Origin of the sequence: Marinomonas foliarum, from assembly GCF_003337275.1 — a bacterium.
In the GTDB taxonomy this organism is placed as follows: Bacteria; Pseudomonadota; Gammaproteobacteria; order Pseudomonadales; family Marinomonadaceae; genus Marinomonas; species Marinomonas foliarum.
The window spans coordinates 1-57,671 of the sequence record NZ_QPJQ01000009.1; the positions used below are offsets into that span (position 1 = coordinate 1).

At 45.1% G+C, this 57,671-nt stretch carries 48 protein-coding genes and 1 rRNA gene (1 of these 49 running past the window's edge); 37 read left to right on the top strand and 12 right to left on the bottom strand.

Going from position 1 to position 57,671, the window contains the following annotated elements; genetic code table 11:
* Positions 1 to 161 precede the first annotated feature (161 nt).
* Positions 162 to 276, top strand: a 5S ribosomal RNA gene (gene rrf, locus DFP77_RS06485).
* Positions 277 to 727: 451 nt separating this feature from the next.
* The gene (gene wrbA, locus DFP77_RS06490) at positions 728 to 1,324 is read left to right on the top strand and encodes an NAD(P)H:quinone oxidoreductase (RefSeq protein WP_114411469.1); all 597 of its coding nucleotides are present in this window, start codon (positions 728 to 730) and stop codon (positions 1,322 to 1,324) included.
* Positions 1,325 to 1,423: 99 nt separating this feature from the next.
* Here the strand turns inward: wrbA and DFP77_RS06495 are convergent, their stop codons facing one another.
* On the bottom strand, positions 1,424 to 2,383 hold the full coding sequence (locus DFP77_RS06495) for a class 1 fructose-bisphosphatase (RefSeq protein ID WP_114411470.1): 960 nt from the start codon (positions 2,381 to 2,383) through the stop codon (positions 1,424 to 1,426).
* 148 nt (positions 2,384 to 2,531) lie between these two features.
* On the opposite strand from DFP77_RS06495, the gene DFP77_RS06500 reads away from it, so the two are divergent.
* Positions 2,532 to 3,500 carry a zinc transporter ZntB gene (locus tag DFP77_RS06500; RefSeq protein ID WP_114411471.1) on the top strand — a complete coding sequence of 323 codons (969 nt, stop codon included), beginning with the start codon at positions 2,532 to 2,534 and terminating at the stop codon, positions 3,498 to 3,500.
* Positions 3,501 to 3,548: 48 nt separating this feature from the next.
* Here DFP77_RS06500 and rpiA read toward each other — a convergent pair whose 3' ends face one another.
* Complete coding sequence (gene rpiA, locus DFP77_RS06505) at positions 3,549 to 4,220, bottom strand: ribose-5-phosphate isomerase RpiA (RefSeq protein WP_114411472.1); 672 nt, start codon at positions 4,218 to 4,220, stop codon at positions 3,549 to 3,551.
* A 299-nt stretch (positions 4,221 to 4,519) separates the two neighbouring features.
* Between rpiA and ilvA the strand changes: the two genes are divergently transcribed.
* From ilvA to DFP77_RS06525, 4 genes are all read left to right on the top strand, one after another.
* On the top strand, positions 4,520 to 6,025 hold the full coding sequence (gene ilvA / locus DFP77_RS06510; protein ID WP_114411473.1) for a threonine ammonia-lyase, biosynthetic: 1,506 nt from the start codon (positions 4,520 to 4,522) through the stop codon (positions 6,023 to 6,025).
* Between the two features lie 134 nt (positions 6,026 to 6,159).
* On the top strand, positions 6,160 to 7,893 hold the full coding sequence (gene argS / locus DFP77_RS06515) for an arginine--tRNA ligase (protein WP_114411474.1): 1,734 nt from the start codon (positions 6,160 to 6,162) through the stop codon (positions 7,891 to 7,893).
* Between the two features lie 134 nt (positions 7,894 to 8,027).
* Positions 8,028 to 9,011: an asparaginase domain-containing protein gene (locus DFP77_RS06520; protein WP_114411475.1), complete on the top strand. Its 984-nt coding sequence runs from the start codon at positions 8,028 to 8,030 to the stop codon at positions 9,009 to 9,011.
* A gap of 23 nt (positions 9,012 to 9,034) precedes the next feature.
* The gene (locus DFP77_RS06525) at positions 9,035 to 9,904 is read left to right on the top strand and encodes a DMT family transporter (RefSeq protein ID WP_114411476.1); all 870 of its coding nucleotides are present in this window, start codon (positions 9,035 to 9,037) and stop codon (positions 9,902 to 9,904) included.
* Between the two features lie 21 nt (positions 9,905 to 9,925).
* Here DFP77_RS06525 and DFP77_RS06530 read toward each other — a convergent pair whose 3' ends face one another.
* The 6 genes from DFP77_RS06530 to DFP77_RS06555 form a co-directional block, all read right to left on the bottom strand.
* A complete protein-coding gene (locus DFP77_RS06530; protein WP_114411477.1) occupies positions 9,926 to 10,546 on the bottom strand; it encodes a ubiquinone biosynthesis accessory factor UbiJ in 621 nt (206 codons plus the stop codon).
* 39 nt (positions 10,547 to 10,585) lie between these two features.
* Positions 10,586 to 10,969 (bottom strand): gamma-butyrobetaine hydroxylase family protein, encoded by a 384-nt coding sequence (locus DFP77_RS06535; RefSeq protein WP_114411478.1) that lies wholly within the window; start codon positions 10,967 to 10,969, stop codon positions 10,586 to 10,588.
* A gap of 57 nt (positions 10,970 to 11,026) precedes the next feature.
* Positions 11,027 to 12,349 (bottom strand): ATP-dependent protease ATPase subunit HslU, encoded by a 1,323-nt coding sequence (gene hslU / locus DFP77_RS06540; protein WP_114411479.1) that lies wholly within the window; start codon positions 12,347 to 12,349, stop codon positions 11,027 to 11,029.
* Between the two features lie 55 nt (positions 12,350 to 12,404).
* On the bottom strand, positions 12,405 to 12,956 hold the full coding sequence (hslV, locus tag DFP77_RS06545) for an ATP-dependent protease subunit HslV (protein WP_114411480.1): 552 nt from the start codon (positions 12,954 to 12,956) through the stop codon (positions 12,405 to 12,407).
* 120 nt (positions 12,957 to 13,076) lie between these two features.
* A complete protein-coding gene (locus DFP77_RS06550; protein WP_114411481.1) occupies positions 13,077 to 13,685 on the bottom strand; it encodes an SPOR domain-containing protein in 609 nt (202 codons plus the stop codon).
* Between the two features lie 65 nt (positions 13,686 to 13,750).
* Positions 13,751 to 15,982, bottom strand: a complete 2,232-nt coding sequence (locus DFP77_RS06555; RefSeq protein WP_114411482.1) for a primosomal protein N' — start codon at positions 15,980 to 15,982, stop codon at positions 13,751 to 13,753.
* 268 nt (positions 15,983 to 16,250) lie between these two features.
* On the opposite strand from DFP77_RS06555, the gene rpmE reads away from it, so the two are divergent.
* The 4 genes from rpmE to DFP77_RS06575 all read left to right on the top strand — a co-directional run bounded on the left by rpmE (position 16,251) and on the right by DFP77_RS06575 (position 19,369).
* On the top strand, positions 16,251 to 16,466 hold the full coding sequence (gene rpmE / locus DFP77_RS06560) for a 50S ribosomal protein L31 (protein WP_114411483.1): 216 nt from the start codon (positions 16,251 to 16,253) through the stop codon (positions 16,464 to 16,466).
* An 8-nt stretch (positions 16,467 to 16,474) separates the two neighbouring features.
* On the top strand, positions 16,475 to 17,257 hold the full coding sequence (locus DFP77_RS06565; RefSeq protein ID WP_114411484.1) for a thermonuclease family protein: 783 nt from the start codon (positions 16,475 to 16,477) through the stop codon (positions 17,255 to 17,257).
* A 170-nt stretch (positions 17,258 to 17,427) separates the two neighbouring features.
* Positions 17,428 to 18,696, top strand: coding sequence for a malic enzyme-like NAD(P)-binding protein (locus tag DFP77_RS06570; RefSeq protein WP_114411485.1), 1,269 nt, complete (start codon positions 17,428 to 17,430; stop codon positions 18,694 to 18,696).
* 112 nt (positions 18,697 to 18,808) lie between these two features.
* Positions 18,809 to 19,369 (top strand): LOG family protein, encoded by a 561-nt coding sequence (locus DFP77_RS06575; protein ID WP_114411486.1) that lies wholly within the window; start codon positions 18,809 to 18,811, stop codon positions 19,367 to 19,369.
* 65 nt (positions 19,370 to 19,434) lie between these two features.
* Here DFP77_RS06575 and DFP77_RS06580 read toward each other — a convergent pair whose 3' ends face one another.
* A complete protein-coding gene (locus DFP77_RS06580) occupies positions 19,435 to 21,882 on the bottom strand; it encodes a penicillin-binding protein 1A (RefSeq protein ID WP_114411487.1) in 2,448 nt (815 codons plus the stop codon).
* Positions 21,883 to 22,042: 160 nt separating this feature from the next.
* Here DFP77_RS06580 and DFP77_RS06585 point away from each other — a divergent pair, with 160 nt between their 5' ends.
* The 9 genes from DFP77_RS06585 to DFP77_RS06625 all read left to right on the top strand — a co-directional run bounded on the left by DFP77_RS06585 (position 22,043) and on the right by DFP77_RS06625 (position 34,871).
* The gene (locus DFP77_RS06585) at positions 22,043 to 23,023 is read left to right on the top strand and encodes a hypothetical protein (RefSeq protein ID WP_114411488.1); all 981 of its coding nucleotides are present in this window, start codon (positions 22,043 to 22,045) and stop codon (positions 23,021 to 23,023) included.
* Positions 22,992 to 23,702, top strand: coding sequence for a hypothetical protein (locus DFP77_RS06590; RefSeq protein ID WP_114411489.1), 711 nt, complete (start codon positions 22,992 to 22,994; stop codon positions 23,700 to 23,702). Before DFP77_RS06585 ends, DFP77_RS06590 begins: the two co-directional genes overlap by 32 nt.
* Positions 23,695 to 24,876, top strand: a complete 1,182-nt coding sequence (locus DFP77_RS06595) for a secretin GspD/PilQ domain-containing protein (protein WP_114411490.1) — start codon at positions 23,695 to 23,697, stop codon at positions 24,874 to 24,876. The genes DFP77_RS06590 and DFP77_RS06595 overlap by 8 nt, the downstream gene beginning before the upstream one ends.
* Positions 24,877 to 24,918: 42 nt before the next feature.
* Entirely contained in the window at positions 24,919 to 25,467 is a 549-nt protein-coding gene (locus DFP77_RS06600) for a shikimate kinase (RefSeq protein WP_114411491.1), read from the top strand.
* Positions 25,467 to 26,579: a 3-dehydroquinate synthase gene (aroB, locus tag DFP77_RS06605; protein ID WP_114411492.1), complete on the top strand. Its 1,113-nt coding sequence runs from the start codon at positions 25,467 to 25,469 to the stop codon at positions 26,577 to 26,579. Before DFP77_RS06600 ends, aroB begins: the two co-directional genes overlap by 1 nt.
* Positions 26,580 to 26,605: 26 nt before the next feature.
* A complete protein-coding gene (locus tag DFP77_RS06610; RefSeq protein ID WP_114411493.1) occupies positions 26,606 to 28,147 on the top strand; it encodes an SPOR domain-containing protein in 1,542 nt (513 codons plus the stop codon).
* Between the two features lie 409 nt (positions 28,148 to 28,556).
* Positions 28,557 to 33,008 (top strand): glutamate synthase large subunit, encoded by a 4,452-nt coding sequence (gene gltB, locus DFP77_RS06615; RefSeq protein ID WP_114411494.1) that lies wholly within the window; start codon positions 28,557 to 28,559, stop codon positions 33,006 to 33,008.
* 118 nt (positions 33,009 to 33,126) lie between these two features.
* Positions 33,127 to 34,548 (top strand): glutamate synthase small subunit GltD family protein, encoded by a 1,422-nt coding sequence (locus DFP77_RS06620; RefSeq protein WP_114411495.1) that lies wholly within the window; start codon positions 33,127 to 33,129, stop codon positions 34,546 to 34,548.
* A gap of 152 nt (positions 34,549 to 34,700) precedes the next feature.
* Complete coding sequence (locus DFP77_RS06625) at positions 34,701 to 34,871, top strand: DUF6435 family protein (protein ID WP_114411496.1); 171 nt, start codon at positions 34,701 to 34,703, stop codon at positions 34,869 to 34,871.
* Positions 34,872 to 34,959: 88 nt separating this feature from the next.
* Here DFP77_RS06625 and DFP77_RS06630 read toward each other — a convergent pair whose 3' ends face one another.
* The gene (locus tag DFP77_RS06630) at positions 34,960 to 36,546 is read right to left on the bottom strand and encodes a cation:proton antiporter domain-containing protein (protein ID WP_114411497.1); all 1,587 of its coding nucleotides are present in this window, start codon (positions 36,544 to 36,546) and stop codon (positions 34,960 to 34,962) included.
* Positions 36,547 to 36,833: 287 nt separating this feature from the next.
* Between DFP77_RS06630 and chvE the strand changes: the two genes are divergently transcribed.
* The 7 genes from chvE (at position 36,834) to DFP77_RS06665 (ending at position 45,949) form a co-directional block, all read left to right on the top strand.
* Positions 36,834 to 37,895, top strand: a complete 1,062-nt coding sequence (gene chvE, locus DFP77_RS06635; RefSeq protein ID WP_114411498.1) for a multiple monosaccharide ABC transporter substrate-binding protein — start codon at positions 36,834 to 36,836, stop codon at positions 37,893 to 37,895.
* A gap of 99 nt (positions 37,896 to 37,994) precedes the next feature.
* The gene (gene mmsA / locus DFP77_RS06640) at positions 37,995 to 39,533 is read left to right on the top strand and encodes a multiple monosaccharide ABC transporter ATP-binding protein (RefSeq protein WP_114411499.1); all 1,539 of its coding nucleotides are present in this window, start codon (positions 37,995 to 37,997) and stop codon (positions 39,531 to 39,533) included.
* 13 nt (positions 39,534 to 39,546) lie between these two features.
* Positions 39,547 to 40,746: a multiple monosaccharide ABC transporter permease gene (gene mmsB, locus DFP77_RS06645; RefSeq protein WP_114411500.1), complete on the top strand. Its 1,200-nt coding sequence runs from the start codon at positions 39,547 to 39,549 to the stop codon at positions 40,744 to 40,746.
* Positions 40,747 to 40,769: 23 nt separating this feature from the next.
* Entirely contained in the window at positions 40,770 to 41,738 is a 969-nt protein-coding gene (gene araD1 / locus DFP77_RS06650) for an AraD1 family protein (RefSeq protein ID WP_114411501.1), read from the top strand.
* Entirely contained in the window at positions 41,735 to 42,502 is a 768-nt protein-coding gene (locus tag DFP77_RS06655) for an SDR family NAD(P)-dependent oxidoreductase (protein WP_114411502.1), read from the top strand. The genes araD1 and DFP77_RS06655 overlap by 4 nt, the downstream gene beginning before the upstream one ends.
* Positions 42,499 to 44,259, top strand: a complete 1,761-nt coding sequence (araD, locus tag DFP77_RS06660) for an L-arabinonate dehydratase (protein ID WP_114411503.1) — start codon at positions 42,499 to 42,501, stop codon at positions 44,257 to 44,259. Before DFP77_RS06655 ends, araD begins: the two co-directional genes overlap by 4 nt.
* A gap of 181 nt (positions 44,260 to 44,440) precedes the next feature.
* Positions 44,441 to 45,949, top strand: coding sequence for an aldehyde dehydrogenase (NADP(+)) (locus tag DFP77_RS06665; protein ID WP_114411504.1), 1,509 nt, complete (start codon positions 44,441 to 44,443; stop codon positions 45,947 to 45,949).
* Positions 45,950 to 46,053: 104 nt separating this feature from the next.
* Here the strand turns inward: DFP77_RS06665 and DFP77_RS06670 are convergent, their stop codons facing one another.
* Both DFP77_RS06670 and DFP77_RS06675 read right to left on the bottom strand, forming a co-directional pair.
* Positions 46,054 to 46,998, bottom strand: coding sequence for a LysR family transcriptional regulator (locus DFP77_RS06670; protein WP_114411505.1), 945 nt, complete (start codon positions 46,996 to 46,998; stop codon positions 46,054 to 46,056).
* A gap of 132 nt (positions 46,999 to 47,130) precedes the next feature.
* Complete coding sequence (locus DFP77_RS06675) at positions 47,131 to 48,132, bottom strand: ABC transporter substrate-binding protein (RefSeq protein WP_114411506.1); 1,002 nt, start codon at positions 48,130 to 48,132, stop codon at positions 47,131 to 47,133.
* Positions 48,133 to 48,700: 568 nt separating this feature from the next.
* Here DFP77_RS06675 and DFP77_RS06680 point away from each other — a divergent pair.
* The 10 genes from DFP77_RS06680 to DFP77_RS06725 form a co-directional block, all read left to right on the top strand.
* Complete coding sequence (locus DFP77_RS06680; protein WP_114411507.1) at positions 48,701 to 50,059, top strand: amidohydrolase family protein; 1,359 nt, start codon at positions 48,701 to 48,703, stop codon at positions 50,057 to 50,059.
* Between the two features lie 63 nt (positions 50,060 to 50,122).
* On the top strand, positions 50,123 to 51,367 hold the full coding sequence (locus DFP77_RS06685) for a multidrug effflux MFS transporter (protein ID WP_114411508.1): 1,245 nt from the start codon (positions 50,123 to 50,125) through the stop codon (positions 51,365 to 51,367).
* Between the two features lie 105 nt (positions 51,368 to 51,472).
* Complete coding sequence (locus DFP77_RS06690; protein ID WP_114411509.1) at positions 51,473 to 52,813, top strand: MATE family efflux transporter; 1,341 nt, start codon at positions 51,473 to 51,475, stop codon at positions 52,811 to 52,813.
* Between the two features lie 250 nt (positions 52,814 to 53,063).
* Positions 53,064 to 53,429 carry a cupin domain-containing protein gene (locus DFP77_RS06695; protein WP_114411510.1) on the top strand — a complete coding sequence of 122 codons (366 nt, stop codon included), beginning with the start codon at positions 53,064 to 53,066 and terminating at the stop codon, positions 53,427 to 53,429.
* Between the two features lie 124 nt (positions 53,430 to 53,553).
* Positions 53,554 to 54,381, top strand: a complete 828-nt coding sequence (locus DFP77_RS06700) for an AraC family transcriptional regulator (RefSeq protein WP_114411511.1) — start codon at positions 53,554 to 53,556, stop codon at positions 54,379 to 54,381.
* A gap of 73 nt (positions 54,382 to 54,454) precedes the next feature.
* Complete coding sequence (locus tag DFP77_RS06705) at positions 54,455 to 55,036, top strand: LysE family translocator (protein WP_114411512.1); 582 nt, start codon at positions 54,455 to 54,457, stop codon at positions 55,034 to 55,036.
* A gap of 131 nt (positions 55,037 to 55,167) precedes the next feature.
* Positions 55,168 to 56,121, top strand: coding sequence for a magnesium/cobalt transporter CorA (corA, locus tag DFP77_RS06710; protein ID WP_114411513.1), 954 nt, complete (start codon positions 55,168 to 55,170; stop codon positions 56,119 to 56,121).
* Positions 56,122 to 56,328: 207 nt separating this feature from the next.
* Entirely contained in the window at positions 56,329 to 57,006 is a 678-nt protein-coding gene (locus DFP77_RS06715) for a MotA/TolQ/ExbB proton channel family protein (protein WP_181858506.1), read from the top strand.
* Positions 56,996 to 57,421: an ExbD/TolR family protein gene (locus tag DFP77_RS06720; RefSeq protein ID WP_114411514.1), complete on the top strand. Its 426-nt coding sequence runs from the start codon at positions 56,996 to 56,998 to the stop codon at positions 57,419 to 57,421. Before DFP77_RS06715 ends, DFP77_RS06720 begins: the two co-directional genes overlap by 11 nt.
* Positions 57,418 to 57,671 carry the 5' portion of an ExbD/TolR family protein gene (locus tag DFP77_RS06725; RefSeq protein ID WP_114411515.1) on the top strand. Its footprint extends 178 nt past the window's final position, so only the first 254 of its 432 coding nucleotides appear in the window; it begins with the start codon at positions 57,418 to 57,420; the stop codon falls past the right edge of the window. The genes DFP77_RS06720 and DFP77_RS06725 overlap by 4 nt, the downstream gene beginning before the upstream one ends.

Below are 57,671 nucleotides of genomic sequence, written 5' to 3' on the forward strand. Positions count from 1 at the left end.
ATACGATAAAGCATCAGCAATGATGAACATCGGTTTAATACTTGATCCACGTTATTTCAAAACAGAATTGTTAAAGATCCAAGCACGTATTCGCGTGTTTTGAGACAAGTCGAAAGACAATGCAATCAACGCATAGCTCAAAACAAACGCAAAACGAATTGCTTGACGATCATAGAGGCGTTGAACCACCTGATCCCATCCCGAACTCAGAAGTGAAAAGCGCCATCGCCGATGGTAGTGTGGGAGATCCCATGTGAGAGTAGGTCGTCGTCAAGCTTTATATTAAGAGAAACCCCGTCCTGCTCAGCAGGTCGGGGTTTTTTCGTTATGGGGAATCACCATCGCCCATGCTAGTCCCGCAAGGAGATAAGTATGTGGGGCTCTTTATAACAGACAGGCATGTAAGAGTAGATCGTCCCGCAATAGGGGAAGTATCATCAAGCTTTATATTAACAAGGCCCTGATAGCTATGCTGTCAGGGCTTTTTTTCGTCTGGAGAAGGCCGCTCAAGAAAAGTTATCTTCACTCTAATAAGCTTAAGCAATAGCTTCATTCCAGCTTACCAATGTTTTATTTAGCTTAATTAGCTTGTATCAATATCGTAGGTTACAAGGCTTACTAATATCCAAATAAAGTTCAAACAATTTTAAACCTTAGGCTGCCAGCTTTAATTTTAAAGATTCATGTCTACAATGAATAGACTGTTTAATTAAACAAGGAGTTTGAGATGGCAAAAGTGTTAGTTCTTTATTACTCAAGTTATGGTCACATCGAAGCAATGGCTAATGAAATAGCGGAAGGTGCCCGCGGTGCGGGCGCTCAAGTGGATATTAAACGAGTTCCCGAGCTTATGCCGGAAGACGTTGCTAAAAGCTCTGGCGTGAAGCTAGATCAAGATGCTCCCGTTGCCAAACCTGATGACTTGGTGAATTATGATGCCGTGATTTTTGGTTCGCCAACACGCTTCGGTAATATGGCATCTCAAATGAGAAACTTCTTGGACATGACTGGCGGATTATGGGCTGAAGGTAAACTTGTTGGTAAAGTCGGTAGTGTATTTACTTCTACTGGTACCGGCGGTGGCAACGAAACCACTGTGCAATCTTTCCATACGACGTTATTCCATCATGGTTTTGTGGTTGTTGGTCTGCCTTATTCTTGTCCAGAATTAGCTGATGTCAGTGAAGTAAAAGGCGGCTCTCCACTAGGAGCAGGAACCATTGCGGGTGCTGACGGTAGTCGTCAGCCTTCACAAAAAGAAATCGCGATGGCGCGATTCCAAGGTAAGCATGTGGCTGAAATTGCGGCTAAGCTTAGTGCATAGAACCCAATACAATATTTAAAAGGGCAAGCTGGAACGTTTGCCCTTTTTTATACCAATAAACCTATCCACATAGAGAGGAAAGTCAGCTTTTATTATTTGTTAATAAGTTAGACACTTATCCACTTCGTTTGCAGCACCTAGAATCACGGCAACACGTTGGTGGATAGCTTCTGGCTGAATATCGAGAATGCGTTGAGTGTGGGTATGAGCCTTGCCGCCAGCTTGTTCTAATAACATAGCCATTGGGTTTGCTTCATACATTAGGCGTAGCTTGCCTGCTTTAGATGGGTCTTTGTTATCCCAAGGGTATATGAAGATACCACCACGACAAAGAATACGATGCACGTCACCTACCATAGCAGCGACCCAGCGCATATTGAAGTTCTTATCACGAGTACCTTCTTTACCTTTCACTAAGTCACTCACATAGTTCTGCATATTGACTGACCAAAAACGCTGGTTCGACATATTAATAGCGAATTCTTGAGTATCTTGTGCTACTTGAACTTTTTCACGAGTTAGTGTGAAAACATGGTTAACTGGATCATAAGTAAACATGTTGACGCCATTGCCTGTTGTAAGAACCAACATGGTTGATGGGCCATATAAAACATAACCGGCAGCTACTTGTTCTTTACCAGGAATTAGAAAATCAGCTTCAGTAGCTGGTTTATCACCAGTTTGGCGGTAGATGGAGAAGATTGTTCCGACCATAGCATTAATGTCGATATTCGATGAACCATCTAATGGGTCAAAGGCGATGAAGTATTCTCCATCTGTATTAGCGGGAACTATGTAGTCTTCTTCTTCTGAAGCAATGGCTCTTACTGCTGGGCAAGCAAGCAGTGCTTCTTTAAGCATGTCGTTAGAAATAACATCCAGTTTCTTTTGCTCTTCACCCTGAACATTTTCATTGCCAGCCATACCTAAAATACCTGCAAGCGAGCCTTGTTTTAGTGCATCAGATATCGCGATGCAGGTATCAGTTGTTACTGTTAAAACTGCTTGTAATGACGTTGGTGTTGCACTGGATGCTAAAACATCAGGTAGGTTTTGCATGGTCTGGCATTTCCTTGTTATTTGAAGTTGCCGAAATTATGCCATTCTAGTTACTTAGTGTCAGCCAAGGTTGTGTTTTGATCATAAAATAAATAGGGAAAACGGATATTTTCGGATAATCTACGCAAAATACTGAAAAGGAATCTTTATGTCTGATTTTATTGTTCATCATCTGGAACTAAATGGTCAAGGCGGTGCGACAGCATTATCTTCTCTCGATTTACCTACAGTTGTTCCTGAAAGTGGCTGTCGCTGGATACACTTAGATTGCCTTGAGGAGGAAGGGTTTACATGGCTCTCAGATTTAGAGGGAATTCCTGAAACAGCAGTAGAAGCTTTATTCGCTGAAGAAACCCGCCCACGTGCGGTAAAGATGGGAGATGGTTTATTACTGACGTTACGAGGCGTTAATTTAAACCCAGAATCTAACCCTTCCGACATGGTGTCTCTGCGACTTTGGGTAACGCCACATTTTATCGTGTCTAGCCGTCGTCGTAAGCTTTTGTCTGTACAAGATACAGTGAAGAATCTTGTTAACAATGAAGGCCCAACGAATACTGGTGATATTGTGGCGACTTTAACCGAGACATTGACTGGCCGCATGGCGAAAATTATCCATGACTTAGAGGATGAGTTAGCGGACTTAGAGGAAAGCATTGGAGAGGGGATTGAAGCTGATCAGCGTGATTCTCTTGTACAACGTCGCCTTGAAACGATTCGCTTAAGACGTTTTCTTGTACCTCAGAAAGAAGCGATCAATAAATTAGCTCAAGAGTCACTTACTTGGATGACTCCTGATCAAACATCACAAGTGCATGAAGCTGCCAACGATATCACTCGTTATGTCGAAGGGTTAGAGTCATTGCGTGAACGCTGTTTATTGATGCAGGAAGAGTTTGCCAATTTACAGGCTGAAAAGATGAACGCTCGAATGTACGTATTATCGATTCTGTCTGGCATTTTTATGCCTCTAGGCTTTTTAACCGGTTTGTTTGGTATCAACATTGGCGGTATGCCGGGTACAGATAATGGTTCAGCGTTTTGGCTATTTTGTATCGCTTTAGTGGTACTAGGCGGTGGCCAATTTGTGGTAATGAGAAAAAGCCGCTGGTTTTGAGAAAGCGGCCTTTCCTTATCTTATGAATAGCAACAAAAACACTGAAGATTATTTCTTCAGTGTTTTAACGCCATCTTTTGTGGCTAACAGCAAAATATCCGCAGAACGTTTTGCAAACAAGCCATTTGTCACCACACCAACAATGCTGTCGATACTTTTTTCTAGCGCGATAGGATCAAGAATTTCTAGATTATAGACATCTAAAATATGGTTGCCATTGTCGGTAACAACGCCTTCACGATAAACCGGGTCACCGCCTAGTTTTACTAATTCACGAGCTACATGGCCGCGTGCCATTGGAATGATTTCTACAGGAAGAGGGAAATCCCCCAGTAATTTAACTAGCTTGGATTCATCCGCAATACAGACAAATTCGTCACTGCATGCCGCCACGATTTTTTCGCGGGTTAATGCCGCACCGCCGCCTTTGATTAAGTGTAAGTGTTCATCTGACTCATCCGCCCCATCAACGTACACGCGAATGCTATCAACGCTGTTTAGGTTATAAACAGGAATTCCATGCTTTTTTAGTCGCTCTGCAGACGCTTCTGAACTTGCTACAGTGCCGTCAAATAAGCTTTTGTGTTTAGCTAATTCATCAATAAAAAGGTTTGCTGTCGAGCCTGTGCCAACACCGACGATAGTGTCGGTTTCTAACATAGGAAGAATGTAAGCTACCGCAGCTTCTGCAACGGCTTGTTTTAATTCGTCTTGCGTCATGGTGATGTTCACCTTCTATTATAGTTTTACAAGGGGGCGGTATTGTTCGGCTTACTTATAATGATAAGCGACCTCTGATAGTGGTCGTATTATAGGCGCTTAAACAGATGATTGTTACCCCTGCTTTATGCGCTCATTTAACGATTTTATGCTTTTTTCATCTTGGTTTAGAGGCTATCTGTCTTTGCGCCCAGTGAGTTGAAAGAGTATATTTCCTACTCGGTTTTTTTTGACTAGCAGTCAGCGTAGATGTCGTTTAGAACATCGTGTTGTCGATTTATATTCGTTTAGGAAGCACTATGCCTCATACCATGATTAAAAAGATTCTACAGGCGCGCGTTTATGACGTTGCCGTAGAAACACCACTATCTCGTGCCAATCAGTTGTCGAATCGATTAGGTAACGAGATTATTTTGAAGCGAGAAGATTTACAGCCTGTTTTCTCTTTCAAAATTCGTGGGGCATACAACAAGATTTGTCAGTTAACACCAGAAGAGCGTGCTCGAGGTGTTATTGCTGCGTCGGCAGGTAACCACGCACAAGGTTTGGCCTTGGCGGCGAAAAAACTGGGTATTCAAGCGACTATTGTAATGCCTGCAACGACGCCAGAAGTGAAAGTCAGCGCGGTGCGTAATCATGGCGCGGAAGTGGTTTTGTTCGGTGATGCTTTTGATGAAGCGTCGGCAAAATCTCGTGAAATTATGGAAAAAACCGGCCAAGTTTACGTTCATCCATTCGATGACCTAGACACGATTGCAGGTCAAGGCACGATCGGCATGGAAATTCTTCATCAGCACGAAGGTAATATCGACGCGATCTTTATTCCTGTCGGCGGCGGCGGTTTGATCGCAGGAGTGTCGGCTTATATCAAATATCTTCGTCCAGACATTAAAATCATCGGCGTAGAACCAGAAGACGCTGCTTGTCTAAAAATTGCCTTAGAAAAAGGCAAACCCACTCGCTTGCCGACAGTGGGGATTTTTGCCGAAGGTGTAGCTGTGGCAGAAATTGGTAAGAATACTTTTGCGATTGCTAAAGATACTGTTGACGAAGTGATCACTGTTACAACCGATGAAATGTGTGCGGCGATCAAAGACATTTACGATGATACACGTGCGATTACTGAACCTGCTGGTGCGTGTGCCTTGGCGGGCTTGAAAAAATACATCGAGCGTGAAGATGCAAAAGGCCAAACGCTTATCGCCATCAATAGTGGTGCGAACGTCAACTTTGACCGCTTGCGCCATGTTTCTGAGCGAGCGGAATTGGGCGAGAAACGCGAAGCCATTATTGCCGTGAAGATTCCAGAACATCCAGGTAGCTTTAAAGATTTCTGCCAAGCCTTGGTGGGCCGTAATATTACAGAATTTAATTATCGTTATGGCGATGACCAAGAAGCCGTTATTTTTGTTGGCGTCGCTTTAGGTGGCAGTCCGCATAGTCGTAAAGAGCTATTGGAGGACCTGAAAGATTACGAGATCACAGATTTAACCGACGATGAAACGACCAAAGTTCATGTCCGTCATATGATTGGTGGGCATTTACGCAGCGATAAAGGCGAGTTGTTGTACAGCTTTGAATTCCCTGAACGTCCAGGAGCTTTGTTGAAATTCTTAAACACGCTTGGTGGTCAATGGAATATTTCCATGTTCCATTATCGTAATCATGGCGATGCCTATGGGCGTGTTTTGGTTGGGTTGCAAGCGGTAGGAGAAGAAACCGATGTGACTAAATTCTTAGATGAGCTGGGCTATCCTTATCAAGACGAAAATAACAACGATGCTTGTAAGCTGTTCTTTCGCTAAAAGCGTGAAAATCGGTTATCATTAGCGCAACTATTTTTTGAATTCAGCCCTCTCATTGGTGACAGTGAGAGGGCTGTGTGATTCTAATATGTCGCTATTCTTAGTGACATATTTACTGTTTAAAGGTCTCCCTTGTGAATATTCAAACTCTTCTAAATCAACGCATTCAAGCGGCTATGGTTGCGGCTGGCGCATCTGATACTGCGCAAGCGTTAGTGCGTCAATCGGCAAAAGTTCAATTTGGTGATTACCAGGCAAATGGCATTATGGGCGCGGCGAAAGCGCTTAAAATGAACCCTCGTGATTTTGCCCAAGCCACACTTGAGAAATTGGATATTTCAGATCTTGCCGACAAAGTCGAAATCGCCGGGCCTGGTTTTATCAATATCTTCTTGAAAAATATTTGGTTAAGTAAAGAGTTGGTGCAATTGCGTACCAGTGAGCGTCTTGATGTAAATCCAGTTGAAACGCCTGAAACGGTTGTGGTGGATTACTCTGCACCAAACCTCGCTAAAGAAATGCACGTGGGCCATTTACGTTCGACGGTGATTGGCGATGCCGTTGTTCGTACGCTGGAGTTTTTTGGTCATCATGTGGTTCGTCAAAATCACGTAGGTGATTGGGGAACGCAATTCGGTATGTTGTTGGCGTACATGGAACGCCTACGCGCCGAAAATGCCAAGATCAGTATGGCCCTTGCTGACCTTGAAACTTTTTACCGTGCCGCTAAAACCTGCTTTGACGAGGATGAAGCTTTTGCTGCTCGTGCTCGTGAATTGGTTGTTTCCTTGCAGTCTGGTGATGAAGAATGCTTGGCGCTTTGGGATGAGTTTATCGAAATCTCTATGGCGCACTGTGAAGAAACCTACAAGATGCTTGGTGTATCTTTAGAGCGCCAGCACGTAATGCCTGAAAGTGCCTACAACGATGATTTGGCGAACGTGGTTAGTGAGCTGAAAGAACAGGGTATGTTGCAAGAATCTAATGGCGCACAGTGTGTATTCATGGAGGAGTTTGCTAATAAAGAAGGCGAGATTACGCCGGTTATCGTGCAGAAAACCGGTGGCGGTTTCTTGTATGCGACAACCGATTTAGCGGCGGTACGTTTCCGTCAGCATACCTTGAATGCCAACCGTGTGTTGTATTTTGTGGATGCGCGCCAGTCTTTGCATTTCCAGCAGATTTTTACCTTGTCTCGTAAAGCAGGCTTTGTAAAACCAGAAACTCAATTGGAACACATGCCGTTTGGTACTGTGATGGGCAGCGATGGGAAACCATTCAAAACTCGTTCTGGCGGCGTAGCGAAATTGTCTTCTTTGTTGGAAGAGGCTCAAGAGCGTGCTTATCAATTGGTGGCGTCGAAGAACCCAGATATGAGTGAAGAAGAGCTACGTAACATCGGTCGTATAGTCGGTATTGCGTCGGTTAAATACGCTGACCTATCGAAAAACCGTACCAGTGATTACGTGTTCAATTGGGACACCATGTTGAGCTTTGAAGGCAACACAGCACCTTATTTGTTGTACGCTTATTCTCGCGTAGCAAGTATCGTTAAACGCTCTGAAATCGATCTAGCGAGCCTGGCAGGTGATATTTCGGTTGAAGAACCACAAGAACGCGCCTTAGCGATGAAATTGTGTCAGTTTGAAGAGGCTATTCAACAGGTTGCTAATGACGGTATGCCGCACTTCTTGTGTGCTTACCTGTACGATTTAGCGGGTACCTTTATGACTTTCTACGAAGCTTGTCCTATTTTGAACGCCGAAGATGACGTGAAACATAGCCGTCTGCAATTGGCTTTGAATACAGCCTCAACTCTGAAGCTTGGCCTGTCTTTGCTAGGGATTGAAACACTAGAGCGAATGTAAAATTTCTCTACTGTTTTGTTTTAATGAAGAAAATAAAAGGCGCTTTTCTAGTTGATTAGCGCCTTTTATGTTTTAAATCTTAAGTGACATAATCCACACGTAAAATAGGATTAATAAAGAGGAATAATCAGCAGATGAGAATTTATATAGCCTACACTGGAGGCACGATTGGTATGGTGCCTTCAGAGGAAGGCTTAATACCCGATGCGGCCTTTGCTGACCATCTTACTCTACACTTAAATGCATCCGATGAGCTTGCCCACGACTTTGTAATCACTAGTTACCCAAGTTTGATTGATTCATCCAATGCTACGCCGAAAGACTGGCAAACTATCGCTCGTGATATAGAAAGCAAATGGCATGACTTCGATGCCTTTATTGTTCTGCACGGTACAGATACCATGGCTTATACCTCAGCGGCGTTGTCCTTTATGTTTGCCCGCAGTGACAAACCTATTATTGTCACGGGTTCGCAAGTGCCCATGTATAAAGTGCGAACTGATGCCATGATTAATGTGATGGGCGCCATATCTGCTTGCGAAGAGCTTACTTGTGAAAATTATAAAAAAGGTGTGTTTCTATTCTTTGCTGGTCGTTTGATCGAAGGCGACCGAGCTCATAAAGCGCACACCAGTGATTGGCAAGCCTTCAGCTCTCCAAACTGCCCAGAGAGAGGCGTGTTAGGCATCGATTGGCGCTGGCGCTCTGTCGATGTTGCTAAGCAACCAATGCAAATTCAGATTCCAGAAATGCAAGAAGGTTCTGTAACTATTTTGCCTGTCTTCCCTGGTGTTCAAGCTGCTCATTGGCAAGGCTTGTTGAGTGAAAACGTAAAAGGCGCGGTGTTATTAAGTTATGGCGCTGGTAATGCCCCTGATAAAGATCCTGCTCTTTTAGCGCTATTAAAAACCGCTTCAGAACGCGGCGTGGTGATTGTCAATGTGAGTCAATGTGGCGCGGGAAGCGTGGCGGCAGGCGCTTATGCTGCAGGTTCTGCATTGGTTAAAGCGGGTGTAGTGTCAGGAGGGGATATGACTTACGAAGCCTCGTTTGTGAAATTGAGCTTCTTGATCGGTTTAGGCCTTTCGAGCGAAGAAATTAAAAGCAGCTTCTCATAACGAAAAGCTAAAAGGAATTTTGTATGGCATTTTTATATGTGCTTTTAGTGTCGATTTGGTCAACAGGCTTTATCACTGGCAAACTTATCGTCGGTCTGATTGATCCTAACGTTTTTTTAAGTATTCGTTTTGTGTTGGCGGGCTTGTTGTTTCTTGTCATTGCCTTGTGGCAGCGTCGACGCTTTCCTGCATTGAAAGAGTTACCCAAGCACATTATTGCCGGTATGTTGATGAATGGTTTTTACTTGGGCTTTGCCTATGTTGCCATTGCAAAAGGCTTGCCCGCTGGCGTTATGGCCTTAATTGGCGCATTACAGCCAGCCTTGGTGGCGCTACTTGCCTTCTTGTTGATCAAGGAGAAAACGTCTTTGAAAGGTGTCCTCGGCATGCTTGTTGGCATCGTTGGGCTCGTGTTGGTTATCAGTCCAGCACTAGAGTTAGATATGAGTCATGGTGGAGTCACTTTGCTAACGTTTACCTTAGCTTGCGCAGCAATATTTACCTTATCTCTTGGTGTGACCTATCAAAAGATGTCCATATCATCGTCGGATATTTTTAGCTCAATGGCGATTCAAAACCTCGCTGCGAGCGTTGTCTCGATAGGCTTTATGTTGCTACTCGGTGAAACCTTGTTTGCAGTGCAGTTGGAGTCCTTCTTACTCGTTATCTGGGGTGTGCTCGTTTTATCTGGCGGCGGCGTTTTCTTGATGGTGTGGTTATTGAGAAAAGTCAGAGCATCACAGGTGTCGACTATGCTGCTATTGGCCCCGCCATTAGCCGCAATAGAAAGTTACTTTCTATTTAGTGAATCCATGACCATGATTCAGATTATCGGCTTTGTCATAACGATTGTTGGTGTGTATTTCAGTCGAGCAAAAACCAGTGAGGCATGAGGAAAGAGAAGAAAGGCGGTTTTAGCTTTTCTTCTCAAGGATTCTGATTTTGGCTTCCGTACGATCAATCAAGGTACCAAAGCCCTCTATTTCATCGACAAAATTGTTGAATTCAATTTTGCTTGGCAGCAGCTGGCTGTCAGTTTGTAGATGGTGAACCATCTGCATTCTGGCGTTGGTGGTAAACTCTTTGCTCCAAGACCATTGAGCACGAAATAGTCGAGCTAGAGCCGCTGCCGACAAATCGCCAATGTGATCAGCAAGCAATTCTTCCCAATCAAATTCGAAGTTTTCCATCACTTTATGCAGTGTCATTAAGGCTTGAGCATTACCCTGAATGCGCAGGTCGCCATCAAAGAAACCATCGCCGTCGAGCAATTTCCGGTAGGCTACACTCGGTCCTTTAACAAGAGTATCTAGTCGTGGGTCGAGTTCGATCTCATCCAAGCTCTCTGGTCGGTCTAGCATCACGCCCTGTTCGAGGATGTGAATCTGTAGAATAAAAGAGAAGTCTTCTATATAAAGAAAAACCTGTTGACCAGCTAATTTGCCTAGTCGCTCCTGTGATGGTGTGTCTTGTTTAAGGGCGAGGTTGATCGCATTTTCAATCGCGCTAAGAGCCGATAAACTAAGTGAACCCATAAAAATATCTTCCCGATAATGGCTTAAATACGGTTAAAACTAAAGCTGGTGGATTTGAATCACTGCAGTGTCACGCGTCTGGCCTTCTTTTTCAAGGCGATCCAGGTACATTTGCCAGAGTTCATCATGGTTTTTACCGATGTTATAGAGATATTCCCACGTATAGAGGCCTGTATCGTGCCCATCATCAAAAGATATCTTAAGTGCATAATTACCAGCACCTTCTACGTTATTGATACCAACGTGCTTTTTACCGTATTGCAGAATAGGGATTTGTAACCCGTGACCACGCACTTCAGCAGAAGGTGAATGTACTCGAAGATATTCTGCGCTTAGGCGGAAGCTCTGCCCATCAGCAAAGGCGATGGCCAATTCACGGGACTGTTTATGGTAGTTAATTGAAGTTGGCGTAGGCGTTGCCATGGTCTTGTTTCCTATATTACCCCTTCAATGAAGGGGTATGTTATATGGTTGAATCAATTATAGGATGTATTGGCTTAGGTCTTCGTCTTCAGCGATTTCCCCAAGTTGTTCATCTACATAAGCTGCAGTAATGTCGACGGTCTGATCATCAGGCATATCGCTAGCAGAATAAGACACTTCTTCAAGTAAGCGTTCAAGTACCGTATGCAAGCGGCGGGCGCCGATGTTTTCTGTGCGTTCATTCACTTGGAATGCGATCTCTGCAATACGATGAATACCTTCTTCGGTGAAGTTTAAATTGATATTTTCTGTTTTCGCCAGCGCCACATATTGTTTAGTAAGAGAGGCACTTGGCTCTACCAAGATACGCTTGAAGTCGTTTACTGTTAGTGCATCTAATTCAACACGAATCGGTAGGCGACCTTGCAGTTCCGGAATTAAGTCGGATGGCTTAGACAGATGGAAGGCACCAGACGCAATAAATAGGATATGGTCAGTTTTGACCATGCCGTATTTTGTGCTAACTGTACAACCTTCGACTAATGGTAGTAAGTCACGTTGTACGCCTTCACGAGAAACTTCACCACCAGAACGTTCAGAGCTTTTTGCCACTTTATCGATTTCATCTAAGAATACGATTCCGTTTTGCTCAACCGCTTCAACCGCACGGGCTTTTAGCTCTTCTTCGTTAACCAGTTTCGCGGCTTCTTCATCACGAACTTGGCGTAAGGCTTCTTTGACTTTCAATTTACGCTTTTTGGTTTTTTGTGAGCCAAAGCTAGAAAACATGTTTTGCAGCTGGCTGGTCATCTCTTCCATTCCAGGTGGTGTCATGATTTCTACACCCATTGGCGAGTCAGCAACATCGATGTCGATTTCTTTATCGTCCAGTTGGCCTTCGCGTAATTTCTTGCGAAAAGTCTGGCGCGTGCTGTTGTCTTCTAGTTCCGGGTCGCCGCCACGAGCGGGTGGTAATAGCACATCAAGAATACGGTCTTCTGCTGCGTCTTCAGCTTTATGGCGCAATTTTGCGGTTTCTTGCTCACGCAGCATTTTGATTGCCATTTCGACCAGGTCACGGATGATGGATTCCACATCGCGGCCAACATAGCCTACTTCGGTAAATTTAGTGGCTTCGATCTTAATGAATGGCGCGTTAGATAGCTTGGCTAAACGACGAGCTATTTCAGTTTTACCAACACCAGTTGGCCCAATCATCAAAATATTTTTTGGTGTAACTTCCGCACGCATGTCTTCAGGAAGTTGCATGCGACGCCAGCGATTGCGTAGTGCGATGGCAACAGCGCGCTTTGCTTTTTGCTGACCAATAATGTGATTGTCTAAGGCGTTAACCGTCTCTCTTGGGGTCATGCTGCTCATTATCAATTCTCTTCTATGTTCTTGAATGATGTTGTCTGCGTTGTAGACTACTACTCTAGGCGGATTTGTCTTCAAGCTGCGGGTCTATCGTAATTTCTTCGATGGTTAGGCTGTGATTGGTAAAGACACAGATGTCTGCTGCAATATTAAGGCTTTTCTCGACAATGTCTTTTGCTGTTAGGTCTGTGTTGTCGATTAAGGCACGAGCTGCTGCTTCTGCGTAATTGCCACCAGAGCCAATGGCTAATGCGCCGTGCTGCGGCTCAACAACATCGCCAGTTCCTGTAATGATTAGTGTGCTTTCTTTATTGGCAACTATCAGCATAGCTTCTAACTTGCGTAATGCGCGGTCGGATCGCCAGTCTTTGGCAAGATCTACAGCGGCGCGAACAAGTTGGCCTTGGTGTTTTTCTAACTGGCCTTCGAAGCGTTCGAATAGAGTGAAGGCATCCGCTGTACCGCCAGCGAAGCCAGCAATCACTTCACCATGGTATAAGCGACGCACTTTACGAGCATTGCCTTTCATCACAGTGTTGCCTAAAGATACTTGTCCATCGCCGCCTACGACGACTTGGTTGCCTTTGCGTACAGTAAGAATCGTTGTCATGGGTCTACTCCAGTTTCGATTCTAATAAAATGGGGGCGAGCAGAAGGATTTCAAGCAAGGATTGCATACAGAGTTAGCTTCCATTTTCTGTATGCAATCTATACGAGATTGAGAGAAAGGTTATTGTTCTTTTTTTACTTTGTAAGAATAGGGAGAGATATCCATTGAAACGAGCTTGTCTTCGGCTCGATTCATTTTAGAGCGCGATTCATAAGGGCCTAATACCACGCGGTACCAAGGTTGTTCCCCTTGCCCTATGGTTTTTCGAATGCTGCTTTCTACGAGCCCAGATAGGATGAGCTGGGCTCGCATGCGATCTGCGTCTTCAGGGTTTCTGAAAGAAGCGGCTTGCAGCATGTAATAGAAATCTTGCTCGCCACGAGGCGTAGATTGATACGCATCTACATGGCTGGTATCGACTTTGCTATCTTGCAATATTTGGTAAAACTCGAAGGTGTCCTTTTTCGGCATCACCTTGATAACTTCTTCTTTCTTAACTGGAGTAGGCTTAGGTTTTGGCGTTACTTTTATTTTCTCTACCGGTACAGGCACTGATTTCGGTGCGACTTGGTTCAGTTGCGTTAGTCCATAAATAAAAGCCACAAGGATTGCAGGTACCAGCAGCCATAACCACCATGCTGTTTTGCGTTTCTGTGGTGGGGGCGTTCGACGAGTTGCCCCTTTTTTGGGACGGCTTCCTTTTGCTGCAATTTGAATGGGGCTAAACATAATTTTGGCTTTTTGCTATGTGTAAATAGGATACTGGATCAATTGCGCACATTATGCGTGCAAGATCAGTAAGTTTCCAGTGGATCTACATCAATTGCAAAACGAATTCTGTGTTGTCGAGTAGACTGCTCTAGCCAATCACTGATCATTTGGGTTGCTTGATGCAAAGGTGCTCGGTGGGCGGCTTTGATCGAAATCAGCGCTCGATGCTGTCCAGCCTTACGAACTATGATGGCTGCGTAAGGTCCAACCAGATAAACATCCTTTGCAAAGTAGGGTTCAAGGTCATTTCTCATGGCAGATAATAACTGCATGGCTTCTTGTTCATTACCCGATTCGGCTCGCACTATAACCTGATGATAAAAGGGTGGAAGCGAAAGCGATTTACGTTCAGCCAAGCCATCTATAGCAAAATGCTCGTAGCCAAGATTGCATAAACATTCGATTGCGGCATGGTCTGGGTGATATGTCTGTAGCAAAACGTGTCCAGGCTTTTTGGCACGACCAGCACGACCAGCGACTTGGGTAATAAGCTGAGCAGTTCGTTCCATACCTCGAAAATCGGACGAAAATAGGCCCGCATCAGCATCCATGATAATCACCAAGGTGACGTTGGGAAAGTGATGACCTTTAGCCAGCATTTGCGTGCCGATTAAAATAGCTTGATCGTGTTCATGTATTTTTTGGGTTAGTTTCGCCATGGCAGACTTACGTTGGGTGCTGTCGCGGTCTATGCGTAGGATTGGCACTTCTTTGAATAGGGTGCTGAGTTGAGTTTCGATTTGCTCTGTGCCTTCACCGACGGTAAATAGTTCTTCTGATTGACACTCAGGGCAAGTGTGAAGAAGGGCTTTTTGCGTGTCGCAATGATGGCAGTGTAGTTTATTCGCGCGCTTATGGACGGTAAGGTTGACATCGCAATGATCACACGCAGCGATCCAACCGCATTGGTGACACATTAACGTAGGGGCGTAGCCTCGACGGTTTAAAAACACCAAGACTTGTTCCTTACGCTCTAAGCAGAGTTTCATACTGGCAAGTGCTTGTTCGCTGAAGCCATGCACGAGTGTTTTTCCGCGTAGGTCTACTCTTTCCATTTCTGGAATGTGGGCATTGCCAGCTCGTTGGCGAAGCTTTAACCAAGCAAAACGTTTTTGTAGTGCATTCGTTAAGCTTTCATAAGACGGTGTAGCCGAGGCAAGTAGTACTGGAATATTCAGCGCTTGAGCGCGCTTTACCGCAAGGTCTCGAGCGTGATAACGAAAGCCTTCATGTTGCTTATAGGAGGTGTCGTGCTCTTCATCAATGACAATCATGCCGAGGTTAGGAGCGGGGATGAAAGCCGCAGAACGTGTGCCAATGATGATTTTTGCATGGCCGCTGGCGGCCAATAGCCAAGCATCCAGACGCTCTCTATCGCTCATGTTGGAGTGCATTAAGACAATGTCAGTATTAAATCGAATTTCGAATCGCTTCAGGGTTTGTGGTGTTAGACCTATTTCTGGCACCATCACTAACACTTGCTTGCCTTCTTCTATTAGGCGCTCCATGACTCGCAAGAATACTTCCGTTTTGCCGCTACCTGTTACGCCATCCAATAAGGCGACATTGAATTGATGGCGATAGTCTAATAAATGCTCTGTAGCCCTCATTTGTTCTGGGTTGAGAGTTGGTGGCACTTGAGTTTGGTGAGCGTGCTTTTCGCCACCTTTGTTAAAAGAGCGAGGTTCGCGTCGTAATAAGCCTTTTTCTTCTAAGCTCTTTCCCGCTGCAGGAGCAAGGTCTAACACAGAAGCCGCATGTTGGCTTAAACCGTTAGGATGCTGTTGCACTGCTTTCAAAAAGTCTTGCTGACGAGGAGCTCTGCTAAGTTGTTCAAGCGGTAGAGATTGACCTTGTTGCGTAGTGAACCACCAATTTTCTGTACGAAACTCTGCATTTTCACCTTTGCGAAGTAAGACTGGCAAGGCGTGAAATATCACGTCGCCAATAGGGTGGTGATAATAACGTGCAGCCCATTCACACAGCGCCATTAGCTCGGCACTAATCACAGGGCTTTCATCTTGGAGAGATGTCAGTGGCTTAACTTGTTCAGGGTCCCAGTCGCAGGTTTCGCTGAGGGCAACAATAACGCCAAGTCGGCTGCTTTTTCCGAAGGGAACTTTAACGCGCATGCCAGGTTTTAATTCATGCCTTAGGGCAATTGCTTTGGGAACTTTATAGTCAAAGAGTGTCCGCATTGGTACGGGCAAAGCGACTTTAATGTATGGGTGAAGTGTTAGAAGCGCTTCAGACATGCGTTAGGTTGAACCTTATAGTAAAGCAAAAATTAGAGTTCTTAGTGAATAAGATAAGTGTACGTCAGAGTGGTGACTAAGGGCGAGCCACATTTTTATAAGAAAAGCGTGATAAAAAGGTTGCTGATTGGATCATAGATCCCTAAAATACGCTGTTCTTGGATCCACTGTACAATGTCTGTACAACGAAACGTGCGGTGCTTGGCGAGGCGATAGCCCATTTATATATCGATCAAGTGGCGGCACACCAAACTTTAAGGTAACTACGATGAAAAAAGATATCCACCCAACTTACTCAGCGCTTACTGCAACTTGTACTTGTGGTAACACTTTGAACTTGAACTCAACACATGGTAAAGACATGCACATCGACGTATGTAGCAACTGTCACCCATTCTACACAGGCCAGCAAAAAATGTTGGATACTGGTGGTCGTGTTGATCGCTTCAACAAGCGTTTCGGAGCGCGTCGTACTACTAAGTAATTGGTGGAATGACTGTGATCTCTTTAAAAAAGCGCCAAGCTCTCTTGGCGCTTTTTTTGTTTTTGTCCTTTGCGGTTCAAGCTGAGGAGCTTTGTGTCGCGACTGGTCCGCTTGAAAAAGCAAAGATAAAACGCATTGTCGATGGCGATACAATTCATCTTGTTGATGGTCGAAAAGTTAGACTGGTGGGAATAGATACTCCCGAACTAGACCACAAAAAAGGCAATCATGAACCTTTTGCCGTTGAGGCGACAGAGTTTGTACGCTCTCGTCTTGATCAATATGTTTATATTCAAACAGCAAAGGTCGACAAGGATAGATATGGTCGTAAGTTGTACTATCTTTTCGATAAAGATCGTATTTCATTAACAAGTCAGCTACTATCCGAAGGACTTGGTTATCGTATTGCAATCCCTCCAAACCTAGCCTATCAGGCTTGTTTTGAGGCATCCGAAAGTATAGCTCGCAAAGCACATAAGAAATTATGGCAGCAATCTTTGCAATGGCAGCCACAAGCTGGCTTTGCAATCTCTCGTGTTAACATCACCTCAATTACTAAGAACCGAGGAGGTTGGTGGCTAGAAACCGATCAGGATCTAGTAATCAACTTACCACCCAGTGTTACCGATTATTGGCCAGCTCAAGAAATATTTTATCTTGAGGGGCGGAAGATAGAGGTACGGGGTTGGCAGCATCGAAGGAAAAGTCGACATTCGGACTTTAAATCTTGGGTTCTTTCTGTAAGGCACCCCAATGATTTGCTTGAGATCAAAGACTCTGTCAGTCCTTGACTGATAGAATATTCCTATGATCTTGCGCTTTAAAGTATTAGATATATCGATTATTCTGATGAAACAAAATTATAAGGTGCCACTTTCGAAGCTTTTTTAGGCTTGGGAACAAGGCCCAATTTGGCTATGATAAAACTAATGAATTACACCAAATAGACGGAAACATAATAATGGCAGAAGATATAAAACAAGCTGCACTGGACTACCATGAGTACCCAGTTCCAGGAAAATTGAGCGTTACTATTACTAAACCAACAGCAACTGCTCGTGACCTTGCTCTTGCATACAGCCCTGGTGTGGCTGAGCCTTGCCGTGAAATCGCAAAAGATCCAGAAGCAGCTTACCGCTTCACAGGTAAAGGCAACTTAGTTGCTGTCATTTCTGATGGCTCTGCGATCCTTGGTTTAGGTAACCTAGGTCCATTGGCAAGCAAGCCAGTTATGGAAGGTAAAGGTTTATTGTTTAAACGCTTCGCTGGCATTAATTCTGTTGATGTGGAAGTTGAATCTGAAAGCCCACAAGCCTTTATTGATACCGTTGCTCGTATTGCGAACACATACGGCGGTATTAACCTAGAAGACATCAAAGCACCTGAGTGTTTTGAAATCGAACGTCAGTTGATCGAGCGTTGCTCTATCCCAGTTTTTCATGATGACCAGCACGGTACAGCGATTGTAACAGCAGCTGGCCTTTTGAATGCGCTTGAGCTTCAAGGCAAAGACATTGCTGATGCTAAAATCGTTTGTTTAGGTGCGGGTGCTGCGGCAACGGCGTGTATGAAACTGATCATCGCTTGTGGTGCACAACGTGAGAATATCTTCGTTCTAGACCGTAACGGTGTCATTCATTCTGGCCGTACAGACTTGAACCAGTTCAAAGCAATGTTTGCAATTGATACTGACAAGCGCACTCTTGATGACGCCATTGATGGTGCTGATGTATTCATCGGTGTATCTGGTCCAGATCTATTGTCTGCTGACCAATTAGCTAAAATGGCAGCTAATCCAATCGTTTTTGCTTGTTCGAACCCAGATCCAGAAATCAATCCAGAGCTTGCTCTCGCGACTCGTGATGATTTGATTATGGCGACTGGACGTTCTGACTACCCTAACCAAGTAAACAATGTGCTTGGCTTCCCTTTCATCTTCCGTGGTGCATTAGACGTTCGAGCGACTAAGATCAACGAAGAAATGAAAGTAGCAGCGGTTCATGCACTTAAAGACCTTGCGAAGGAAGAAGCGCCAGCGGATGTTGTTGCTGCATACGGCGGCGGTGCGTTGAGCTTCGGTAAAGAGTACATCTTGCCGAAACCAATGGACTCTCGTTTGCTGAATGTAGTTTCTGCAGCGGTAGCTCGCGCAGCGGTGGATTCTGGAGTGGCAATGCTTCCATACCCAGATTTCTACCCTTTAGAGAATCTTGACCACTTCGGTGCTTAATCGAATTAAGGTCAACTAAAAAGGCGACTCCCTGATAAGGAGTCGCCTTTTTTTGCGATATTTTTCAGATGCAAAGCTGTAATGCCATGGATTAAAGTATGGGAGAAATGGAATGAAAGTAGCTATTTACTGTGGCTCAGCAGAGGGAAAATCTCCCGATTATGTCAATTGCGTAAAAGCTTTAGGAAGGCACTTGGCGGAGCAGGGCGTTGGTGTTGTTTATGGTGGAGGTAATGTTGGTTTAATGGGCGTGATTGCTAATGCTGTGTTACAAGCAGGCGGTAAAGTTATCGGCGTTATTCCTCAGCATTTAAAATCAAAAGAAATTGCCCACCCTAGCTTAACTGAGCTTCATATAGTCGCCAATATGCATGAACGCAAGGCGAAGATGAGTGAATTGGCCGATGCTTTTGTGGCGCTCCCTGGTGGCGTAGGAACGCTAGAGGAAATGTTTGAAATTTGGACTTGGGGGCAGCTCGGGTTACACGATAAACCTTGTGCTTTTTATAATATAAATGGCTTTTATGATCCATTGTTTACTATGGTTGAAAGCATGCAACAGGCAGGGTTTGTGAAACAATCTTATATCGATATGATTATCAAGGTGAATTCACCTGAGGCCCTATTATCAGCTTTTCAAGCATATAGAGCGCCTCAACCTAAGTGGAGTTAACGTGCTTGATAGCATAAAAATGCCAGCTCGAGGCTGGCATTTTTATGCTCTTGTACTAAGCGCTGTTAGAACAAGTTCTCTAGTACATTATTTTCCTGTTTCTCTTCTTGTGCTTCGTTACCATTACCATTGTTGTTAGAGGCTGGCAAATTTAGCTCTCTTTGTGCTGGCACGTGGTCTCTTCTAAATATCTCGAAAATTGCATTAGACTGGCCAGGAAGTGCCCGCTCACCTGTATTTGGGTCGATTCTTACTGTAACCAAAGAGGATGGTTTTGCTACATAAGAAGGTTCTGTACCTTTAAGTGCTTCACGCATGTAATCGATCCAAGCTGGTAGTGATACTGATCCACCCCATTCGCCACGACCTAGCGGAGATGAATTGTCAAAGCCACTCCATACGGACGTCACTAATTCACCATTAAAGCCAGAAAACCAAGCATCGCGTCCATCGTTAGTGGTACCTGTTTTACCAGCAATATCATCTCTCTGGAGGACGCGAGCGCGTCGCCCAGTACCGTATTTGATTACATCTCTCATCATGTCATAAATGATGTAGTTCACTTCAGGGTCAAGCACTTGTGGCGCGACAGGTAAACTCTGAATGCCTTTAGGAGTGTTGAATAATCCCATTTGCAAGTCGCCGTCATTTGGTTTTTCTAGCATAGTGCACGTCAGGCAAACGGTAACTGGGCTCGCTTGGAATAGAGTTTCATTGTTACGGTCTATTACTTTATCAATAAGGTAAGGCTGTACTTGATAGCCACCGTTAGAGAAAACAGCGTAGCCTGTTGCGATCTGTAGTGGAGATAAGTTGGCGCTACCCAAAGATAACGACAAATTATGTGGTAACTCATTAGGATCAAAGCCAAAGCGTCTTAGGAAGTTTAGTGTAGGTCGAATGCCTAGTTCATCTAACAGACGAACCGAGACTATGTTTTGTGAGCGATACAATGCTTGGCGTAAACGTGTTGGCCCATAGAACTTGCCGCCGTCGTTGGTTGGACGCCACGCGGAGGCCAAGTTTGAATCATTAAACACCACGGGTGCATCATTAATAATGCTGGCTGCTGTATAGCCTCTGTCTAATGCGCTGGCATAAATAAACGGCTTAAAGTTTGATCCAGGTTGACGCTTAGACTGAGTGATACGGTTGAACTTGTTTTCAAAAAAGTTAAAGCCGCCCACAAGAGCTTGGATGGCGCCATCTTTACTGTTCAAAGAGATTAACGCGCTTTGAACCGTTGGCTTTTGTGCCAATATCCAGCCAAGTTTAGCGTCTGGGCGCAAACGTACAATGTCACCCGGAACCAAGACGTCAGAGACAGTGGTTGGTGTTGCCCCTTGCGAGTCTTCATTGATATAAGGCTTGGCCCATTTTATGGCGTCCCACGCTAGAGTAGCGCGTTTACCGTCGGCTAGACGAACATCCGCTGTGTTTTCATCAATGTTAATAACCAGGGCTGTTTGCCAGTTATAGAAGCGCTCTATATCTTGTAACGCTTTTTCTTGCTCTTCGAGTGGTGCTTCAACTAGATCCACTCGGGTTTCGATGGAACCGCGGTAGCCATGGCGAGTATCGTAGCTTAAAACACCATTAAAAACGGCACTGTTGGCGGCTTTTTGGCGAGTTGAATCAATGGTGGTATAGACGGTCATCCCCGTGCTGTAAAGGTCATCGCCAAAGGTGTTATACAGTTCTGCGCGAACCATTTCTGCAATGTAGCCAGCTTCAATGTCTGGCATTACTCCGTGATTCTTAGCGGTAATCGGCGCTTCAACAGCATCTTGGTAGGCGTCTTTATCAATCATGCCAAGGGACAGCATTCGCTGTAAAATCCAGTTGCGGCGGATCAAGGCACGAGAAGGGTTTACAACTGGATTAAAGCGAGAGGGTGCTTTTGGCAAACCTGCTATCATTGCTAGTTGTGCAAGGTCTAGCTCGCTTAGATTTTTGCCATAATAGACTTGAGCGGCGGCTTCGAAGCCATAAGCACGATTCCCTAAGTAGATTTTATTGACGTAAAGCTCAAGAATTTCATGTTTGCTTAGCTCTCGTTCCATTTTTAAAGCAATAAAGATTTCTGTAAATTTACGTGTGTAGGTTTGCTCGAACGAAAGAAAGTAGTTACGTGCCACCTGCATGGTGATGGTACTGCCGCCGCCTTGTTTTTGACCTGTGGTGATAAGCTGCATGACTGCGCGGCCTAAGCCAAGAATGTCTACGCCAGGGTGATGGTAAAAATTGGTGTCTTCTGCCGCTAAAATGGCGTGTTCTAGATTGGTTGGTATTTCTGAGTAATTAATCGGCGAGCGACGTTGCTCGCCGAATTCTCCAATAAGCTGGTCGTCAGCAGTATAGATCCGCAATGGAATTCGAAGTTCTATGGCCTTAAGTTCATCTACGGTGGGAATGCGGTCTTTTACATTGTAGTAAATAGCATAGGTAATGCCGACGGCGCAAAGGGCCCCGAAAAGACCGAGAAAGAAGAGAATTTTAAGTGTCTTGGCCATATTAATCTAATAAATGCTGTGTAAAAAAAAGCCATTATACCTAAGATTATCCTAGAATAGGCGCTTAACTTTGCATCAAATCGTGTTATCTTGGTAAAAGTTTGGCATGGACGTCGAATTAAACGTTTTACCGAATAACCTATAATTTCAAGGATGAATGATGCGGTTAGTTTCTGCCTATTCTGTGGCTGTCTATACGGCTGAGCAGTGTATATTTTATGATTCTTTTAAGGCGGCAGAGTTAGTCGCATTACAAGCTATTAATCAGGGCAGCTCTACTCCTGATACTCTTCAATTATCTGCAATACATCAAACATTATCCCTTGAGTCTTTAGCAAAAAGAACCCCTGTCCTGATTTTGGTGCCTGATGCATGGCTTGTAGTTTCTCGATCTCAGATAGATCACCTGATTCCTTCCACATTGCTGCCTTTGGCGGCCCTCAGTTATGCGGCCGAAACCACGTTTTTGACTCCAGAGGCGGTGAAGTTCAATTACTTGCAAATTGCATTGTCGGATAAGCGTGCTGAGTTGACTGTGTTTGCTTGTTCGAATGAGTGGGCGGAACTGCTTTGTCGACCTTTTTACAATACTGCAAAAGACTGTGTGATTATGCCGTCTAGCCAATGGCTGGATATGAAAGCACCCAGCCGCCGGTCTTGGTCAAATTGTAAAAAGCAGGCTCTGTCCTCTTATCAGCCGAATAAGGTGAAAAATCAAAAAGTACGTACGTTGTTAGGTTATCTATTGATACTAAGTTTGTTCGTTCAAGGAGGAGCACTGACATATCTTTTTTCTCTCCACAAACACACTGAAGAAGCAATTTTAGCCCGCCAGGAAGTATTGGAACTTCAGTCCGCTTGGAAAGCTGTCCACGTAGAAAATGATTTCACTCAGTCTATTTTAAGCGTAGTACAAGCATTACCCAAATCGGTTCGGCTGGCTGCGGTGGAAAGTGATGGTGCGAAGGCCAAGGTTCGAATGACCCTGTCTCAATCTGATTTAGATTCAGTTTTCATTGGTTGGCAGCATCAATTTCCGCACTGGCTCTGGGAAGTAAGTCAAACCTCAAAACCCGCTGAATCTGTTCATAAAAAAGTGGAGGTATTGGATGTTTCTATCTCCATTTTTTCAGGCTCTTAGGGCGTTCTTACTTCGTATCAATCTCTCGCTTGTACTGTTGTTGATAATATTGCAGTTGGCGGTTTGGTACCCATTTATTGATAATGCTTACGATAATGCAGGCCGGCAACTTAAGTTGAAGCAAGGTGCACAGCATTCATGGAATTCCATTCAACAACAAAGCCGCGCGTTAGCAATGGCTGAGTTTGAAGATCACCCTTGGCTACAGCACCGAACAGTCGATACGGCGCAGGAAATTACTTCAATCTGGGAAATCGAGGGTGCTGCGTCTTTACCGCAATGGCAAACAGCATTGGAGCAAGTTGAGGAGCGATTCGCTTTAGCGTTGCTGTCAGTGTCATGGCAAAGAAGGAGTGGCGAGCAGTGGCAAGGAAAAATGCAATTTTCGATTCAGGCACCCAAGATGAATCGTGAATACCACAATTGGTTGCCTGCACGTATTTTGATCGAGCGCTTTATCAAAAAAGATTGGCAGCTGTTGTCGACGATGCGTACGTCTGAAAATGCCTCTGCCTTGGTTGAATATAAACATCATCGCCACTGGGTACAAGAGGGCAGTTGGTTGCCTGCGGCAGGTTTTTCGGTTGGTTCTGTATCATCTGATCAAGTGACACTTATTGCAAAAGATGGCTCCTTACAGACCTTGGCAATACGTCAGGTGGGGGATGACGATGACTAGCTTAGGTGTCCGTGTGTTAGTTATTCTTTTTGTGATCGGCGTGCGTTCTGTTAATGCCATGGATGTGTATTTTGAGTCCCGTTCCTTGCAAGAAGTACTACCTTGGCTTGCTGCGCAAATGAATGAGAGTGTAGTTATAAGCCAAGAGATAGATGATGTATTAACTTTGTCGATCAAAAATGCGAGCTGGAAAGAGGTGATGGAAGCTGTTGCTCAGCCGCCGCACTTACGTCTTGAATGGCAAGGATCTGTTGCTGTATTGATGCCCAACACCATTGACGAGGTGCCTGAAAGTAGCATCGCGAAGGCACTTTGTCAGCAAGCTTACTGGGTATTGAAACATGCCAAAGCAGAGGCTGTAGGTGTGCACTTACAAACGTTATATCCTTCGCTTTCTTTGGTTGTTGATAATCGGACCAACTCGATTATTGCCTCATCGTGTGAATCATTTGAAGGTATTCGTGAAACCTTGGCTTGGTTAGATGCGCCGTTAAGGCAGATTGAAATCAGTGCGCAAATTGCACAAGTTAGTCGTACGGCGCAATCTCAGTTTGGTGTTAATTGGCAAGCAAAGTTGTCAGACGGTGTACGGTCTTCGCTGGGTGGTGCTGTGGATTTGGGGGCTCTTGCGCCTTCAACAAGCTTGAGCTTTTCTAATGCTGGTGGCTCTGGATTGTTGGCCTTCACATTGGATATGATGGAGGGGGAAGGTTTGGCTAATGTGGTGTCCAAACCTAAGATTGTTACTTCTGAGGGGCAGCCTGCTCGAATTGAATCGGGTACGGAAGTGCCATATCAAACCGTTACTGACGATAAAGTTAGTATTGAATTTCGCCAAGCTGCACTGATGTTGGAAGTAACGCCTTTTGTAAAAGAAGGAGAGCATATTTTGCTATCCCTCAACATTCATCAAGATTCTGTTGGCGATCTAGTGAATGGCGTTCCTAGCTTGAAAACCAATCGTTTAAAAACGCAGGTTGTAGTGAAAAACCAAGAAACACTTGTTTTAGGGGGAATTTTTCGTGAAGAGCGCTTTGAATCAGAGAGTCGAGTGCCCTTCTTTAGCGCGATTCCATTGCTGGGTGAGCTGTTTAAAAGGCGATCAGAACAGCAAGAAAAGGTTGAATTACTTGTATTTATTACGCCAAAGCTGCTACAAATGTCAGTTAACTAGGCCGCAGTCTAATTCTGCTTAATTCCGATGTAATTGAATACAATGATAAAAGCCCCCAATATTATTTTAGTAGGCCCGATGGGCGCTGGAAAAACGACAATAGGCCGTTTGATTTCACAGTCAATGGATAAAGACTTTTATGACCTAGATAAAGTCATAGAAGATAACGCTGGTGCTGACATTCCTTGGATCTTTGAGAGGGAAGGCGAAGACGGATTCCGTAAACGTGAAACGCAAGCTTTGGCGTCTGTTGCACAGTCAGATAAAGGTGACAGTGTCTTGGCGACTGGCGGCGGAATTGTGATGCGTGAAGAAAACCGAGATATTCTCCGTGAAAATGCTCTTGTTGTGTATTTATACGCATCTGTTGCTCAGCAGTTATACCGAACATCCAAAAGCACTCATCGTCCGCTACTGCAGACAGGTGACCCTAAAGCAACACTCAAAAAGTTGTTTGAAGTTCGTGACCCTTTATACAGAGAAGTGGCGACCTTGGTTATTGAGACCGACTCTCGCCACCCAAGATCTGTTGCCAACAAAGTTTTAGATGCTATTAAGCGACATTTAAAAGAGGAGACAACTACATCCTAATGCGCACATTAACCGTTGATCTGGATGATCGTAGCTACCCTATTTATATTGGCCGTGGCATACGTCAGCAAAAAGCTCTTTTTGATGAAGCGATTCATGGCAAACAAGTCATGATAGTGACAAATGACACAATTGCCCCTCTGTACCTAGACGCCATGGTTACCATGCTGTCAGAAGACTATAAGGTCGATATCTGTATTTTGCCTGATGGTGAAGCGTTTAAAACACTAGATACCTACGGCATGATAATGACATCATTGCTGGAAGCTAAGCATAACCGAACTACGACAGTGATTGCTTTAGGTGGTGGTGTTGTTGGTGATATGGCTGGGTTTGCAGCTGCGACGTATCAACGTGGCGTCCCATTTATTCAGGTGCCTACAACTTTATTGTCTCAAGTAGATTCCTCTGTAGGAGGTAAAACGGGCGTAAATCATCCGCTTGGTAAGAATATGATTGGGGCATTTTATCAGCCTCAAGCGGTGATTATAGATACTGATAGTCTGTTAAGTTTGCCACAACGAGAGTTGTCAGCGGGTATGGCAGAAGTGATTAAGTATGGTTTGATTTGTGATGTGCCATTTTTTGATTGGTTAGAACAAGAGATGCCTGCTTTGATGTCATTGGACAATGAAAAAATCAGTGAAGCTATTTATCGCTCTTGTTTGGCTAAAGCCAATGTTGTTGCTCAAGACGAAAGAGAGGGCGGTATTCGTGCGATCCTCAATTTAGGTCATACTTTTGGGCACGCCATTGAAACGCAAATGGGTTATGGTAACTGGTTGCATGGTGAAGCTGTAGCGGCAGGAAGTGTATTAGCAATGGATCTTTCATGGCGCATGGGCAATGTCTCCTGTGAAGACTTTGGTCGTGCTGTTGCCCTGTTTCAGGCGGCTAAGCTGCCAGTATTGCCACCGGTTGATATGACTCAGGCTCATTTTGTTGAGCGTATGGCATTAGATAAAAAAGTATTGGATGGAAGTTTGCGTTTGGTGCTACTTGGCGCCCTAGGTGAAGCCATTGTAACATCTGATTTTCCAATGGAAGATTTCAATGCCTGTCTAATGGACGCGCTTGAAGCGAGTAAGCAAGCTAACCTCGCCATTTCTTAATGGCGACTTATTGTTGAAGGACGATTATGGCAAAGCCAGACTTTCAGTTTGATTTAGAGGATGCGCTTAATCAGCCGCCAAAAGCAACGCTGAGGGATCCTTTTGGCTCGAAAGACACATCGGTTTACTTTGCGTCTGAAGAAGGCAATCAGCAATTGGCTTTGCTAGAACATTTAAGTCGTTACAGTAATTTGCTGTCTGTTGTGCAAGGCCCACAAGGCAGCGGTAAAAGTCGTTTTCTTATGGAGTTCGCGCGCCATCAAGACGACACAACCATTGTCAGCCATGTGAAAGGCACCATGTTAATGACGGCAGGCCAGTTGCTGCAGGCCATATATGCTGGATTTTCAGGCCACTTTACTCAGCCACCTAATGAAACTACTTTTGGACCTTTGCTTAAGTTCTCTCATGATTTAGAAGAAAAAGGCCAAGCGGCATTGGTATTAATTGATAATGCTCAAGAATTAAATACAGACGCTGTCAGCATGCTACTGGATATGATGTCTTTAGCGACAGACAATCAAACGGTGCCGCATGTGGTGTTGTTTAGTGAGTATTCACTTTCTCGAAATCTAGACTCTTATCAAAGTTCTCGTTATGAACAATTAAGCCATTCTTTCACGCTTGCCCCTTATTCACTGGAGCAAACGAAAGCCTATTTATTGCATCGTATTCGCGCGGTAAGCGGTGGCATTAACCTGCCCTTTAATGACAAGCAGGTGAAACAAATTTATCAAGAATCGAGTGGTTATCCTGGGCGAATAAATCAAGCGGCGCAGGCGTTAATGGGGAATGGTAATAAACCCGCGAAATCGGGTATGCGCTTCAATCTTGCTATGGGGTTCCCGTTAGCACATATGGCGCTCTTGTCTGTGGTGATGCTAGGTATTTTGGTTGCTGTGTTGTTTTCTGATAAGCCGGATACATCAACTACTACTGCTGATAGAGCCAGTAATGTTATTCCTTTAAGCCCAAGGCAAGGTCAATCATCGGCGGAAACTATTGCTAGAATTGATGCTATGCAGCGCAAAATCGGTCAAGAAGGTGATGTGGTTCTTCCACCGATTCCAACTAATTCATCGTTACCAGCCATTAGTACTTCGCGATCGTTGCCAGCGACAACACCATCAATGACAAATAATGCCATTTCTACGGCACCGATTCGTTCAGAAGTACCTGAAGTGGAAGCGGCACCGCAAATCGAGGAGACGCCAGAAGTTGTCTCTCCGAGAGCTGAGCAGGCAAACCTGAAAGTTACCCAAGATCCTTTTGATAAGACGGAATGGTGGCTTTCTCAAAACCCAAATCGATACACATTGCAGCTACTGGGAACGCATAATAAGGGGACCGTTCAGGACTTTATTCGTGATCAAGGTGGCGTGGATGCGTTTGGGTACTTTAAATCGAAACATAATGGCAGGGACTGGTTTGTTGTAGTTTATGGTACGTATCGTAATCGCAGTGAAGCCATAGCGGGAGCCGAATCTCTTCCAAAAGATATCCGCGACCTCAATCCTTGGGCGAGAAGTGCTCGAGGCATTCAGGACGATATTAGGAAAGCTCAGTGATATCGACTGAGTGAAGTATAAAACGCCGTATAAATGGCGTTTTGTGACGCTTTTGTATAGTCATTATCTAAATTTAGTAAAAATCACTGTAATCCTCTGAAAAACTTGAATGAACAGTGGAATTTTCTGTTTGCAAAAACTCCCACCATAGATAATTCTCTAAGTCGCCGCTATTTGACGCTAAAACCCCTATAAAAACCGTCTAAATAACATAAAGCAGGGCAGTGCTAGTTTGAGTAGTGCTCTTTGTCAGGGTAGTATGATCGTCCATTTCGGTGGTGTTTTGGGTAGATGATAGTCATTCTCGAAGCGAAAGCATTCGCGCTTTTTCTTTTTAACCCAGCCACTTGATAATCGAATTAATATCTAATCTTTATTATTTTTACGTTTCAACTGTGGGAGTTGGTGTATGAATGCAGGCCTTTATCGTCCTGGCGAGTTCAAAGACAACTGTGGCTTTGGCTTAATTGCACATATGGAAGGCAATACCAGCCATGAATTACTTAAGACAGCCATTGAATCTTTGACATGTATGACACACCGTGGCGGTATCGCTGCAGATGGTAAAACAGGTGACGGCTGTGGTCTTCTTATCCAGAAGCCGGATCTATTTTTACGTGGTGAAGCACACGCTTTATTTAATCACACCTTGTCTGACCTTTACGGTATTGGCATGGTGTTTCTTGATCAAGATGAAACATTAGCTAGCGAACAGCGTGAAACCTTAACAAAAAAACTGACTGACGAAGGGTTGAATGTTGTGGGTTGGCGTGAAGTGCCAATCGATGCATCTTGTCTTGGTGTTATCGCGATGGATTGCTTGCCTCGTATTGAGCAAGTCTTTGTCGACAGCAACCGTATGGATGCTCGTACCTTTGCAACACGTTTGTTTGTTGCTCGTCGTCAAGCTGAAATCGCGTTGGCAGAATACGAAAACTTCTACATTTGTTCTTTGTCTGACAAAGTGTTGGCATACAAAGGCCTGATGATGCCAGTGGATTTGCCCTTCTTTTATAAAGATTTGGGCAACGAAAAAATGCAAACAGCGATTTGTGTTTTCCACCAACGCTTTTCTACTAATACGCTTCCTAAGTGGCCATTGGCTCAACCGTTCCGCATGTTGGCGCATAACGGTGAGATCAATACCATTGAAGGTAACCGCAATTGGGCGTTGGCTCGAACTAGCAAATTGCGTACACCATTGATTCCAGAGCTACAAGATCTTCAGCCTTTGGTTAACTTAACGGGTTCCGATTCTTCTTCCATGGATAACATGTTGGAAGTCTTGGTAACGGGTGGCGTAGATATTTTCCGTGCGGCGCGTTTGATCATTCCACCAGCGTGGCAGAACGTTGAAAACATGGATCCAGAGTTACGTGCTTTCTATCAGTACAACTCCATGCACATGGATCCTTGGGATGGCCCAGCAGGCTTGGTAATGACCGATGGTCGTCATGCTATTTGTATGCTTGACCGTAACGGTTTGCGTCCTGCGCGTTGGGTTATCACTAAAAATGGCTTTATTACGCTTGCTTCTGAAGTCGGTACTTATGGCTACAAATCAGAAGACGTTGTGTCGAAAGGCCGTGTTGGTCCTGGACAAATGTTGGTAATCGACACTCAAAACGGCAAGGTGCTGCACACGGATGACATTGACAATCGCCTTAAATCCATGCACCCATATAAAAAATGGTTGAAGCAGGAAGCGATTCGCATCGAATCTTTGTTGGAAGAATCGTCTCTTGAGTTTGAACCTTTCACTAAAGAAGAAATGTCCACTTATCAAAAGATGTTCCAAGTGTCTTTTGAAGAACGAGAGCAAATCTTCCGCCCTTTAGCTGAAAGCGGTCATGAAGCCGTTGGTTCTATGGGTGATGACACGCCGATGGCCGTTATGTCTAGCCAAACTCGCCCAGTGACAGATTATTTCCGTCAGAAGTTTGCACAGGTGACCAACCCACCAATTGATCCACTACGTGAATCTGTGGTGATGTCGTTGGAAACGTGCATCGGTGTAGAGCGAAATTTATTTGAAGAAACGCCAAAACACGCCAATCGAATTATCTTGTCTTCACCTGTATTGTCACCACGCAAATACAGCCGTTTGTTGGCATTAGATGATCACCGTTTCCGTTTGGTTCGTGTGAATACAAATTACAATCCTGAAAAAGTTTCCCTTGAGCAAGCGATTAAAGACTTGCAAGTAAAAGCGGAAGAGGTGGTACGTAATGGCGCAGTTATCTTGGTCTTGACGGATCGTGATATCGAAAAAGGCCACTTGCCTATCCCTGCACCAATGGCAGTGGGTGCTGTGCACCATCATTTGTCTAAGCAAGGTTTGCGTTGCGATTCAAATATCATTGCAGACACAGGTTTTGCTCGTGATCCTCATCAGTTTGCTGTGTTGTTAGGTTTTGGTGCGACAGCGGTTTATCCATACCTTTCTTATCGTTTGATTAACGACATGGTCGATAAAGGCGAAGTTTTGGGTGATCCAATTGCTTGCCACGTTAAATACCGTAAAGGTATTAACAAGGGCTTGATGAAGATCATCTCTAAAATGGGTATTTCGACGATCGCTTCCTATCGTGGTGCGCAGTTATTTGAAGCCGTAGGTTTGGATACGAAAGTGGTCGACCTATGCTTTAAAGGCGTTCCAAGTCGAATTAAAGGTGCGCGTTTTGAAGATTTCCAAAAGGATCAAGAATCCATCGCGAATAATGCATGGAAATTGCGCAAACCAATTCAGCAGGGCGGTTATCTAAAATACGTCCACGAAGCGGAATATCATGCCTTTAACCCAGATGTCGTGCGTAACTTGCAAGTCGCCGTAGGCAGCGGTCGCTTTGAAGATTTTACCAAATACACCGATCTAGTGAACAATCGTCCTGCGTCTATGTTGCGTGACTTGTTTACTTTATCTGATAAAGCGAAAGCCATTGCGTTGGACGACGTTGAATCTATTGAGGCTATTCTTCCTCGTTTCGATTCTGCCGGTATGTCCTTGGGGGCCTTGTCACCAGAAGCACATGAAGCGCTAGCGCAAGCGATGAATGAATTAGGCTGTCGTTCTAACTCTGGAGAGGGTGGTGAAGACCCTGCTCGTCACGGTACTGAGCGTCGCTCTAAGATCAAGCAAATCGCCTCTGGCCGCTTTGGTGTGACTCCAGAGTATTTGGTTAACGCTGAAGTGCTACAGATTAAAGTGGCACAAGGTGCGAAACCGGGTGAAGGTGGTCAGCTACCAGGTGGTAAAGTAAACGGCTTAATTGCTCGTCTACGCTATGCGGTTCCTGGTGTTACCTTGATTTCACCACCACCGCATCACGATATCTACTCGATTGAAGATTTGGCTCAGCTGATTTTCGATTTGAAACAAGTTAACCCAGACGCTTTGGTGTCGGTGAAACTGGTTTCTGAGCCGGGTGTTGGCACAATCGCTGCGGGTGTAGCGAAAGCTTACGCGGATTTGATTACCATCTCTGGTTATGACGGTGGTACAGCCGCGTCGCCAATTACGTCAATTCGCCATGCGGGTTCTCCTTGGGAATTAGGTTTAGCAGAAGCACAACAAGCGCTTCGTTCTAACGATCTTCGCGGCAAAATTCGCCTGCAAACTGACGGTGGTCTAAAAACTGGTCTGGATGTTGTGAAAGCGGCAATTCTTGGCGCAGAGAGCTTTGGCTTTGGTACGACACCAATGGTTGCCATGGGTTGTAAGTTCTTGCGTATTTGCCACTTGAACAACTGTGCTACGGGCGTGGCGACTCAGGATCAAATGCTGCGCGATGAGCACTTCATCGGCACCGTTGAAATGATCAAGAACTTCTTCTGCTTTATGGCAGAAGACACACGTCAATGGCTAGCTAAATTGGGTGTGGCTCGTCTACAAGATTTGATCGGTCGTACTGATCTACTGGCTATTTTGCCAGGTGAAACGGACAAGCAACGCAGCTTAGATCTATCTCCAATTTTGCAAAACGATCTGATTCCTGCTGACAAAGCACAATACTGCAACTCGCCGTTTAACCCTCCACACGATAAAGGTCTGCTGGCTTTGAAAATGTGGGATGCAGTGAAAGACGTAGTGGAAGAAAAAGAAGGCGGTGAGTTTGCCTTTGACGTAACCAACTGTGACCGTTCTATCGGTGCGCGTTTGTCTGGTGAAATTGCGAAACGCTATGGCAACCAAGGCATGTCTGATGTGCCACTAACATTGAAATTGACTGGTACTGCAGGTCAGAGCTTCGGTGTATGGAACGCTGGTGGTTTGAATATGTACCTAGAGGGTGATGCTAACGACTATGTTGGTAAAGGTATGACTGGTGGTAAGTTGGTTATTCGCTCTCCGAAAGGCTCAATGTTCAAATCGCAAGACTCTGCCATTATCGGTAACACCTGTTTGTACGGTGCGACGGGCGGTAAATTGTTTGCAGCTGGTACGGCTGGTGAGCGTTTTGCGGTACGTAACTCTGGTACGCATACGGTTATAGAAGGCGCTGGCGACCACTGCTGTGAATACATGACTGGCGGTATGGTGACAGTACTTGGTAATACGGGTTACAACTTTGGTGCGGGTATGACAGGCGGTTTCGCTTATGTACTCGATTTGGATCGTACCTTCGTAGATAAATACAATCACGAATTGGTGGAAATTCACCGTATCGGTACGGAATTAACGGAAGAGTATCGTTCACACCTTCGCTCTGTGATCGAAGAATATGTCCGAGAAACTAACAGCGAATGGGGCCAAGAGATCTTAGAGAACTTCTACGACTACATTGGCAAGTTCTGGCTAGTGAAACCAAAAGCCGCCAGTTTAGGTGCGCTATTGGCTAACACTCGTCAACGTCCGGAATAAAACACGCTGTTATAGCGCTTGGTTTGTAATGAAACGAACCAAGCGTTGTGAATGAATCAGTCTGACCCATTTGAGAGAAGCGCCGCTTGTTTACAGGCGGCCGAGGAGATAGCAGCTTATGTCTGAGCGCTTGAACAACGCATTTCAATTCGTCGAAGTGGATCGTAAGGATCCAAAAAAGAAGCCTTTAATTACGCGCAAAGGGCAATTCGTCGAAATTTATAAACCATTCGAAGAAGCGGGAGCGAAAGATCAAGCACATCGCTGTCTAGAGTGTGGCAACCCTTATTGTGAGTGGAAATGCCCAGTACACAACTACATTCCAAACTGGCTGAAGTTAGTAAGCGAAGGTAGCATTTTAGAAGCAGCGGAGTTGAGTCATCAAACCAACTCTTTGCCAGAAGTCTGTGGTCGTGTTTGCCCACAAGACCGTCTTTGTGAAGGTGCTTGTACTCTTGGCGAAGGTGGCTTTGGTGCGGTGACGATCGGTTCTGTTGAAAAATACATTACAGACACGGCTTTTGCTTTAGGCTGGCGTCCAGATATGTCCAACGTTGTTCCGGTTAACAAAACCGTTGCTATCGTTGGTGCAGGTCCTGCTGGTTTGGCTTGTGCAGACATCTTGGTGCGTAACGGCATCAAGCCTGTAGTATTTGATAAGTACCCAGAAATTGGCGGTTTGCTGACCTTTGGTATTCCAGAGTTCAAACTGGAAAAAAGCGTCATGACACGCCGTCGTGAAATTTTTGAAGAGATGGGCGTGGAGTTTGTCCTTGGAACATCTGTTGGTGACGATGTGCCATTTGAACATGTATTGGAAGAGTACGATGCCGTGTTCCTTGGCATGGGTACTTACAAATACATGAAAGGCGGTTTCCCAGGTGAAGATTTACCAGGTGTTCATGACGCCTTGGATTACCTGATTTCCAACGTTAATCATTGCCTAGACTTCGAAGAAGACGAAGCCGATTACGTGAACTTAAAAGGCAAGCAAGTCGTTGTCTTGGGTGGTGGCGATACGGCGATGGACTGTAACCGTACAGCGATTCGTCAAGGTGCGAAAAGCGTAACTTGTGCGTATCGTCGTGACCAAGAAAATATGCCGGGTTCTCGCAAAGAAGTACAAAACGCAAAAGAAGAAGGCGTTCAGTTTCTTTTCAACCGCCAACCAGTGGAAATCATTGGTGATGGTAAAGTGGAAGGCATCAAGGTTGTCGAAACGCAAATGGGTGAGCCTGACGAAAACGGTCGCCGTACGGCTGAGATTGTTGAAGGCAGCGAACAAATCATTCCTGCTGATACGGTATTGATTGCTTTTGGTTTCCAAGCAAGCCCTGCGCCTTGGTTCGAAAAATTCGGTATCGAGACTGATGCTCGTGGCCGTGTTGTCGCTCCTAAGAAAGGCAAATTCATGTTCCAAACGACCAACGAGAAAATTTTTGCTGGTGGCGACATGGTACGTGGTTCTGACTTAGTGGTAACGGCTATCGATGAGGGTCGTAAGGCTGCGGAAGGGATTATGGATTTCCTAGACGTTTAATCACAAGGCCGCTAACTTGTGGAGTTGTGAGTTAAAGCGCCAATCAGATTTCGTCTGGTTGGCGTTTTTGTTTTGGTGATTTGTTAGTTGAATCGATCCAAATCTCGCTCCGTGTCGTATGAACTTTATCAACTCACAACAACAGGCTATTTATGTTTTCTTTTCTTAAGTCCGACCCGATTAAAAAACTCGATAAAGAATATGGTGAGTTACTAGAAAAAGCCATGCAAGCCCAACGCAGTGGCGACATCCGACTTTATTCAGAACTGACGGAGCAAGCCGAAGCGGTGAAAGCGAAAATAGACGAAGCTAGGTCAGCATAAAAGGAATCAAAAAAACGCGGTGCCATGTTAGTGGCGCCGCGTTTTTAATTATAGTGCATAAATTGTGAGCGCTTGGCTCTTTTTAAGATTAAGACGGTGTAGCGTTGTCCATTGGACGAACCAGCGCCAAACTCTCTTCCGCAAACCCTGTACCGGCTTCGGTATAGAAGTTGAAGACGTTGTCTATGCCGCTGTTGATGAGGATCTCTCTTTCATCCTGGTAACGTGCTATGGCTGCGATTTGGCCTGTGTAGTTGGCTTTACGTAGCTGTATGGCGACATTGGTGGTGTCTTCTGCTGCTGGTAGAGCAAGCAATACTAAATCAATGCGAGAAGTGTCCAAGCGCTCCCATAAGTCGGCGTCTTCACCGTCTCCGTAGAAGACGTTTTCTTGGTCGGCTTGCATTTGGTTAATACGGTTCCGATCGGCATCCATGCCGGCAACAGTATCTCCCACAAAACCTTTCAACGACTCGAATGCCCCGCGTCCAACTCGACCTAAACCTACCACCAAAATATCGCTGTTTACCGGTTGCACGAAGCGGTCTTCAGGTAAGCAGTCTGCACTTTCAAACCGGCGAATGACGTCTTTGTTTTTACGGTACATGCGATGAACGTTGCGATACAGAACGCTGGTGATGACGAAAGAGAACGAAACGGCGAGAGCCAAAACAACCAGCCATTCTTTTTCTAACCAGCCGTTCGCCACACTCAGAGCAACGACAATGAGGCCAAATTCGCTGTAGTTAGACAGAATCATTGACGATAGGAAAGAGGTTCGGCCGCGTAATTTCATCTTGGTTAACAAGATAAAGAAGAGCGCAAATTTCACTAAGATGACTAAGGTGAGAATCAAGCTCATGCCGATCATGCTTAATGTTGGTAGGGCGGTAAAACCAATGGATAAAAAGAAGCCAATTAAGAACAAGTCTTTGAAGTTCATTAGGGACTTATTGAGCTCGGCGGCTTTAGAATGAGAAGCTAATAGAATGCCGAAAATCAGCGCGCCTAAATCGCCCTTAACGCCCACCAAGTAGAATAGCTCGTAGCCACCTAGCGCAAGAAACAGTCCTGTTAATGGAAGCATTTCGCCATGACCTGCCTTGTCGACGATCTTGTTAATAATAGGTCGAACCAGCAGTAGACCAAATAATCCAAGCGCCCAGATAGACGGAACCTTACCTGTGGCTGCGACAAGGAAAATAACCGCCACTATGTCCTGCATTACCAAAATGCCAAGAGACAATTGTCCGTGACGTGTTTTTAATTCGCTACTTTCCTCTAAGAGCTTCATGACACAAACAGTACTGGAGAAGCTGAGCGCAAAACCAATAAGCGCCGCGGTTTTGAAATCCAGCACGCCAAAGTAGGGCAGACTTAATGTGCCAAGTAGTAAGGCTATACCGGCAAACATTATGGTGCTTATGCCCATATGACTAAGTGTCGATGCCCAGACTTCTCGTTTTAAAAGATCCTTAACATGTAATTTCAAGCCGATGCTAAACAGCATCAGGGTAATGCCAATGTTGGCAAGAGAATCCAGAGTATTGCTTGGCTCTAATCCTGCGTAATTAAGTAGAAAGCCAGCCAACAAGAAACCTATTAGTGGCGGTAAATTGATTAACTTGACAGCCAGTCCGCAGGCGAATGCGAATAAGATCCAAATGAATTCCATAGATTCCTACTGATATCCAGAGTGGTAAAGGGGAATTTTATCATACGGAATTTGTTTAAGCCGCGCAGCACGTAATGTAGAAATTACTGATTCTTGCCTAATAAAATCGCATATCAAAAATGATATACAAACAAACATTTATTCTATTTGATTGGTATGTTTATTTTGCCTACTCTGGATGATAGGTTTTTTAAGACCTGATTGGCTCGAAAAAATAATCATAAAAATCTACGGCCACTGACGCTTGTTCCTTATGGTACTTGCCTTGGCTGTAACAGGAGAAGCTAATGAACTATCTAAAAAATGCCATTGCTGGTTTAGTACTGGGTGCCACTGCACTAAGCTCTGCGAGCGCCTTGGCTGCTGAGGGTTATGTGGGTATTGCTATGCCAACTAAGTCTTCTGCTCGTTGGATCACTGATGGTGATTCCATGGTGCAACTCTTCAAAGATGCAGGTTATAAAGTCGATCTGCAATATGCAGAAGATGAAATCCCTAACCAACTCTCTCAAATTGAAAATATGATCGTAAAAGGCGTCGACGTCCTTGTCATCGCTGCGATTGATGGCACGACTCTGTCTAATGCGCTAGAAAATGCGGATGCCGCTGGCATTAAAGTTATTTCTTATGACCGTCTGATCAAAAACAGCCCTTATGTTAGTTACTACGCGACATTTGATAATTTCAAAGTGGGTGTGTTGCAGGCTAAGTCATTAGTGAGTGGTATGGAAAAACGCGGTCAAGGTCCTTACAACGTTGAATTGTTCGGCGGCTCTCCTGACGATAACAATGCTTATTTCTTCTATAACGGCGCCATGTCTGTACTTCAGCCAATGATTGATTCTGGCAAAGTGAATATTGTCTCAGGTCAAATGGGCATGGATACAGTCGGTACACTACGTTGGGACGGTGCAACTGCTCAAGCGCGTATGGATAACTTACTGTCTGCCCATTACACAACCAAACGTGTAGATGGTGTATTGTCACCATATGACGGTATTTCTATCGGTATTCTGTCATCCCTTAAAGGTGTCGGTTACGGTTCTGGCAATCTAAAAATGCCAATTGTTACTGGTCAGGATGCGGAAGTGCAATCAGTGAAATCCATTATTTCCGGTGAGCAGTATTCTACTGTTTTCAAAGATACTCGTGAGTTAGCCAATGTGACTGTTGGCATGGTGCAAGCGGTGTTAAATGATGCGAAGCCTCAAATCAATGACACGACAACTTACGACAATGGTATCAAGGTAATTCCTAGCTATTTGCTTGAGCCAGTAACAGTAGACAAATCCAATTGGCAAGATGTGCTATTGGGTAGTGGCTACTATACGAAGTCTCAGGTCGAATAAGCGCACGATTAGTATCCTAATTCAACAATAATAAATCAGCGAGTGCGTTATTGATCGTGAATCAATACGGTCAGGACGCGCTCGCTAATGGGATGTTTTATGGAAAATATTATTTTGGAAATGCGCAGCATTACCAAGACGTTTCCTGGAGTAAAAGCCCTCGACGCTGTGAACCTGAAAGTTCGTGCTGGCGAGATCCATGCCTTAGTGGGTGAAAATGGCGCGGGTAAATCGACTCTCATGAAAGTGCTGAGTGGCGTTTATCCACATGGAAGTTATGAAGGCGATATTCTGTTTAACGATGAAACCGTTGCATTTACTGGCATAACGGACAGCGAAGAGAAAGGCATCATCATTATTCACCAAGAGCTAGCGCTCGTGCCGCTTTTATCGATCGCTGAGAATCTATTTTTAGGTAATGAGAATGTTGAAGGTGGCGTCATCAATTGGCCAAAAACCTATTCTCGTACACAAGAGTTATTAGCAAAAGTTGGTTTAAGAGAGTCTCCCTCCACTTTAGTTGGGCAATTAGGTGTAGGCAAGCAGCAACTTGTTGAGATTGCCAAGGCCCTTGCTAAAGATGTGAAGTTGTTGATTCTGGATGAGCCAACGGCTGCGCTGCAAGAGAACGACAGCGCTAAGCTGCTTGATCTATTGCTGGAATTTAAAGCTCAGGGTATTTCCTCCATCCTGATTACCCACAAATTAAATGAAATCAGCCGTGTAGCAGACAGTATCACAGTCATCCGTGACGGTGCCTCAGTCTCCACGTTAGATTGTCGTGCGCAAAGCATCAGTGAAGAAGACATTATTCGCGACATGGTTGGCCGCGATATGGCACACCGCTACCCAGCAAGAAAGAACCCGACCGAAGAAGGTCACTTAGGGAAAACCTTGTTGGAGGTCAGCAATTGGAATGTTTGGCATCCTGAAGCAGTAGACCGTCAAATAATTCATGACATCGCCTTCAATGTGCATGCCGGTGAAATTGTTGGTATTGCGGGCTTGATGGGATCGGGTCGAACAGAATTAGCAATGAGCCTATTTGGACAAAGTTACGGTAAAAATGTCCAAGGTGAAGTGCGCTTACGTGGCGACGTCGCCGATTTATCCACGGTACCTAAAGCGATAAAAAGTGGTTTGGCGTACGTAACGGAAGACCGTAAAGAATTGGGTTTGATTCTTGAAGAAACTATTCAAACCAATACCACCTTAGCAAACCTAGATCGTGTGTCCTCAAAAGGCGTGATTGATGAAAACATCGAGCGCCAAGTGTCTGAAGATTACCGCAAAGCTCTCAATATTCGTACACCAAGTGTGTTCCAGAAAGTGATGAACTTGTCTGGGGGTAATCAACAAAAAGTGGTGTTGAGTAAGTGGCTTTATTCCCAGCCAGATGTGCTGATTCTGGACGAACCAACTCGCGGTATTGACGTGGGTGCCAAATTTGAAATCTACAGCATCATCAATGAGCTTGCCGATGATGGCAAAGGTGTGGTGATGATTTCTTCAGAGATGCCAGAGTTACTTGGCATGTGTGATCGTATTTATGTGATGAACGAGGGCCGTTTTGTTGGTGAGTTAGACAAAACGAATGCGAGCCAAGAAAAAATCATGTCAATGATAGTGAAAGCGTAACGGAGTAATAATAATGACAACAAAAGAAACCTCTACAGTGGTCCAATCGGCACCTTCTGTTACCAGCTACTTGAAGTCGCATATGCGTGATTACGGTATGTTGATCGCACTGGTTGTGATCATGGGCATGTTTCAATTTTTGACCGATGGCACTCTGATGCGTCCGGTTAACTTAACTAACTTATTCCTACAAAACAGCTACATCATCATCATGGCGATTGGCATGTTGCTGGTTATCGTCGCTGGTCATATCGATTTGTCGGTTGGCTCTGTGGCAGGCTTCATTGGGGCATTGGCTGCGGTGATGTCGGTTAACTATGACTTGCCAACGATTCTGGTTGTGCCTGTGTGTCTTGTTGTTGGCTTGATCATTGGTGGCCTACAAGGCTATTGGATTGCCTATTGGAAAATTCCGGCTTTTATCGTGACCTTAGCGGGCATGCTTGTATTCCGTGGTTTGACATTGGCGTTACTAGAAGGTCAATCTGTTGGTCCTTTTCCGAAAAGTTTTCAGCTATTAAGTACAGGATTTATCCCTGATGTATTTGGTGTGGGTCGTCCAAATGTCACTGCGCTTGTATTAGGCGTATTAGCAGCGAGCTCTATTGTCTTTTTGGCGGCACGTAGCCGATCTAGAGCATTAAAATACGGTATTCAAGATGAGCCTTTCTCTTTCTTTATCGTAAAAAATGCCTTGGTTGCCATCGCTATTATTTATTTGTCTTACCTATTAAGTACTTACCGTGGTTTGCCAAACGTTTTAATGACAATGGCTGTATTGATCGCGGTTTATACATTCTTAACCAACAGCACCACAATTGGTCGTCGCATCTATGCTTTGGGTGGCAACGTAAAAGCCGCGAAGCTTTCAGGTATTAATACAGAACGCTTAACCTTTTTGACTTTTGCCAATATGGGCATGTTGGCCGCATTGGCTGGTTTGATCTTTGCCGCGCGCTTAAATACAGCGACGCCAAAAGCCGGTTTCGCTATGGAGCTAGATGTTATTGCCGCTGTCTTTATCGGTGGTGCGTCCATGACAGGTGGTGTCGGTAAAATCATCGGTGCGGTGATTGGTGCCTTCATCATGGGTGTAATGAACAACGGGATGTCGATTTTAGGTATTGGGATTGATTGGCAGCAAGTTATCAAAGGTTTGGTCTTGCTTGCAGCGGTTATCTTCGACGTCTACAACAAACAAAAAGCGCGCTAAGAACGCGGGTTAAGGAGCGATTTATGTTGTTTTTATCTCAAATTAAACAAGGTGGTGTGGTCTGTCGTGAAGGCAATGAAGCACACCTTGTTCTTCATGCATCGAGTGTTTATGAGCTCGCAAAAGAAGCCGTTAAAAATGGCGTGCCGCTGAAGTCTATTATCGAGAAACATGGTCTAGGTGAGGCGGTCAATTTGGCCGAACTTGCTAACAAAAACCAATTAGATTGTCCTGTACGCCATCCAGATCCTGCACATATGTATTTAACTGGAACGGGTTTGACTCATTTAGGCTCTGCTGCAACGCGAAACGCCATGCATGCAAAAAGTGAAGAGCTAACGGATTCGATGAAGATCTTCCAAATGGGCGTTGAAGGCGGCAAGCCAAAAGACGGTGAAGAGGGTGTACAGCCAGAATGGTTTTATAAAGGCAATGGCGCTGGCGTGGTTGCGCCGGGTGATGCTTTGCCTTCACCATCCTTTGCATTAGATGGCGGTGAAGAGCCTGAAATCGCTGGTTTTTACTTGGTGGGTGATGACGGCAAAGTGCATCGTCTTGGGTATACCTTGGCGAATGAATTCTCCGATCACGTGACAGAGCGCCAGAACTATTTGTATTTGGCTCATTCAAAATTGCGTCCAGCGTCGTTTGGTCCAGAATTGCTCGTGGGCGAATTGCCAATGCACATTGATGGTCATTCACGTATAGAACGTGGCGAGAAAACGCTTTGGGAGAAAGGCTTTTTATCTGGTGAGGACAATATGTCACACACCTTTAAGAACCTAGAACACCATCATTTTAAATACTCTATTTTCCGCCAACCAGGCGACCTGCATGTGCATATGTTTGGCACAGCGACCTTGTCGTTTGCAGATGGTGTTCAGGCTAAAGAAGGCGATGTATTTGAAATTTCCTCTCCTACTTTTGGCTTGCCATTACGTAACGCCTTGGCGAAAGAAGCAGAGTTATCCACTGAGGTAGACGTGCTATGAAAAAGCCAATGGCCGTTTACCCCGACTTAAAAGATCGTTCTGTGTTTATCTCTGGTGGTGCGACAGGTATCGGTGCCGCCATTGTTGAAGCGTATGCCAAACAAGGTGCAAAAACGGCCTTTGTGGATTTGGATGAAAAAGCAGGCTCTGCGCTTGCTAAACGTCTTACCAAAGAAGGCTACGAAGTGCGCTTTGACGTGTGTGACATCACCGATATCCAAGATTATCAAAGCAAAATCCGTGCGGCTGCAGAGGTTTTTGGCCCAATTTCAGTATTGATGAATAACGCGGCCAACGATGTGCGTCATTCTTTGGAATCGCTGACCGAAGAGCGTTTCGATGAATTAGTTGGTGTGAACATCAAGCACGCTATGTTCGCAGCGCAAGCTGTCGCGCCAATGATGCGCAAACTGGGTGGTGGCTCGATTATCAATTTTGGTTCTGTGGGCTGGATGATGCCGACAGCAGGCTACCCAACTTATGGTACGAGCAAAGCCGCGACCCATGGTTTAACTCGCTCTCTTGCCCGTGATTTAGGTGGTGCAGGTATTCGAGTGAATACTTTGGTGCCGGGTTGGGTGATGACAGAAAAACAGCTGCGCATGTGGGTTGATGATGCTGCAGAAGAAAAGATTAAACAAAGCCAATGCCTAGCAGGCAAAGTGCTTCCCGAACACATCGCCAACATGGCGTTGTTCTTAGGGTCCGATGCGGCGGCAATGTGCTCGGCGCAGAACTTTATTGTTGATGGAGGTTGGGTATGAGTGATTCTAAGAAAAGCACGTTCGTACCAAAAACATGGCCGCGTAAATTACGTTCCACTGAATGGTTTGGTGGGACATCACGTGATCACATTTACCATCGCAGCTGGATGAAAAACCAAGGCTTACCGGCGGACTTGTTTGATGGCCGTCCAGTAATTGGTATTTGTAATACTTGGTCGCAGCTAACACCTTGTAACGCCCATCTTCGCGATCTTGCTGATCGAGTGAAGCATGGTATTTATGAGGCGGGTGGTTTGCCACTGGAATTTCCTGTGTTTTCTGTGGGTGAAAGCTCACTTCGTCCGACGGCTATGATGTATCGCAACATGGCGGCCATGGACGTGGAAGAAGCCTTGCGTGCGAATCCGCTCGACGGTGTTGTCTTGTTGGCAGGTTGTGACAAAACTACTCCAGCGCTGCTTATGGGCGCGTGTAGTGTCGATATTCCATCGATTGTCGTATCTGGTGGCCCAATGTTGAATGGCTATTTCAGAGGCGAGCGTGTGGGCTCCGGCACAGCCTTGTGGCAAATGTCGGAAGACATTAAAGCTGGCAAGATGACGCAAGAAGATTTCCTTGAAGCTGAGCAATCTATGTCTCGCTCTGCTGGTGGTTGTAACACCATGGGAACCGCTAGCACCATGGCATCGATGGCCGAAGCCTTGGGTATGGCGTTATCTGGTAACGCAGCAATTCCGGCGGTAGATAGCCGACGTCGAGTGATGGCGCACCTTACTGGTCGTCGTATTGTTGATATGGTGAAAGACGATTTGAAACCGTCTGACATTTTAACTCGCCAAGCGTTTGAAAATGCGATTCGTGTTAATGGCGCAATTGGTGGCTCCACTAATGCCGTGATTCACTTATTGGCTATTGCTGGTCGTGTTGGTGTGGATTTAAGCCTAGACGATTGGGATAAATTGGGCCAAGAAATTGCCACAATTGTGAACTTGATGCCATCGGGCAAATACTTGATGGAAGAGTTCTTCTACGCAGGCGGCTTGCCTGTGGTAATCAAGCATTTGGCTGAGGCTGGCAAACTGCATAAAAACGCCATTACCGTGTCTGGTGAATCCATTTGGGAAGAAGTAAAAGAGGTTCGTAACTGGAATCCAGATGTTATTTTGCCCGTTGAAAAAGCACTGACACAAAAGGGCGGTATTGTTGTATTGAAAGGCAACCTTGCGCCACAAGGAGCGGTATTGAAACCTTCCGCAGCGTCGGCGCATTTATTGCAGCACCGTGGCCGTGCTGTGGTGTTTGAAGACATTGATGACTACAAAGCTAAGATCAATGATGAAGCCTTGGACATCGATGAAAACTGCGTCATGGTACTAAAAAACTGTGGGCCAAAAGGTTACCCAGGCATGGCGGAAGTAGGCAATATGGGCTTGCCACCAAAAGTGCTGCGTAAGGGCATCAAAGACATGGTGCGCATTTCTGATGCTCGTATGTCAGGAACCGCCTATGGCACTGTGGTGTTGCATACTACGCCAGAAGCCGCTGCGGGTGGGCCATTGGCTGTGATTCAAAATGGCGACATGATTGAACTAGACGTAGAAAATCGTCGTCTTCATGTAGACATTTCGGATGAAGAAATGGCAACACGTTTAGCGAACTGGAAAAGTCACTTGGAAGCACCAAAAAGTGGTTATATCAAATTATTCCATGACCACGTACAGGGTGCCGATACCGGTGCTGATTTTGACTTCCTAAAAGGTTGTCGAGGCGCTGCGGTGCCAAAAGACAGCCATTAAATTAAGTTTTTTAAGTCTGACTCTGCCTTGTGATGGCAGCACCGCCCCAACGGACATCCCTGTCCGCGAGGGGCGTAACGCCCATCCTTGGGCTTGATGCTTGCCATCGCTAGGCTACTTCAGAGCTTAATTTAATTTAATTTAATGTATTGAATTTCATTTATTAAAGAGAGGAGTGAGTATGTTAACGGGACAGCATTTTATTGCCGGTAAATGGGTAAAGGGCGACGCAACATTTTCTTCAACGCCTGCTACAGGACCTTCTCATGAATTTGCCGTTGGTCGCGTGTCAGATGTGGATGCAGCGGTAGAAGCAGCCGAAGCTGCTTTTGAGGAATTTGGTTATTCCACTCGTGAAGATCGCGCGGCTTTTCTGAATGCCATTGCTGACGAAATTGATGTTTTGGGCGATCAAATTACTGAAGTTGGCGTACAAGAAACCGGTTTGCCAGTCGCACGTTTGCAAGGCGAACGCGGCCGTACAACAGGTCAGCTACGCTTATTCGCTGAGCGTATTTTGTCTGGTGAATACTTGGATCGTCGTTTTGATGAAGCCTTGCCAGATCGTGCCCCATTACCACGTCCAGATATGTACATGGTGCAGCGTCCAATTGGTCCTGTTGCTGTGTTCGGCGCGTCTAACTTTCCATTGGCGTTTTCAACAGCGGGCGGCGATACCGCAGCGGCATTAGCAGCAGGTTGTCCTGTTGTAGTGAAAGGTCATTCAGCTCATCCGGGAACGGGTGAATTAGTCGCTCAAGCCGTTGATGCGGCCGTAAAACGTTGCAAGATGCCAGCCGGCGTCTTTTCTTTGATCCAAGGCGGTAATCGCCAAGTTGGTCAAGCGCTAGTTCAGCATCCGTTAATCAAAGCGGTTGGCTTTACTGGTAGTTTGGCGGGTGGTCGTGCCTTGTTTGATTTGTGTGCGGCGCGTCCAGAGCCAATTCCTTTCTTTGGCGAGCTGGGTTCTGTGAACCCAATGTTTGTGATGCCGGAAGCATTGAAAAACCGTGCTGAAGAGTTAGGTAAAGGCTGGGCGGGTTCATTGACTATGGGCGCAGGGCAGTTCTGTACTAACCCTGGTATTGCGGTGATGTTGGATAACGCAGATTCAAAAGCCATGATTGCAGCAGCGAGTGCGGCCTTATCTGAGATCTCTGCGCAAACCATGCTGACTGATGGCATTGCTGATGCGTACCGTTCTGGTGTTGCTGCAATAGAAAAAACGGGTATTGAGTCGGTTGTTCGTACAACAGACACAACGGATAGAACGGCATTGCCAAACTTGTTCACGGTAACGGGTCAAGCATGGCTAGATCACCCAACTCTTCATCAAGAAGTATTTGGTCCTCTTGGTTTGGTGGTTCTGGCGGAAAGCGTCGAGCAGATGGTCGAGTTGGCTCGTCATTTGGAAGGTCAGTTGACGTGTACGATTCACCTTGATGAAGGTGACCATTCAGCATGTCAGAAGCTTTTGCCTGTATTGGAACGCAAAGCTGGTCGTTTGCTAGCAAATGGTTTCCCAACAGGAGTTGAAGTGAACGACACCATGGTTCACGGCGGGCCGTATCCGGCGTCGACAAATTTCGGTGCAACCTCAGTCGGCACCTTGTCGATTCGTCGTTTCTTGCGTCCTGTTTGTTACCAAAACATACCAAAGGCATTGTTACCAAAAGATCTAGCTGGCTAGTTCTTAAGCATTAAATATCCCAAGGCGGGTTATTAAGCGAGTTCGGTTTTGAAAGCAACCGACTCGCTTTTTTTTGCTGTTTCGCAAAGGTTAAGAGCGAGTATTTACGCGTTGGTAGGTTTCTGTTCGAGCTCAGCAAGCACCAAACGCTTGAGCTGGTTGGCAAGAGGCGACAATTGGCGGCCACGCATTTGCAATAAATAATAAGGACTCATGATTATTTTTCGGTCTAGTTTGAGTGTTTTTAAATCGGCTTTTACTTTATGGCCAACTAACAAGTCACTCACTTCTCTGGCCATAGGCGCAATGGCGTTGGAAGACACAAGAATCGCGATCAATGCCAATAATGACGTGCTGTTGGTGATACTTAATGGCAATTCGGCGCGTTCTTCCATAAAGGCGGCTTCAACCGCTTCGCGTATGGGAGCGCGGTGAGACTGCATGACCCATTCAAAATGAGCTAAATCTTTTACTTTGACGACATCTAAGTGAGCTAATGGATGGTCTTTACGAACTAATAAATTGACCGATTCTGTGCGCGCTGGGTAAATCTCAAATTCGTTGGCGTCGTATTGTTTGGGAATACGGGCAAGCACGAAGTCATTGTGTCCAGCGACTAAATCGCGAACTAAAACATCACTGGTATCGACGTTAATATCAATTTCGGCTTTGGGGGCGATAGCTCGCAATTGCTGAATAGCGGGAATGACAAATCCCACTGCCGCGCCAGTGACTGCGCCAATAGCGGTTGTTCCGCCGCCGCCTTCTTTAAGTTCGTCTACTTCACGGGCAAGATCGCGTAACTCAACTAAAAGGTTGTGCGCCCGGCGTGCCACGGCTTGACCAACCAAGGTTGGTTCCATGCCTTTGGCATGACGAATAAATAAACGTGTACCGATAGTTTGTTCAATTTCACTCAACATGCGTGATGCAGCAGGTTGTGTCATTGCCATTTCATCCGCAGCAATGCCCAGTTGACCATGCTCGGAAATAACCGAAATTAAGCGTAGTTGATTGAGTTTTAAATGCTTGGCCAGACCTATGTCCATATCGACCTCTGTTATTGTTTTTAATAAAGGTATTTTACTCTAAATAGAAGCTATTTGCGTCTAATAGCAATAAAAAAGCCCAAATAAATGGGCTTTTTTAGCGTTTCTCTTGTACAAAGTTATGATTGTTATTTAAGGCTGAAACTGGCGATTAACGGCGCTTTCAGGGTCAAAACTGTCGACGGCAATGTCTTGTGCTTCGGCTGTCCATTTCCATGTGGTGGCGAGTCGCTCTTTGGTGAATGCGCCGTAACCATCTTGATCACTGACGGCGTTATAAACCAAGGATTTGATTGAATTAATTGTGTTTGTTGCAGTACTAGCATCAACTTCTGGCACCATGTCATGAACGATTTGCCCGCTTTCTTTTGGGTACTCCCAAGTATATTTGATGGCTTTTTTATAGGCTTGAACAAAACGTTTTGTCACATCTGGGTGCTTATTGATAAAGCGGTCAGAGGCAATAACAGAAGTCGAGTAAAACTCTAAACCGGCATCGTACCATGGCAATACTCGCAAAGTTTGACCGGCGCTTTTGGCTTGTTGCTGATAAATTACCGTATCTGTTATCCATGAAATAACTACGTCAGTGTTACCGGAAAGTAACATTGGGTTTAGTGCACCAGCGTCAGCTTTGACCAATTTGATACTGTCTGGATCAACGTTATTCACTTCTAACAATAAGGGTAAAAAGACATTTGAAGACGTATAAGGCGAGGTGGCAATGCGTTTTCCTGCGACGTCTTTGACGCTTTTAACGTCTGAATCAGCAGGCACAAAGAAAGCGTGGGGCGCTTTACTAAAGACGGAATACACCGCGGAAACCGGCACATCATTTTGTGCTTTTGCCATTAATAACGCGACCAAGTCAGATAAGCCCATGTCGGCATTACCAGTGGCGAGTTTGCTGATCGCGTCGGTGGAACCTCGGCCGCTTGCCACAGAGACGTCTAAATCAACGTCTTTGAAAAAGCCTTTTTTGATGCCTACATAAACCGGTGCTTTATCGCCACCAGGTAACCAATCTAGCTGAAACTTTACTTTATCAGCGGCGAAAACCGCGTTTCCACTTAAGGCTGTCAATGCCATGGCCCCAGCTAGGCATAGATTACGAAATAAGGTTGTCTTGTTCATTGTTTTCTCCATGTTTCATCATAGATCTGGCTCTGCTTTTCTAAGCAAGCCAAGCTCAGTTAGTGAAACAACCACAAAGAAAACAAGATGAGGAAAGAGCGAGAGGGCTGGGTACACAGTCGAATTAAGTAGATACGGCTGTCACTTCCCTTTCGACATCCTCTTTGGGTTGTCGATAAAGGCAGTGAGCAATGCCCGAATTTGGTTTGTCGGAACCCGACACCAAATTTGACCGCTTCTACTCATTGCGCCACGCAAACTATTTGCGCCACTTATGACTAAGCAACAAGCAGGCCAAATATATTTGTCTATAAATTCGGCAGTTATGTGGTAGTTAGTGCTCTGTTCTGCACTTGAATTGGGCGCATTGTGGTCTAGTCGCACCATAAATATGATTAATAGCATGTGAAATATGATGAATGGTTCGTGCTTGCTGTGTGCTTACTGCCGTTGCATAGACTGGTACAAGGTTTGCTTGTTGACTTAGTTAAGTTGTATGTGAATTAAAGAGTAGAAGCGGTTAAGCCTTTTGGCCTGGACATTGCTCTTTCCTAAAAAGGAGAGTGTTATGCCCCAGTATTTAATCCGCCAAGCCAAAGCCGTTGCAGGTTATGAGCTTCCTCAAGATATCCGTATTAAAGATGGCGTGATTGCCGCCATTGCTCCAACGCTAGATCGCGAGCCTGACGACGAGTTAATAGATGCGTCTCACTGTGTGGTTTACCCAGGGTTTGTGAATACTCACCATCATCTTGCTCAGTCGATACTAAAAGGCGTTCCTGCTGGTTTGAACCAAGGTTTAGGGGAATGGCTGGCAAGCGTGCCGTATCGATTCTGGCCACAAATTACGCCAGATTTAATGTATGTCGCAGCGAAATTAGGCCTGTACGAGCAATTGCGCTCTGGTGTGACGACCTGTGCAGATCATCATTATTTGTACCATGCGAACACATCACCGGAATTAGAAGACGCTGTTTGGCGTGCTGCCGAAGATTTAGGTATTCGCTTAGTTTTATGCCGTGGTGGCGCAACGGTGCAAGGCAGTCATAAAGGTATGAAAGACAGCGGCATTGTTCCTGAATCATTGGAATTGTCATTAGATCGCCTTGATGCTTCCTACAAACGCTACCATGACAACAACCCATTCAGCATGCGACGCTTGGTCGTCGCGCCGACCAGTTTGGTTCACACATCGCCAGCAGAAGACTTACGTGGTTATGCTCAGTGGGCAAAAGAGCGAAACCTGCTGCGCCACTCACATTTATTGGAAGTGTCTTTTGATGAGCAAATGGCGCAACAAAATTTCGGTATGAGCGCCATTGATTACGCCGCTCACTGTGATTGGTTAGGCGACGATGTGTGGTTCGCTCACTTGGTGCAAGCGGATGCTCATGCAATTGAATTACTAGCGCAAACCAAGACGCGAATTGCCCATTGCCCCACATCAAACTGTCGACTCGGCAGCGGTATCGCACCAGTTCTTGAAATGGAAAAAGCTGGGATTCCTATTGCTATTGGAGTTGATGGCTCGGCATCGAGTGAAAATGCTTCCATGCTGCAAGAGTTGAATTTAGCTTGGTTGTTACATCGTACTCAGGGTGGACCGACAGCAACAAACGTGGCGCAAGTGCTTAAATGGGGAACGCAAAACGGCGCGGATCTTTTGGGGCTTAAAACAGGGCAAATAGCCGAAGGTTATGCTGCCGATTTGGTTTTGTACTCTCTTGATGCTCCGCGTTATTCTGGCGTGCACAGTCCGTTAGAAGCACCGATTTTATGTGGTGAACCCGCGCTTATTAAACATAGCTTTGTAAACGGTAAACGTATGGTTGAAAATGGCCAAGTGCTTGGTGTGGACGAAGCCGAGTTAATTCAAGACGTAAAAGCGGCGGTACAGGAATTGTTAGCAAGCTCGCCTGCTAAATAATTGCGAGATGCTGAAGGAGGCGAGTAAACTATTAGTCCATTTTATTAATCGCTAAGGAAAGGGATGTCTCTTCTACATTCGCCACAATCTACAGAATTGCCGATAAAACGCTTGGCTGAAAAAGAACTGGTGGCCTTGTTTGCTCTGATGATGTCGCTGACGGCGTTGAGTATGGATGCCATGTTGCCGGCGTTTCCTTTCATTGCTGAGTCTCTGGCTGTGGTGGATTACCAGAAAACCCAGTGGATCGTCTCAGCAATGATACTAGGTATGGTGTTTGGGGAAATTTTCTTTGGACCTTTGTCCGATGCCATCGGCCGTAAAAAAAGTATTTTACTTGGTATCTGTGTGTATCTTATCGGTTCGGTAGTGGCGTTGTTGGCGTCGTCCATCGAGATGTTTTTGCTGGGGCGCATGATACAAGGGTTTGGCGTTGCTGGGCCAAAAATCGCATCTCGTGCCTTGATTCGAGATATGTACAAAGGCGCTGCGATGGCACGCATTATGTCCTTTGTGATGATGGTGTTTATTTTAGTGCCTATGCTTGCTCCCTCTATTGGGCAGCTCGTGTTGCAAGTCGCAGATTGGCGTTGGATTTTTGGTTTGTTAATGACTCAAGCAACCATTGCAGGCGTATGGTTGCTGCTGCGTCAGCCTGAAACCTTGTCGAAAGAGAACCGTATTCCACTTAACCGAAAACGATTAGTGGCCGATGTTCGTATCATACTTAGCCGTGGTGATGTCATGGCCTATACTGTGTTATTGGGCTGTATTTTTGGTGGTTTGATGTTGCATATAAGCACTGCCCAATCCATTTTTCAGGATGTGTATGACACAGGTGATCGCTTTCCTTTGTTCTTTGCCATGTTGGCGATTGGCTCTGCTGTTATCAATTTCTCAAACGGCAAGATTGTACTGCGAATCGGTATGCTGCGCTGTGTGATAAGTGCGTTGAGCGTACTGTTAACCTCTTCTTTTGTTTTGCTGTTATCAACTTTTTACTTTGATGGCGTTCCGCCTTTTGTGCTCTTTATGGGGTTGGGAATGGTGATGTTTTCCTGCTTCGGTATGGTGTTTGGTAATGTAAACGCCATGGCGATGGAGCCGCTAGGAAAAATGGCGGGGCTTGGGGCTTCCGTTATTTCATCGTTATCCAGCTTTCTGGCGATTATTTTATCGACCGTGATTGGGCAGTTTTATCATTTTACTGTGACGCCATTGGCAAGCGGTTTTGTTATTTTTTCTATTATTGCTTTTGTGATGCTGAGGTATGGGTACAAGTACAGCCAGCGTCATACCGTAGAATAAGGTTTTTCAGCGCATAGTTGGTTTGGTGAAGGTGGGTGTCATCCAGTGTTCACCAAAATAGGTTAGAATGTAAGCTCAGTTTTTAGTAAGAGCACACCTATTTCTATGTCATCCCAAATATCCCAATCTGATTCCTTAGCGAAGCAACTTTTTTCCATGACATGGCCGATGATGTTTGGCATTTTGTCGTTGATGAGTTTCCAGCTGGTGGACAGTGCCTTTATCGGACAATTGGGTATTTTGCCCTTAGCTGCACAGGGTTTTACTCTGCCCATTCAGATGGTTGTCATTGGTCTGCAAGTCGGGTTAGGGATCGCAACAACGGCGATTATTTCTCGTGCTTTAGGGGCAGGGAATACGCGTTATGCCAAGCAATTAGGTGGTTTGGTATTACTGATGGGGAGTGTGGGGATTGCTTTCTTTAGTGTGATCATTTGGTTCTCACGTCATCCTATTTTGGCGTTATTGAGTGCGCCGGATTCTGTTTATCCTGTTATCGATTCTTATTGGCCTCACTGGTTACTCAGTGCTTGGGTTGGGGCGTTGATCTATTTTTATTACAGCATTTGTCGATCTAATGGTAATACCATGTTGCCAGGTATCATGATGATTGTGACCAGCGTGCTTAACTTGGTGCTGGATCCTATTTTTATCTTCACCTTTGATCTTGGTTTGAATGGCGCCGCGATGGCAACCACGGTGGCGTTTGCTTTAGGTACTTTGATTGTTGCGCCGCAAGTCGCTCGTAAGCACTGGATTACCTTTGATTGGCAAGATCTCAATGTCGGCAAAAGTCTGACGTCGATAGGTCATATTATGGGACCTGCGATGGTGAGCCAGCTGCTGCCGCCAGTTTCTTCTATGTTGGCGACTAAGCTGATTGCTGGATTTGGTACGGCAGCGGTAGCGTCTTGGGCGCTGGGCTCGCGCTTTGAATTTTTCTCTATTGTGGCCGTGTTGGCGCTGACTATGTCCATGCCACCCATGGTCGGACGGTTGTTAGGCGAAGGGCGTTTAGATGATGTTCGTTATGTTGTGCGTTTAGCCTGTCGTTTCGTATTATCATTTCAACTATTGGTTGCAGTGGTTACTTTCTTCGTCTCGGGTCTGTTGGCGAACTTGATGACCAGTGATGAAGAAGTATCGATGATTTTGCATTGGCATTTGATGATAGTGCCGGTGAGTTTAGGCCTACTCGGCATTTGTATGTTGATGGTGTCGATCTCTAATGCGCTTGGTAAATCTTATACCGCTTTGACGATATCTGCATTGCGACTGTTTGCCTTCTTCTTGCCTTGTCTATGGATTGGTTCTGAATTAGCCGGACTTAAAGGGCTGTTCTTCGGCGTCTTGATCGGTAATGTTCTTGCGGGTATTTGTGCTTGGCGTATGTATCGCAGAGCGCTTGAACAGGTTGAGAAAAAGCTAGTACAGAATAAGACGTAATACCGCAATATCGTCCAATCTTTTCTGTTTGTTATTGGTTAGTCTATATCTATTGTTTCAGGGGCTTAAGTCTGGTCCTGACGCATTCTTATGAATTTAAGTTACAAGGAATTTAGACTTAGATGCGCCTTTAAGAATTCATCAATTAACCGTTTTTTTAGTCTTTTGTTAGACGCTTTCTCTTTGGGTAAGCGTGAAATGTGCGTGCCTACGTACTATCAAAAGTAGTCTTGTTCCGGAGAGTAATGCATTGAATAAAATCAATATTAACGAAAAGTTTGGATTGTTCACAGAGGAGTGGGCTCCGAAGATTATTGCGGAATCAAATGGCCAACTAGTTAAAATAGCAAAAGGAAGTGATGAGCTTGTTTGGCATACACATGAGCATGAAGATGAACTTTTTATTGTGTTCAAAGGGCAACTGACTTTGCAGATGAGAAGCGGAGATGTTGTACTCAACACTGGTGAAATGTTTGTTGTCCCTAAGGGTGTAGAGCATTGCCCTAAAGCAAAAAAAGATACTCATTTTATGATGGTTGAGCCTTTATCGACAGCTCATACTGGCAAACTTGAAAGTGAAGTAACGGTATCATTCGAGAAGCAAGATTGGATATAGCGCAATAACAAGTTGATACTGAGCTAGTGCGGAATAAGTTGTAATACCGCAATATCGTCCAATCTTTTCTGTTTGTTATTGGTTAGTCTATTGTTATTGATTAGGCTAGTTTCGGGAGGTTGTGATGTCAGTAGAAAATCATTTTCAGTTTGCGAAAAGTGCAGCCCTCGATGAGGTGATGTTGCTGGAAGCCTCTATGAGCGATTTTTCTTATGGCACTCATGCCCATGAGGAGTTTTCTTTCGGCGTAACTTTATCTGGTCGTCAGGATTTTTTTGCTTTAGGTGAACATCACAAAAGCTATGCTGGCAATGTGATTGTGTTTAATCCGGAAGAAGCTCACGATGGTCATTCAGGTGCGGATGATCCTCTTCACTACAAGATGCTTTATGTCCATCCTGATCAATTAACCCCCATGCTTGAAAGTGCAGGTATTCGTCGCTCGCAAGACTTTCGTATTGAACTTCCTGTGCAACAGGATGCGGTGCTCAAAGCGCACATTTTGCGCTTGGCTGCTTTGGTAGAAAGTTCTGCTACATCTGCACTGGAATATTCCTCTGCCTTGTTTGAATTTGCTGAATATTTGGCATGTCAAAAGGGTATTAAAATAGAAGCTAAGCAGCGATTGAAAGACCCTGTCTTTGAGCGAGTTCGCGAGTACTTACACGCTCATGTGAGTGCTGAAGTGTCACTTGATGAACTAAGCCAAGTAGCGCATATGTCGAAGTACCATTTACTGCGCTGCTTCCGTGATTATTTTGGTATGACGCCTCACCAATACTGGCAAAATTATCGAATGAACCGCGCCAAAGACGCGCTTGAGCTAGGAATGTCTCCAGCCGACGTGGCGTTTACCTTTGGCTTCACCGACCTGAGTTATTTTAATCGTCGATTTAAGCCCATGTTTGGGCTCACGCCTTATCAATTTAGGCGTACTTTGCTGCGTACTTAGCGGCAAACTTCACCTTATAGCTAATTCTTTTTCTATTACGTCTTTGTATCAAATATCCATTTGAGGAACTCTCATGCTCGCAATAATCATCTATGCCTTTGGCGTTATGTACAGTCCTGGCCCTGCTAATATGTTGGCACTTTTGGCTGGCGTAAATGGCCAAGGCTGGCGTGCTTTTTTGTATTGTGTCGGCGTCGGGTTGGCCATGCTGATCTTATTTCTTCTGATTGGTTATTTAGGTGGTGATATTATTCCTCTTGAATATCAATCGATTATTGCCATTCTAGGTGGGGTTTATATTGCTTATCTAGGAGTGAAAATACTGCAAGCGAGTTTCCAGCAGGCAGAGGTGAGAGCACAAGACAAGGCTGTGAGCTTTAAAACGGGTCTGATTCTTCAGTTGTGTAACCCTAAATCGTTGGTGGCCATTGTGCCGATTGTTAGCGTGCAATTTCCTCGCTTTCATATTGAAGGCAGTCAAATTGCCGTTTGGTCATTAGGGCTTGCCGTTATGGCATGCGGAGCGCCAAGTGTGTATTTGTTGGCGGGTTCTCGGCTTAAAAAAGCAGCGATGAATCCCAAGGTAATGGCTTGGGTTAACCGCGTAATGGCGCTATTGCTATTCTATGTGGCCTACCGATTTGTTTTTTACTAAGTGAAGAGGGAGGGAGGCGTCGCGCTGTCTTCTTTTGCTCTATGTCCGTTTTATTCTCATTAATTTGTCACAGACGTAAGCTATAACCTAAGTATAATGGTGTAAGGTGCCGAGCATATCGAGGATGTAGCATGTTAAGATTTTTTAAAATCCGCAATGGGTTGATTCAAGAGATTAAAAAAGAAGACGAGAATTTTGCTACTTTGCAAAAGGAAGCCAACTGGATTGATGCTGCCGAGCCGGATGATGATGAACGCTTGCAACTTAAAGCCTTACTGAGGACGGATCTTCCTGAGTCGGACGATGTGGAAGAAATTGAAGCCTCTGCCCGTTGTTTTGTCGATCAAGCTGGCATTCATGTTCACTCTCTATTTTTGAACCAAACGGAAGGGCGACATAAAACCGCCACCGTTGCTTGCATCTTGCAACAAGATAGGTTGATCACCATCCGTGAAACAGAGCTGGCTGACTTCAGGTTGTTACGTATGCGTGCCCGACGAGGCCATATTCTGGTTGATTCACCGGCGCATTTATTGGTGACCTTGCTGGAAAACAAAGTAGAGAACCATGCGGATACGTTAGAAGATTCCCATAGACAGCTCGAAGATGTAAGTCATTTGGTGTTAGAAGATGACGAAACTGAACTGGATACCATTATCGAAAAATTAGCACGCCAAGAAGACAGTAATGGAAAAATTCGTCTTTGTTTGATGGATACACAGCGTAATATTTCCTTCTTGTTGCGACACTTACCTAACAAGCAAGAGTATTCAGAAACGCTACGCGAGGTAATGCGTGACGTTGAAACCTTGATGTCTCATACCACCTTTCTGTTCGATAAAATCAACTTCTTGATGGATTCCACTCAGGGCTTTATTAATATTGAGCAGAACAAAATCATCAAGATTTTCTCCATTGCCTCGGTGGTGTTTTTGCCGCCAACCTTGGTTGCCAGTATCTACGGGATGAACTTTGAAATCATGCCGGAGCTGGGTTTTGATTACGGCTATCCGGCGGCATTAGGTTTAATGGTGTTTTCTGCCTTTGCTCCTTACTGGTACTTTAAACATCGTGGTTGGTTATAGACTGTATACGGTCATTCTATCTATTGTTACTACTTCCATAATCACCTAATCATGTAGAGTTCGGCATGATTAGGTCTGTTACTTTCTTGTTCCTAGTGAATTTATCGCTCCGCCATATCTATCTTTTTATTTAAATAATTATGTATTGAAAATGTGGTTGAGAATGACTACCATTTAATTGGTTCATATTATTCATTGGAGAGTGTCGTGGAAAATTCAGTACAGCAGAAAATAGTCGACTTTTTGCAGGTCGGTGGGCCTGTAGTTTGGATATTGATGGTTTTTTCTGTCGTTGCTCTAACCATTGTCCTATTGAAGTTATGGCAGCTGTCTTCTCTGCGTGCCGAAAGCCTTAAAACAAGTAATCTCGCCTTAAACGATTGGCGTGCTGGTAACTGCGAAGATGCGCTTGAAAAGTTAGATGAGAAACGTCCTATAGATGCCTTAGTGGCTTATACAATGCGCGTGCTATTAGAGACGAATACTCAAGCAGAGTTAATTCGTGAAGAAGTAGAACGTCGTGCGATGAATCAACTTAATCAGCTTCGTTCTTATCTTCGACCTCTAGAAATTATTGCGACATTGAGCCCATTATTAGGTTTGCTCGGTACGGTATTGGGTATGATCACGGCTTTCCAGCAGATGGAAGGTGCGGGCAATCAAGTTGACCCTTCTGTTCTATCCGGCGGTATTTGGCAGGCGCTGCTAACGACCGCAGTAGGTTTGGCAGTAGCCATTCCAGTCGTAACATTACAAAGCTGGTTAGAGCGCAAGGTAGAACGTATTGCTCACAATATGAACGACGCTGTTACTCAAGTATTTACCAGTAAGCAAACAAAAGAATTAGTAGAAAAGGCTGACGAAGAGTTATTGCATGCCGCTTAATTTGTCTCAACCTAAGCGTAAGAACGCAATTAGCCTGACACCACTGATTGATGTGGTGTTTATCTTGCTGTTGTTCTTCATGCTGACCTCGACTTTTGTGCCTTGGCGACTTGTTGATACGCCTTTGTCTGTTTCTAGTGATCCACAAGATCCGGCTCAAGAAAAACCAGACAACCTTGTGCTGACGTTAAAACAAAACGACGATCAGGTTTGGGTAGACGGGCGAGCACTCCGATTTTCTGATCAATCCGCTTTTCATTCATTCATTGCAGATCATAACGAAGGTGTTTTTGTCATTAAAGCTGAAGATGGTGTGACGTTGCAAACCTTGATGCATCTTGCTGATCGCTTAAAACTCAATGGCGCAAAAACCGTTTCTATTGCGAATGCGTTTGCCATGCCGGAGTTGAAATGAAAATAGGGGAAAAATACGCCGCGAGAAACGCCAGTAACGACGACAACATGGTGCCACTAATTAACGTGGTGTTTTTGATGTTGGTGTTCTTTATGGTCGCAGGGCAAATTCAAAAAGCAGATCCTATTGCTGTCGTTCCTCCTCAATCCGTTAACGAGACCCGAGCGACAACTGACCCAAATATTGAGATCGTGCTGGGTGCGGATAATAGCTTGTATGTGGATGACGCGTTATTTGTCGTCGATGATAT

What these genes read in the sequence shown, in the direction of transcription:
- wrbA (WP_114411469.1), top strand. Translation starts at nt 728, where the DNA reads ATGGCAAAAGTGTTAGTTCTTTATTACTCAAGTTATGGTCACATCGAA.
- DFP77_RS06495 (WP_114411470.1), bottom strand. Translation starts at nt 2,383, where the DNA reads ATGCAAAACCTACCTGATGTTTTAGCATCCAGTGCAACACCAACGTCA.
- DFP77_RS06500 (WP_114411471.1), top strand. Translation starts at nt 2,532, where the DNA reads ATGTCTGATTTTATTGTTCATCATCTGGAACTAAATGGTCAAGGCGGT.
- rpiA (WP_114411472.1), bottom strand. Translation starts at nt 4,220, where the DNA reads ATGACGCAAGACGAATTAAAACAAGCCGTTGCAGAAGCTGCGGTAGCT.
- ilvA (WP_114411473.1), top strand. Translation starts at nt 4,520, where the DNA reads ATGCCTCATACCATGATTAAAAAGATTCTACAGGCGCGCGTTTATGAC.
- DFP77_RS06520 (WP_114411475.1), top strand. Translation starts at nt 8,028, where the DNA reads ATGAGAATTTATATAGCCTACACTGGAGGCACGATTGGTATGGTGCCT.
- DFP77_RS06525 (WP_114411476.1), top strand. Translation starts at nt 9,035, where the DNA reads ATGGCATTTTTATATGTGCTTTTAGTGTCGATTTGGTCAACAGGCTTT.
- DFP77_RS06530 (WP_114411477.1), bottom strand. Translation starts at nt 10,546, where the DNA reads ATGGGTTCACTTAGTTTATCGGCTCTTAGCGCGATTGAAAATGCGATC.
- DFP77_RS06535 (WP_114411478.1), bottom strand. Translation starts at nt 10,969, where the DNA reads ATGGCAACGCCTACGCCAACTTCAATTAACTACCATAAACAGTCCCGT.
- hslU (WP_114411479.1), bottom strand. Translation starts at nt 12,349, where the DNA reads ATGAGCAGCATGACCCCAAGAGAGACGGTTAACGCCTTAGACAATCAC.
- hslV (WP_114411480.1), bottom strand. Translation starts at nt 12,956, where the DNA reads ATGACAACGATTCTTACTGTACGCAAAGGCAACCAAGTCGTCGTAGGC.
- DFP77_RS06550 (WP_114411481.1), bottom strand. Translation starts at nt 13,685, where the DNA reads ATGTTTAGCCCCATTCAAATTGCAGCAAAAGGAAGCCGTCCCAAAAAA.
- DFP77_RS06555 (WP_114411482.1), bottom strand. Translation starts at nt 15,982, where the DNA reads ATGTCTGAAGCGCTTCTAACACTTCACCCATACATTAAAGTCGCTTTG.
- rpmE (WP_114411483.1), top strand. Translation starts at nt 16,251, where the DNA reads ATGAAAAAAGATATCCACCCAACTTACTCAGCGCTTACTGCAACTTGT.
- DFP77_RS06565 (WP_114411484.1), top strand. Translation starts at nt 16,475, where the DNA reads ATGACTGTGATCTCTTTAAAAAAGCGCCAAGCTCTCTTGGCGCTTTTT.
- DFP77_RS06570 (WP_114411485.1), top strand. Translation starts at nt 17,428, where the DNA reads ATGGCAGAAGATATAAAACAAGCTGCACTGGACTACCATGAGTACCCA.
- DFP77_RS06575 (WP_114411486.1), top strand. Translation starts at nt 18,809, where the DNA reads ATGAAAGTAGCTATTTACTGTGGCTCAGCAGAGGGAAAATCTCCCGAT.
- DFP77_RS06580 (WP_114411487.1), bottom strand. Translation starts at nt 21,882, where the DNA reads ATGGCCAAGACACTTAAAATTCTCTTCTTTCTCGGTCTTTTCGGGGCC.
- DFP77_RS06585 (WP_114411488.1), top strand. Translation starts at nt 22,043, where the DNA reads ATGCGGTTAGTTTCTGCCTATTCTGTGGCTGTCTATACGGCTGAGCAG.
- DFP77_RS06590 (WP_114411489.1), top strand. Translation starts at nt 22,992, where the DNA reads ATGTTTCTATCTCCATTTTTTCAGGCTCTTAGGGCGTTCTTACTTCGT.
- DFP77_RS06595 (WP_114411490.1), top strand. Translation starts at nt 23,695, where the DNA reads ATGACTAGCTTAGGTGTCCGTGTGTTAGTTATTCTTTTTGTGATCGGC.
- DFP77_RS06600 (WP_114411491.1), top strand. Translation starts at nt 24,919, where the DNA reads ATGATAAAAGCCCCCAATATTATTTTAGTAGGCCCGATGGGCGCTGGA.
- aroB (WP_114411492.1), top strand. Translation starts at nt 25,467, where the DNA reads ATGCGCACATTAACCGTTGATCTGGATGATCGTAGCTACCCTATTTAT.
- DFP77_RS06610 (WP_114411493.1), top strand. Translation starts at nt 26,606, where the DNA reads ATGGCAAAGCCAGACTTTCAGTTTGATTTAGAGGATGCGCTTAATCAG.
- gltB (WP_114411494.1), top strand. Translation starts at nt 28,557, where the DNA reads ATGAATGCAGGCCTTTATCGTCCTGGCGAGTTCAAAGACAACTGTGGC.
- DFP77_RS06620 (WP_114411495.1), top strand. Translation starts at nt 33,127, where the DNA reads ATGTCTGAGCGCTTGAACAACGCATTTCAATTCGTCGAAGTGGATCGT.
- DFP77_RS06625 (WP_114411496.1), top strand. Translation starts at nt 34,701, where the DNA reads ATGTTTTCTTTTCTTAAGTCCGACCCGATTAAAAAACTCGATAAAGAA.
- DFP77_RS06630 (WP_114411497.1), bottom strand. Translation starts at nt 36,546, where the DNA reads ATGGAATTCATTTGGATCTTATTCGCATTCGCCTGCGGACTGGCTGTC.
- chvE (WP_114411498.1), top strand. Translation starts at nt 36,834, where the DNA reads ATGAACTATCTAAAAAATGCCATTGCTGGTTTAGTACTGGGTGCCACT.
- mmsA (WP_114411499.1), top strand. Translation starts at nt 37,995, where the DNA reads ATGGAAAATATTATTTTGGAAATGCGCAGCATTACCAAGACGTTTCCT.
- mmsB (WP_114411500.1), top strand. Translation starts at nt 39,547, where the DNA reads ATGACAACAAAAGAAACCTCTACAGTGGTCCAATCGGCACCTTCTGTT.
- araD1 (WP_114411501.1), top strand. Translation starts at nt 40,770, where the DNA reads ATGTTGTTTTTATCTCAAATTAAACAAGGTGGTGTGGTCTGTCGTGAA.
- DFP77_RS06655 (WP_114411502.1), top strand. Translation starts at nt 41,735, where the DNA reads ATGAAAAAGCCAATGGCCGTTTACCCCGACTTAAAAGATCGTTCTGTG.
- araD (WP_114411503.1), top strand. Translation starts at nt 42,499, where the DNA reads ATGAGTGATTCTAAGAAAAGCACGTTCGTACCAAAAACATGGCCGCGT.
- DFP77_RS06665 (WP_114411504.1), top strand. Translation starts at nt 44,441, where the DNA reads ATGTTAACGGGACAGCATTTTATTGCCGGTAAATGGGTAAAGGGCGAC.
- DFP77_RS06670 (WP_114411505.1), bottom strand. Translation starts at nt 46,998, where the DNA reads ATGGACATAGGTCTGGCCAAGCATTTAAAACTCAATCAACTACGCTTA.
- DFP77_RS06675 (WP_114411506.1), bottom strand. Translation starts at nt 48,132, where the DNA reads ATGAACAAGACAACCTTATTTCGTAATCTATGCCTAGCTGGGGCCATG.
- DFP77_RS06680 (WP_114411507.1), top strand. Translation starts at nt 48,701, where the DNA reads ATGCCCCAGTATTTAATCCGCCAAGCCAAAGCCGTTGCAGGTTATGAG.
- DFP77_RS06685 (WP_114411508.1), top strand. Translation starts at nt 50,123, where the DNA reads ATGTCTCTTCTACATTCGCCACAATCTACAGAATTGCCGATAAAACGC.
- DFP77_RS06690 (WP_114411509.1), top strand. Translation starts at nt 51,473, where the DNA reads ATGTCATCCCAAATATCCCAATCTGATTCCTTAGCGAAGCAACTTTTT.
- DFP77_RS06700 (WP_114411511.1), top strand. Translation starts at nt 53,554, where the DNA reads ATGTCAGTAGAAAATCATTTTCAGTTTGCGAAAAGTGCAGCCCTCGAT.
- DFP77_RS06705 (WP_114411512.1), top strand. Translation starts at nt 54,455, where the DNA reads ATGCTCGCAATAATCATCTATGCCTTTGGCGTTATGTACAGTCCTGGC.
- corA (WP_114411513.1), top strand. Translation starts at nt 55,168, where the DNA reads ATGTTAAGATTTTTTAAAATCCGCAATGGGTTGATTCAAGAGATTAAA.
- DFP77_RS06720 (WP_114411514.1), top strand. Translation starts at nt 56,996, where the DNA reads ATGCCGCTTAATTTGTCTCAACCTAAGCGTAAGAACGCAATTAGCCTG.